Here is a 57,671-nt window from a genome sequence, read left to right as displayed (position 1 = left end):
CCGACAGCTGAATGCCTGGAACTTCGTTGTGCAGGTATTCTGCATTTCGTCCACTTGCCAGCGGCATTACACCAACGAAAATAGGCACTTCCAAATGTTTGGTCGCCTCATGCATGGCTACGATCAATTGCGGGTCATAGACAGGCTGCGTCATAATGTAATCGGCTCCGGAGGCAATCTTTTTCTCCAGCCTCTGAACCGCCTTATCCAGATGTTTCACATTCGGGTTAAACGCTGCTCCGATGACAAAACCTGCCTTCTGTTTAAGCGGTTTGCCGGAGAAAGCTACACCGTCGTTCAATTGCTTGATCATACGTATAATTTCAAATGAAGTCAGATCGTATACGGAACTGGATCCGGGAAGATCACCGAAACGCGCTGGATCACCTGTAACCGCAAGCACGTGGTTGATACCGAGAGCGTCAAAACCCATCATGTGTGACTGGGTCCCAATGAGATTTCGGTCACGGCAAGCAATATGTACAAGCGGACGTAAGCCCGTACGATCCTGAACGAGATGTCCCAGAGCCATATTACTCATGCGGGTTACCGCCAAAGAGTTGTCAGCCAGTGTCAGCGCATCCGCACCAGCGGCTTTCAGTGTTTCGGCACCTTTCATGAATTTGGCAATATCCAGGTCACGAGGCGGGTCGAGTTCAACGATAACCGTGTGGCGCTGTTTGACCAGATCCACAATGGTCGGCTGTCCACCACGGCCGGACCGTTCATCCACATTTTCATGCAGTACGATACGCGGTTTTGCTTCTGTTGGGTCAGGCAGGACGATGGGTGCTGCAGTGTATTCGGAAAGAGCCTGTGCGATTGCCGCAATATGATCAGGCGTTGTACCGCAGCATCCACCGATAATACGGGCGCCCAGATCGGCGAATTGCATCGCGGTCTGCCCGAAATATTCCGGTGTGGCACCATAACGGAACTGGCCATCGACGTAGTCTGCCGCACCCGCGTTAGGGTAAACAGACATCGGAACTCCGATTCGCCCGGATACGGTTTCCATGGCACGCATAATTCCGTTTGGACCGGAACGGCAGTTAAACCCAATCACGTCCGCACCCTGCTCACGCATGATCCGGAACGCTTCCGGCATCGTGTATCCATCCAGCGTATGTCCAATATCCTCAACTGCAAACTGCCCAATCACCGGCAGATCACTCAGCTTGCGAGCCTGCAGCAGGGCGATATCCATCTCTTCGATATCATAGAAGGTTTCAAGCAGAATCCCGTCAACCCCTTCTTCAAGCAGGGCAAAAATCTGCTGTTCGTAAAAACGCTTCAGTTCGCTTGTCGATACATTGGTCCGCTTGCCTCCACGAATGGAACCCACGGCCCCTAGAACGTATCCGTTTGAACCGGCGACCTCCTTGGCAATGCGTGCACCCGCACGATTGACTTCCGTCACCTTCGATTCCAGTCCGAACTTGGACAATTTGTCATAGTTGGCAGAGTACGTATTGGTCTCAAATATTTCAGTACCCGCTTCCAAATAACGACGATGCACATCTGCTACCACTTCAGGTGAGACCAAATTTAATTCTTCGTATGAAATCCCAACCGGGAAACCCATTTGGTACAGATATGTTCCCATCGCCCCATCTCCAATGAGAACTCGTTCCTGCAAGACACTCCGCAAATCCGCCTTCATCCCTTTTCCCCCCGCCTAGCTGATCATTTCATACTAATGTAACACAAAAGCCGATCAATAACGTAGAAAAACACAGGTTTTCCATGAAATTCAGTCAAAAAAAGAGGCCCGAAGGCCTCTTGGCTTAACCTGTCATCTTATGATGTGACTCCCTTGAAAACAACCTCTGCCGGTCCGGTCATATACACATGATTGTCAGCTTCGTTCCACTCAATATGCAGGTCCCCGCCTTTGAGGCTAATAACTGCTGTACGATCCGTATGTCCGTTCAATACGGAGGATACAAGCGTTGCACAAGCTCCGGTCCCACAAGCCAGGGTTGGACCCGCACCGCGTTCCCATACACGCATATCGACGAATCCGCGATCACGCACAGTGGCAAACTCAACATTGATCTTTTTCGGGAACATCGGATGAACTTCCAGCACCGGCCCCCAAGTCGAGAGATCAAAGTTCACTGCATCATCTACATAAATGACAGCGTGGGGATTTCCCATCGAAACTGCCGTGAATTTGAACTCCTGTCCGTTCGCTTCAATCGTATGGTCAACCACAGGGTTGGCATCCACTGTTGTCGGAACCTGAAGCCCGTCCAAAATAGGCTCGCCCATATCTACACGAACGGTTGCCACTTTACCGTCAAGTACATTAAGGGTTACCGGCTGCACACCAGCGCCGATGGTTTCAATGGTGATGTGCTCCGACGTCACATGACCATGGTCATAAACATACTTCGCTACACAGCGAATCGCGTTGCCGCATTGTTCCGCTTCCGAACCATCAGAGTTCATAATGCGCATCTGAAAATCCGCCTTCTCCGAAGGCAGTATATAAACGAGTCCATCCGCACCGATGCCGAAGAAACGGTTGCACCATTTCACAGCAAGCTCTGCTGCATCAGCCGGAAGCTGTTTTTCTCCAAATACAACGATAAAGTCGTTGCCAAGTCCGTGCATTTTTGTAAATTCCATATCCTTGCCCACTCCTTTTGGCAGTCTGCTGCCAAAGCGTTATTCTTGCCTGTTTACACAAAAAAGCTATCCTGCAAAATGTCGAAGGCTTTCGCCCCGAATCATTTTGAGGATAGCATAACGAAAACGATAAGGAAATGCTATTGATTTTATGCCGAAAACTTTGTACTTTTCGGTACGAAGCTTCCAGGACCCATCCGGCGACGGTTACGACGGCCACCCCAGACACTGCCTGCCCCCATCAGGAACGTTGGGATACCTGCGGCAACAATGGAAATGGCCCATTCACGCATGCCGAGCGGTACGGTTTTGAAGATCGGCTGCAGCGGTTCTACGTACATCACAACCAGCATCAGCACGACGGACGAGATCACCGCAAGAACCAGATATTTGTTCTGGAGCGGATTCCGGTGGAAGATGGAGCGCGAACTCCGGCAGTCAAATACATGAATAAGCTGAGCCAGAACAAGTGTTGCAAAAGCGACGGACTGTGCTTTGATAAGCTGACCCGGTTGATCCGGAGCTGCTTGAAGGGTAAGCCAGAACGCACCTAATGTACATAATCCGATCAATACACCGCGGCTGATGATTTTCCAGCCAAGTCTCCGGGCAAAAATATTTTCCTTGGCGCCGCGTGGCTTGTGCTCCATCAGGTCCTTCTCCGGCTGATCCACACCCAGTGCCATGGCCGGCAAGCCATCTGTCACGAGGTTCACCCACAGAATCTGTATAGGCACGAGCGGCAGCGGCAGTCCCATCATCATCGCGAAGAACATCGTCAAAATCTCGCCCACGTTGGAAGCAAGCAAGTACCGAATAAACTTCCGAATATTCTCATATATATTACGCCCTTCTTCAATCGCTGCTACAATAGTAGAAAAATTATCATCACTGAGAATTAAGGCAGATGCCTCTTTCGTCACATCCGTACCTGTAATTCCCATCGCAATACCGATGTCCGCCGCTTTGATCGCTGGTGCATCGTTGACACCGTCTCCGGTCATCGCTACGACATGGCCTTTGCGCTGCAGGGATTTTACAATCCGAAGCTTGTGCTCAGGTGACACTCTGGAGAAGACATAGATACCTTCCACCTGTTTATCCAGCTCATCGTCCGTCAATCCTGCCAGCTGCTGCCCGCTTAACGAACCTCCGCCCCGCGGAAGAATGCCCAGCTGCTGGGCTATCGCCTCTGCAGTAGTTCCGTGGTCACCCGTAATCATGACCGTACGGATACCCGCTCTGCGGCAAGTTGCAATTGCATCTCTGACTTCTCTCCGAGGTGGATCAATCATGCCTGCAAGTCCAACGAACACAAGCTGATTTTCGGCAGCATGCTCGTCATCTACTTTTTCCTCAGGGCGTACTTCACGATAAGCCATCCCCAAGACACGCAGGGCTGCTCCGGCCATCTTCTCGTTTGCGGCCATCACTTTCTGTCTCAACGTTCCGGTGAAAGGTACAACTTTGCCTTCCCATAAAATATAGCTGCATTGTCCAATTAACACATCAGGGGCACCCTTGGTGTAGACCATGCGGCCTCCCTGATGCTGGATGAGGACAGACATTCGTTTGCGCTCCGAATCGAACGGGAACTCCTGTTGACGTACATATAACTCTTTGAGACCGGCAGGAGTAAGACCCATTTTGGAAGCCAGGGTGACGAGCGCTCCTTCGGTTGGATCGCCTTTCAGCTCCCATACGACGCCATCCTCCTTGATCGCCTCCTTCTTGCCATCCTTACCCTTTTTCTTATTGCGTTCTTCCGAGAAACTTTCCACAATACTCGCATTGTTACATAACGCACTGATCTGAAGCAGTCTTCGCAGCGTCTGATCACTCTTCAGCTCCACCGTATGGCCGTCTTCCAGCATCTGTCCTTCCGGTGCATACCCGTCCCCGGTGACTTTGATACTGCGACCTTCCAGCCATACATCGGTCACTGTCATCTTGTTCTGGGTTAATGTCCCTGTCTTGTCCGAGCAGATCACGGAGGCACAGCCAAGTGTCTCGACAGAAGGTAATTTTCGTACAATGGCTTTGCGCTTAATCATTCGCTGCACACCCAGCGCAAGTGCAATCGTGACGATCGCCGGCAAACCTTCAGGTATGGCAGCCACCGCCAGACTGACGCCAGCAAGGAACATCCCAATCGCCGGTTGTCCATGCAAAATACCAGCCACAACAACCATCACGGTAAGCCCCAGTGCGACAAAGATGAGTATTTTGCCCAGTTGCTCCAAACGATGCTGAAGCGGCGTCTCCTGTTCCTCGGTATTTTGGATAAGATCGGCAATTTTGCCCATCTCGGTATCCATGCCTGTCCGAATGACAACGCCTCTGGCCGTCCCGCGGGTAACCATGGTCCCCATAAATCCAATGTTTTTCTGATCGCCGAGCGGTACGGCATCGTCTGCAATGGGGTTGCAGTGCTTGCTTACCGGAACCGATTCTCCAGTGAGTGCTGATTCCTCCACATCCAGACTGTTCGTTTCCAGCCATCTTACATCCGCCGGGATGCGATCTCCACTCTCGACAAGGATGATATCCCCAGGCACCAGCTGTTTGGCAGCAAGCTGCACTTCCTGACCTGCCCGAAGAACTTTGGCAAGAGGTGCGGACAGCTGCTTCAATGCGCGGAGGGAACGCTCAGCCCGAAATTCCTGTACGAAGCCCAGAATGGCATTTAACACAATAATCGCCACAATGGTAACGGCATCCAAATATTCTCCGAGCAATCCGGACACCAGTGTCGCCCCCATCAAAACGAGCACCATAAAGTCCTTAAATTGGTTAAGCAGCAGTGTAATTGGGGATATACGTTTTCCTTCACTCAGCTCATTTGAACCGGCGACCTTCCTCTTCTGCGCAACAGCTTCATCCGTCAATCCTTCCTCCAGACTGACGTCAAGCGTGCTGCGAAGCTCTTCTACGCTTAGTTGATGCCACTTGGTCTGTTCCATGCTTCAAGGTTCCCCTCCCAGTCTATATTTCCTGTAAAAGACGTTCATACAGCTGCTCGTGATCGCTAACAGGCAGCTGTATGTTACGCCGGACAAACTACCTGCTCTATATGTATTCGGACAGGACCCCAATTAGCACCCGGATGGTGAATCCTTTCCCTGATGGACAGAATAGGCTAAAATAAAAGTCTGCGGTCATAACGAAGTAGAAGCCGAGTTATCTTATGCAAGAAGGCAAGTGACAAACGAACTGCAACCGGTTCTGATTTCTACATATTCCAGTTGTGTGTTTCAGTTATAGATAGAGAGGAAGTTGAAAAATATGGCATTGGACGGCATTGTTACACGAGCCATCGTACACGAACTGCAGGGCTGCAAAGGCGGCCGCATTAGCAAAATTCATCAGCCTAACGGCCATGATGTCGTACTGACCCTTCGTGCACAACGCGGGAACAGCAAATTGCTGATATCGGCCAGTCCGACGTATCCCCGTGTGCACTTTACGGAGAAGACATTCTTAAACCCTACGGAAGCACCAATGTTCTGCATGCTGCTGCGCAAGCACTGCGAGGGAGCCATTATAGAAGAGATTCGTCAGATCGGCATGGAACGGATCATCCACATCGACGTTCGTCAACGCGACGAACTCGGTGACGTATCTGTAAAACGAATCATCATTGAGCTCATGGGGCGTCACAGCAATATCGTATTGCTCGACCCGGTCACGGGAACGATTTTGGACGGTATACATCACGTTACCCCTTCCATCAGCAGCTATCGGGTCATCATGCCCGGCTTCTCCTACACTGCTCCGCCAGAACAGCACAAAGTCAATCCGCTGGAAGTGAACAGCGCTGAATTCCTCAAGGGTTACTCTGAAACGGAAGAAGAGGCTGCCCGCTGGCTTGTGAATTCATTCAGCGGCCTGAGTCCGCTGATCGCAGGCGAGATTGCTGCTCGTGCCTCTAATCGTGACAATGGAGACGCATCGGCCGAGGCGAACACCCTCTGGAATGCCTTTGATTCTGTGATGGAACCTGTGAGAGAGAATAACTACACCCCTATCACAGGACTGAATGCCAAAGGGAAAATGATCTTCTCAGCTGTCCGTCTTCAGAGTATTCAGGATGCGGAGAAGACCTACGACACGATGAGCAAATGCATGGAGGATTATTACGGGGATAAAGCCGAGCGGGATACGGTAAAGCAAAAGGTAAGTGATCTGCTGCGTTTTCTGCAAAATGAACGAAGCAAAAACGTCAAAAAACTCGACAATCTGAACAAGGATCTGCTCGAAGCCGATGACGCGGAAAAATACAGATTATGGGGTGAATTGTTATTTGCTTCTCTTCACCAGATTAGCAAGGGAGACAAAAGCGTTGAGCTTGTAAACTTCTATGATGAAGATCAGGCAACCATTACCATCGCACTCGATCCCCTGCTTACACCATCGGACAATGCGCAGCGTTACTTCAAGCGGTACAACAAATATAAGAATAGTCTGGCTGTCATTCATGAGCAGCTTGGCAAAACCAAGGACGAGATCGTCTACCTGGACAACCTGCTGCAGCAGCTGTCCATCGCCTCCATGAACGATATTGAAGAGATCCGTGAAGAACTGGTTCAGCAGGGATATCTTCGCGACCGCAACAAAAAAGGCAAGAAGAAAAAGAAAAACGACCGTCCAACCGTACATCAGTTTACCTCGACTGAGGGGATTGACATTCTGGTAGGCAAAAACAACTTGCAGAATGAATATGTCACTAACCGTCTGGCGTCGGCCAATGATACATGGCTGCACACCAAAGACATCCCGGGTTCACACGTTGTCATTCGCAGCACGGACTTCGGGGAAGCTACGCTGGAGGAAGCAGCACAGCTCGCAGCTTATTTCAGTCAGGCCAAGGAATCAAGCAGTGTTCCTGTGGACTATACCTTTATTCGTCACGTACGGAAACCAAGCGGTGCCAAGCCAGGTTTCGTCATCTACGATCATCAAAAAACACTGTTTGTGACACCCAATGAAGAGTTGGTCAAAAGCTTGCCATCCACCATCAAAAACGGATAGGCGGCAGGTGCAACCACAAACAAAATGACACAAAAAAGGCCCAGAACAGAGAATATCGTGTTCTGGGCCTTTTCAATTTGTGTTATAGTTGGCGGTTTGCCGCTGTCCGCAGTTGTTCAAGCACATCCAATGCTACCGTCTTGCTCCCCAGATCCCCGTGAAAAACAACCCCCTGTCTCACACCGTGGTAATCTGAGCCACCTGTCACAATTAAATTAAATTCATGTGCCAATGCGGCATACCTGTGTTCCTCTTCAGGGCCATGGTCGGAATGAAATACTTCAATTCCGTCCGGACGAGAATGCTCAATGATCCGGCGAACCAATTCATCATCTCCATAGAGACCCGGATGTGCAATTACTGCTGCTCCCCCTGCCTCTCTAATCCATTGGCAGGCATCTTCAGGAGCGACACGTGGAACCGACACGAAGCCTGGCTTACCTTCCGCCAGATATCGATCAAAAGCATCCCTCATATCGACAGCATAGCCTTTGCTGACCAGGACATCAGCCATGTGCGGTCTGCCAATGCTCTCATCCGGCTCCAGCGGACGTCCCAGCCCCTCAATGACTTCCTCCCAGCTGATATCAAGGCCAAGCTCCTGCAGTTTGGCAATAATGCGATGATTGCGTTCCTCCCGTGCATCACGAAGTCCATGCAGCCGCTCCAGAAAGAGTTCATCCTTTATATTCATATAATAACCCAGCACATGGATGTCTTTGCCTCCAGCGCGGGTACTGATCTCAACGCCGGCTACAACCTCGATACCGCATTCCAGGCCTGTCTGCTGTGCCTCTGCCACACCTGCTACCGTATCATGATCCGTGATTGCAACGGCTGACAGTCCCTTTTGTTTGGCCAGCCTTACATTTTCGGCAGGTGACTGCATGCCGTCCGAAGCCTGGCTATGCGTATGGAGATCACAGCGTCCGTTAGGTTGATCCATTAACAACATCTCCTTGCTACATGGTTGTGTTCACGATTCCTTACTTCCTTTATCCATCATTTCTTCCGCTCCAGTGTGCTCCTGCTGTCTCAGGTAGTTCAAGAATGCTACTGCGGATAGAGGGAGCAGGGAAGACTTCAAATGAATGGCATAGAATTGTCGTTTGAATGCAAGTCCGCGGATCTCAACAATATGCACGAGACCAAGTGCTAATTCATGCTGAACGGATGAAGGAGACAGCATGGTAATACCCACACCAGCTTCAACCGCCGATTTTACTGCACCCGTACTTCCAAGCTCCATCACGACATTCATGTCCTGCGGGTCAATGTTTTTCTTCTGCAGTTGATCTTCCATGACCTGTCTTGTACCGGAGCCCTTCTCCCGCAGTACAAACGGATAAGCCATAACCTCTTCCAGCTCCACTTCCCCGCGATCGGCGAGCGCGTGACCTGCCGGAACAATCAGCTTCAATTCGTCCTGCATCACCGGTTCCACAATCATGTCGGGATGATGGATCGGGGCTTCGATCAGACCAAAGTTCAACTGATGTTTCAAAATATCGTCCATAATTTGCGTTGTATTCATCACTTTCATTACGATCGAGATATCGGGATATTGCCTTGCAAAGGGACCAAGCATCCTCGGTAAAACATATTCGCCAATGGTCAAACTGGCACCGAGCTGTAATCTTCCCTGAAGCATCTGAGTGAAGGCCGACATAGCTTCATCGGTCTGCCTGACCAGTTCCACGCTCCGCTTGGCATGCGGCAGCAGGGTTCGCCCAGCTTCGGATAATTCTATCTTCTTGGTTGAACGGTGCAGCAGCTTGGTGCCAAAATAGTCCTCCAGTGATTGAATCTGCATCGTCACCGCAGGCTGAGTCATATGTAAGGCTTGCGCAGCTGCTGAAAAACTTCCCTTTTCCGCCACGGTGTAAAAAATATGCAACTGATGAAAATTCATATCTTCGCCCCTCTTCTGTACACTTACCTCATTGTAGCCGATTTCTTGAATTCCAACAAAAAAAGCATGCAGCTTGTCTGCATGCGATGTAGCTTGAATATATCATGGCTAAAATCTTAAATGTTTCTTCTGAATTACCTATGCTTCCGACTGTTCTTCACCAGAGTCATTCGTCTGGAATGCCTCAACCAGGAATAATACGATTTCAGGTCACGGAGCTCAATGGTCTCTGACATTCGCCCCAAAAAGGTAACTACAATCATCTTGTGAAGAGGATTGCCGGCGATGTCATATTCACCTTCAAGCTCGGAAAATTCCGCAACCACTACCACATCCTCGTCGATGAGGTAGACGTCCTGCTCATTACGGTAGTATGGCGTAATACGGTCCTGCTTCAGACACTCCCATAACCAAGCCGCAATATGGTCATCATCATTACGTGTGGGCTCAATACGGTCTGCATACCGCATTTTGGCATGATGGGTAATGACGATGTCAGCCACTTTTTTGTCTCCAAGAGCTACGAAAAACGGCTCGTAGGTGCTCCAACGTTGCATCACCTTATCACGCATGGGAATCACTCTCCACCAGATAGGACTTTCTATCTATTTATTACCAAATATATTACAACATAAGTCCCGCAAGCTCAAGGCGTAAGTTCAGATTTTTTCACAAAATCCGTTTTGTGCCTAATTCTTTATAAAAGTGAGCCAAAACCTATGATAACCAATAACCTTCTCTCTATATTAATCTCTTTTTAAAAGAAAAGGAACCCGCGATATGCCGGATTCCGCAGAAGGTATTCAGTTTCTCACACCTATAACACATGTCGTCCTGCGCCGAGCTCGTCATCCATCGTTCTCAGCAGCTCATGTGACGCATCACATTTGTATTCCCAGAAAATCAATCCCGCGAGATCCTGTTCCAGGATATATCGGCATTTGGCCGTTACTGATTCCGGATCGTCGTATGAAATGAGCGTGTTGCCATTAAACAAATAAGGTGCCTTCGCTTCATCATCCCAATACCGAATATATCCGTTAAGGTCAATATACTTCTCGCTTAACTCTGTATATTCCGGACCGTAGCCTCCGGTCGTCTCAGCCATCTGATGCAATCCGTTGTTACGGTCAGGCACCCCCTTCCACATTCGAGAGTAAAATGCCGCACCAATGACGATTTTATTTCGGGGTACACCCGCCTTTAGAAACATGCGTACGGACGCATCCGTGCTAATCCGGTATAAATCACCTGTCGCAGTATAGAGGTTGGTATGGTGTCCAGTCAGCACCTGAAAACCTCCACGCATGTCATATGTCATCAGCTGCACATAATCAAGATACTGCTGTACCTGATCCATTTCCGTGCCGTCAATGTAGTACTGGTCAGCACCGGCTGCAATCGTCAGCATGTAGTATATATCATCTTGCTCACCTTGCTTCGTCAGAGCTGCCCTCATTGTTTTTAACAAAAGTGTAAAGTTAACTCTGTCCTCTGCAGAGGCAGCAATACCCGCCTCCCCATAGCACGGGTATTCCCAATCCAGATCAATCCCGTCCAGGCCATAGGTAGTCACTGCCAGAACAGCTGATTCTGCGAGCTTTTGTCTTCCTTGCTCGGTCGCCGCTGCCTCCGAGAATCCGCCTGCACTCCAGCCTCCCACAGACAAAATCATTTTCAAATCCGGGAAAGCTTTCTTGATCATTGGAATCCGATCCATATGCTGCAGATGGCTAGTCTGAATGATACCTTCCTTTATATGAGCAAAAGCGATATTGATATGCGTCATCCGGCTCAGCTCTGCCTCCGGTACATTATTCAAATCACGATGTCCGACGTATCCAATAATCCATTTGGAGTTCATAGGCTGCCTCCATCATGTTGGAATGGTTCGCTGCGCTGTCCGGCCAACTGCGAGCTTACCTGAATGGCTCCCTTCACGGCACCAATCCGATATCCGGATGAGACATAACGAATCTGATAAACCTCATCCAGAACAACCAGATGGGGGTATCCTGACTCTGTCGCTCCAGAGCTACGGAATACCTCGGGCAGTGAGGCAGTTGATGCCTCGCCTAACCGGACTTGTGACGGCAGCATCTCAAGCTGCTCCGTCTTCAGGGATTTCCCTGTACCAGCAGAGCCAGTAATTAAAACAACCGATATATTCCGTTCCACCAGCTCTTGCTTCAGATCAGCAAGTTCCTTCAGCAAATGCATGGTCGGTTCCCGGTCCGGTTCAATCCAGGAAAGAAGTATGCCTGCAGCCGTTCCACTTACGCTATGCTCGAGTGTAGTTACGTTCTCGTCCTGCCATCGCAGTTCCGTGTGTTTATCCACCTTTCCAAGGACAGGAATTTCTTCATCGGCGCTGCGGAAGGTTACGGCAACACGAGACTCTTCCCCTTCGTTCAAATTAAAATAAGTGAATCGAGCTCTTACCGTGCCGTTTTTCAAACGTACGCCTGTCGTCATACGATAAGCCCCCTCCTCTGCTGGCAGAGGCTCATCAAACAGCTTTGTCTCTTTATAAGCAAAATGCAGGGTCACGTATTTCCCCTGAACAAGACGAGCAATGGAAATATTCTCATAGTAGGAAGCCTCCGGCATGTTTCCTCCTGACTCGTTTTGCACAAGACGAATGCTTCCCATTCCCTGCTTTCCCTTTTCTTTATCGCCAAGATCCGCGAAGATCCAGGACCCTTTCTGCCAATACTGCGGCTTGCGTTCACTTGGATGCAAACGGGATGGGATGCCAAGGCTGCGACAGAGGGCAACAAACAGGATAGCCAGCGATTCTTCGTCCCCGGCCATGATCCGAAAAGTTCCTGCCGCTGTACCCTTTCCTTTCAGATTGGGCAGATCCTCCCAATGAATGAACTTTTCCTTGAGTACCTCAGCAAGAAGCGAAGGCTCTCTCACTATTGCGTCCCTCTCATCTGAAGCAAACGCGGCTTGGAATTGTTTCCTGTACGGCCCAAGCATTTCAAAGGCAACGCGCGGACATAACAAATGGGGAATAAACAAGGTATCCGGGAGCATACCACGCAGCGGAAGCGAATAAGCTAAATGCTCATGCAGGACCGGACGGAACGTATCAATTAAATCTTTACTATTCAGCGACTCCAGCAGCAATAACGGCCATTGCCCGTGCTCAGGAGAGCTTTCCCTGAGAAACGCAGCAATTTCATGGCCATTTCCGCGCGCCTTCTGCATGACGTCCCATACCCTCGCCTCCGGAAGGCTTAGCTCGCGAGATAGATCGATGCTCTCCTTATGGGTTACAAAGGTGGCTTCAAACGCAGTCCGGATATACGTCCCTTCCGACAAACGCTGCTGATGGAGTGACTCCGCTTCCCCTGTCAATGGCGGGAGTTCCTCTCCCTCCGTCTCAGGCGGAGGAACCATATCGAAATCAATCAATCCGCTCTCCTGCTCAGGTTGATTTTGCAGATCCAGCACGAGTTCCAATCGGTCTGTTTGGTCAATCGTGATCTTATGCTCTCGCCACCGTCCCTGATATACCGCCCGGATGAGCAGGTCGCCATATCCCGTTTTGAAGACCACTTCTCCGTCTTCATTTGTCAGTAACTCCGCAATCGGATAGAATTCGGCCATGTTATACAGCTCAAATCGTACGGAAACACCCTCCACTGCAACTCCGGCCAGATCCTTGACCGCTACAGTGAGCTCCTTCGTTGGAGCGTAATTCTCCAACAGATTCAGCTCGGTGTACCATTCGGTTGCCAGTGTCACATCCTCTGGACCATGGTAACCACCCAGTACTCTCGTATTCATCAGCATCGACCGACGGGCAGGAGGCGTAAACCATCCCTGATTCAGCCTGGCTTCCGGTTCACAGGCGCCGATATAATGCCAGGTTCCGTCAGCCCATGCTTCCACCCAGGCATGATTGTCATCACAATGCGCCCAGCGAGGAGTGTATACCTGACGGGCAGGGATACCAATACTTCGCAGTGCGGTCACTGCCAGCGTTGATTCTTCCCCGCAGCGTCCCCTTGCACTCCGAATCATGGTGAGCGGCGAAACCGTCCTAAGGTCGCTGCCGGTATAGACTGCCTTTTCATGGCACCAGTAGTTGGCTTCCAGAATCGCTTCTGACATCGTGAGCGACATGATGCGATCGGACAGTTCTGCGTAGAAGATCGCTCGGCAATCTTCGATATTCTCCGTATTCACCCTGCATGGAAGCACAAAGTGAAGGAACAAATCATCCGGTACCCGCTGCCCCCATGGAACCTCCCGCCGTATTCGCAGAGTTGATCTTACGTGATTTAAAAACAGTACACCCGGAACATCTGCCAGATCCTGAAGCGGACTGTATGCATACACAAACTTGAGCGCCCACTCTTCTTCTACGGACAGCGGCTCCCTAAATACGGAAAAGATCTCGTCAGCCTGTGCCTGGACAAGCTTCTTTTTGATACGGAGTTTATCTTCAATCGATTTCATTTCTTCGGGGGTAAGCGAAAACGCCGACGTTTGTACACTCATTTCGTATCCCTCTCTTCCCACAGGTTCCCGTCTTCGCGAATGAACCATCTTCCGGTCCCATCCGCAGTCGCAGCTGAAATTTGAAATAGGCTTGTAGCAGCATAAACCTCAGGATGAACTTCCACTTCAGAAATCCAGCCGAGCAATGACAGACCTTGCGTAAATGTCCCATTCTTTTCTCTGTAATTACGCTGCAGATAATATAGCTTTCTTAGCTCCCATTTAATCCGTTCATCCTGTGGCAGCACAAAATCGTCATGACCATCCTCACCCGCAAACACAACATAACCCCATAGTTCGGGATAATGCATATTCACCAGTCCCATCGGCGACCAGACCCAGTTGTCCTCGGGATATGGCTTACCGGTTGCGGGATCCATTATTTTGCGGTAATTTCCATCCACCACTTCAGTCTGCCACTCCACCCGTGAGAAATTGACTCTCCAAAATTCACCCGGCAGGGGTGCCCGCTTTTCCTTGGCGCATTCTTTCAGACTGGTCCACGGGATCGCAACCTCAACAGACCATTTCCGGTTAATCCCTTCGGGACGATTCAGCTCGCCGTCAATATACACGGCTGTCTTCAATCCTTTTAAATCCCAGCTGTCCAGCGGTGGCCCTCCGTCCCGGTATGGCTTGATGAGGAGCAGGTCCCATACCGTATTTAGCGCATTGATCTCGAATTCATAATAACCGTGGCTGTCCCCGTCAGGATCAATAAAAATTTCAAAGTCATTATCATAAAAAATGACAGAATCCCGCTCCGTCAGCGTTGCCCAGATCTGATCTTCCCAAAGCTCGGCACCAAAATAAAAATATTCATCATCCCATAGCATTTTCACCCTTGTATCCTTGGCCGGAGCAGGACGAAGATCCCCTTCAATATCTACGAACTTGTCCGTCCATTCCGCCTGATCCCAAAAAGGCTTATCCAGCCTTCCGTCAAGCTCCAATCCACCTGCTGCACGATGGCAAATGTAGTGTTTCGGCTGATAAATATCGATATGCGGTATAGGCACGCCACTTAGCATCATGTTGATCCCTCCATTCAGTTATGAGTAACGACTGCCCCGGAGCCGCCATACATGTCTACCTTTTCATCGAACTCCAGCTTCACTACCGTTGTCAGTTCATGGGTGTCTTCACCCGTCAGGTGAATCCAGGTTGTACCAGGAATTTGAAACCACGGAACCCCGCCGTGAATGTCATACGTCAGTTCTTTGCCTGAATGCAGCACGGATACTTTCCTGATCTCGTTACACAGTCCCTTCACACAAATGCTTTCCTTCGGATCACCATGCACAAAGAGATAGAGTGTCTTTCCATCTGCCGAGAGCGTGCTTCCATCTCCATAATATCTGCTCATAATTCCGTCTCTTGTCCCGTATACCGCTTCTGCATGTGCTCTAATCCACTCGCCCAGTCCAAGCAGGATGGCTTCCTGCCTCTCATCAATTGTTCCGTCCTCTCTTGGGCCGATATCGAGCAGCATGTTGCCACCCATGGAGATGCAGTCGCAGAACATGCGAACGATTTGAGACAGTGATTTGTATTGCTGATCCGTAGGGACGTAGCCCCATGAGGAATTGATCGTTGTACAAAACTCCCACGGCCCATCTGGTCTCGTAATCGGCAGCCCTTGTTCGGGCGTTTTGTAATCCCCATGTCCCTGCAGGCGTGAATTGATGATGAGATCTGGCTGCATTGATTTCAAATACTGCTTGAATTCCGGCAGGTTCCACTGCTTCTCGCTTCGTTCCCAATCCCCGTCAAACCACAGCAGGTCAACCTTGCCAAATCCGGTGAGTAATTCTTTCAATTGATGGTTGTTAAACTCCAAAAACTTCTGCCATTTGGTTTCATCCTGAATCCCATCCAAGGGATAGGAGAACGGATTGCTAGAACCGGGGTCATCCGGCACCTTGCCACCTTCATATACACTTGGGTAATCCGGGTGGGACCAGTCGATCAACGAGTAGTAGAGTCCAAGCCGAAGTCCCTTCGCCGTGATCGCATCGGCATATTCTTTGACAATGTCACGCGCAGCCCGTGTCTTCTTTACCGTGTTCAAGTCACTGTACTGTGTATCCCACAGAGCGACTCCGTCATGATGCTTGGTTGTCAGCACAGCATACTTGGCACCCGATTTCTCGATCAGATCCGCCCACGCCGCGGCATCGAACTTGGAGGCCGTGAATCCCTCCATTTGCTTCATGTAGTCGTCATAAGTCATGCGTCCATTGTAAAAAGACCACGACTCCGCAACACCGTCCACGGCATAGATTCCATAGTGAATAAAAATCCCCAGCTTCGCATACTCAAACCATTTCTGCATCATCATCTACACCTTTTTCTCTGCGATATTTGGAAACCGTGTGCACACGTGCGAAAAAGCTATGTCCAAACCGTTTTTTTATTGATATCATTTATAAGAAAGAAATGGCATTTCTCCATATGGAAAGGAGGCAGCATTTCACTTGCGAATGGACTATTTCAAATCCAAACTGTTCCTGAAATACATTTGGTCCTACCTGTTCATTCTGCTAATTCCTCTCGTATTTATGACCGTATTTCTCTATGAAAACGCAGTTAAAACCCTCCGTACTGAGATTGAAAGCTCGCGTCTGGCCCAGTTATCACAAACCAACGTAACCATTGACAGCCGAATGAAAGAGCTGAGCGAGATTGCTTCCCGCATTTCTTACGATAATCGGCTCTCTTCCTATCGGGTCACCAATACCCAAACCAGCCCGGAAGCCATTCGTGCCTTGGATCAGTACAAAGCCACCAGTTCCATGATTGATGAAATCTATCTTTATTTCCACGATGATACACGTATTTATTCCAGCAAAGGTCTGACCGATTTTGAGGTGTTTGCCGACAATCTCAGCTTCGAGAGATGGGACAAACAATCCCTGTATAACGATCTCAACGAAACGAAGCACCCTACCGTAAGACCTGCCGATGTGGTAACCAAAACTGGTGGAGTACAGGACCGCAAGCTTGCTTACCTTATTCCCATTACTCCCAATAGTCTGAACCCCCACGCCACGGTCATGGTTTTTATCAAGGAGTCGCAGATTACGAGCCTGATTGATTCCATACTCGGAAACTATCAAGGGCTGACCTATGTCCTCGATGCAGAGGGTCAGGTACTAACGGCCAACCATCAGGGAGATACGCTAAGTACAGATGCATTGGCTGCCTTGTTTAAAACCATTACTCCAGGAATCCAGGAGCGAACACTGGACGGCAAAGATCATTCCATCGTATCTGTGCAATCGGAAACCAACGGCTGGACCTACATGACTGTAATGCCAAGCTCCCAGTTCTTCAGCAGTGTACTGGATGTCCGCAGTTTCATGATAATGATCATAGGTATTGTGCTGCTGGTCGGAGTCGCCATTGCTCTCGTTCTCGCCAAGATGCAGTATCAGCCTATCTCAACTCTGGTCGAATTTGCCGCTTCCCGTTTCCCGGAAAAGAAGCCTGATGGAGAGTCTCGAAATGGAAATGCCAATGAACTGGAACGGATTCGTTCAGCCTTGCAGAATTACAGCTCCCGCATTGATTTACAGGAACCGTATGCTCGGAACCAGTACTTGTCAACCTTAATTAAGTCTGGAAATCCAGATCCATTATCTTCTGAACTGGTGCAGCTGTTCGACCTGAAACTGAACAAGGATTATTTGTTTGTCATGGTCATTGGCTGGAATGATTCCCAGCATGCCGATATGGAACTCCGCCGCCGCATTGCAAGCAGTCTTGCACAGATTGAATTGCCTGATCTGCAGGCAACTGGTTATGGCGTTGAGCTGCCCCAGCTGGACCGATTCGGTTTAATCATGAGTTTTGATTCCGCTGAAGGAATCGATCTGATAACACGTATAAAACAGATTATGGAGCAGATAAGAGGCTTGCTTTTGGAAACATTATCCATAACCCCGTTGATTGGTGCCGGAAGTGCCTATTCGCAGCTTCACGAACTGACCCAATCTTACGTTGAAGCCTGTTCTGCTTTTGATTTGCTCGTACCTGGTGAGTATGGATCATCCGCTTTATTTGAAGAAATGTCCAAGACACCGAGCCATTCCTACTGGATTCCGAACCATATGCAGCTGAAGCTGGTTCAAAGTCTGAAACAGGGAAATATCGATATCGCTACTCAGATGATTCACTCATCCGTGACCAGTTTGCAGTCTTCGATGCTGCCTGCACTGCTTGTACGATGCATCAGCTTCGATCTGCTGAACACAATCCTTAAGACAGCTTCGGAACTTGGAGAACATCAAATGCTGCAGCAGATTGCTCCCAACATGGTGTTTAGCAGCTCGCTGGAAGAGCTTGAATCCGTTCTGCTCTTGCTTGCCTCCCAGTTATGCAATGAGGTGAAAAAGGATACGCAGCAGGAAGAGCAGACATTGATAGACCGCATTATTGAATACATCGATGCCCATTTTACAGATCACAATCTTAGCCTGGATACGCTTGCGTATGAATTTGAAGTTTCACCTTCCCATGTGAGCCGCTCCTTCAAGGAGAAGACTGGAATCAACTTCCTTCAGTACATTTGGCAAAAACGACTCGACAGGGTCTTTCATCAGCTAAAAACAACGGATACCCCTCTGAAAGATCTCATTCAGGAAGTCGGATATCTGGATACACCGAATTTCATCCGTAAATTCAAGAAGGAAACCGGGCTTACACCAGGACAATATCGCAAGCTTCATCGCACTACGGGTAGTGATGCAGGAACTGAATCGGCCAGCTAATAACAGGAAAGCCAACAGACGAACAATCAGGATTGCCGTCGATGTTGGCTTTTTTCTGTTATTTCAGAGTGCAGCGAACGGGGATTCACATCCGATTACTTGCCTGCGGAATTCCACGTATCATACACTTCCTGATAGATTTCCTGAATCCGGTCTCCACCCATTTTCTTCATCTGTTCAACATAGCCGTCCCAGTTGGACAATGGCTCTTCCCCGGTTACAAACTTCGCTTCCATCTGCTTCACGTACGTATCAAGATCAGATAACAATGCGGAGGCTTCATCCTGCTGTTCGTTGGTCAGATACGCATTCGGAAACGGTGCTTTACCGATCGGGATCAGCTTCTCTTCGTTCTCTTTTGCAATCCACTCGTCAAATTCGGTCGTCAGACCATTCGTCAGCTCCGGTGAGTTATGACCCGGAGTCAGCATGCCGAAGTTTGGCGTAATGGTGCCTCTGTACTCTTCCCGATCACCGCCTCCAGGAACAGGCAGCCATTCTTTTTCATACGTATCTTTGTTGGTATACTTCCACAGCGTGCCTTCAGGACCTTGATTGAAGAGCGTTTGTCCCTCGATGGAATACAAGTAATCGATCCAGCGCATGGTTGCTTCAGGATGCTCATTCACACTTGTGATGGCAAATGTTCCGTTAGCAGAGAGTCCTGGATGCATACCGTAAACAGGCGTTCCTGCAATATCGCTCGCTACGGGTGTCATAAGCGGATTTTTCATTGCCGCATCCGGATCGCCACCCAAAGTAAAGTAGGAGTAATAGTCGTTAAAGAGAGCAATCTGATTGTTTTCCCCTTTGGCTTTTTTCTGCTCAGGGGTTTGCGAGAAGGTTTCGTGATCCAGCAGATCTTCCTTCCACAAACGATTCATAAATTCCAAATATCCCTTGTATCCTTCCTGCATCGGGCTATAAAACACCTTATCTTGCTTATCTACGTAAACGACAGGGTCATATATGCCCCAGAAGCCCAGAAAATACATGCGCAGATCATCCAGCTTCACGGAGGTCAGTGGAATTTCATCGGCCTTGCCGTTGCCATTCGGATCTTCTGTCTTCACTCGCTTCAGCAGCGCGTACAATTCCTCTGTCGTTTTTGGCAGTTCTTTTACACCAAGCGCTTCCAGCATACTGCCGTTATACCACATGGGGCTGCGATACCAGACGGCGGCACTGTCGATGAATGGCAGGGCGTAAATGTGTCCTTCTGGCGTTGTGAACGATTTGCGAATATCCGGATTCTCATCGAACAATTTTTTAATGTTCGGAGCATATCCCCCATCAATGTAAGGTTCAAGCGGGATAAGTGAGCCTTGGGTGCCATAGGTCACCTGCTCTGCCGGTGTAAGATCGGCTCCGTACAGTACATCAGGCAAATCTCCACTTGCAAAGACAAGGTTCTTCTTGGTTGCAAAGCTGTCAATCGGAGTAAGCTGAAATTCAAACTTGATGTTGGTAAGCTTCTCTGCTTCCTGAATAACAGGCATGGTATTCCAATCTGCCACGCCTACATCCTGGGACATCATGGTCAATGTGATCGGTTCCTCCACAATAGGAAAACCCTCTTGCTTCACCCCTGTCTCTTCCGGTGTACCCGGTTCAGCGGTTGAACCGCCATCAGGAGATGCTCCGCATGCCGCAAGCATGCTTGCAGCAAGGATCAGACTTAACAGAACCGTTGATTTCTTGTGAGCTCTCTTCATGACAACAACTCCCTTTTTGATGATTTATTTGGTATAGATCAGCCCTTGACGGAACCAATCATGACACCCTGAACGAAGTACCGCTGCAAAAACGGATAGATGATAATGACCGGAAGTGTCGGTACAATAATGACTGCATAACGGACGAGTGCCGCCACTTCGGCTTTGTTATTCAGTGCCGAGGCCGATGAGCCGTCCATCATGCCGGAGCCTTGCGCTGACATTTCCTGCAGGACAAGAATCTGTCTTAACACGAGCTGAAGCGGATATTTGGCAGAATCATTCAAATAAATCATTGCTGAAAAATAACTGTTCCAGTGACCTACTCCGTAGAAGAGCGCCATAACCGCTATGATCGGCATGGATAATGGCAGTACGATTTTGAAAAACAGCTTAAAATTAGAACAACCGTCCATCTGTGCAGCCTCCTGAAGCTCGCTCGGGATCGTTCCCTGGAAGAAGGTGCGGGAGACGATGATATTCCATACCGAAGCTGCGGAAGGCAAAATCAGTGCCCACATGCTGTTGATCATGCCGAGCTCCTTAATCAGCAGATAACTCGGTACCAGTCCTCCGCCGAAGAACATCGTGAACATAAAGACGCCCATAAAGAACCCCCTGCCGACCAGGTCTCTTCTGCTGAGCGCATAGGCTGCAGGAATGGTGACCGCCAGGTTCACGGCAGTACCGACAACCGTATACAGAATCGTATTTGCGTAGCCTGACCAGATTCGTTGATCCTGAAGCACACGCTCATAACCTTCAAACGTGATATCTTTTGGAAATAGCCACATTGCACCTGAAGCAACTTCCTTCGGATTGCTGATAGAGGCGCTAATCATATATACCAGCGGGTACGCCACAAGAAGGAAAGCAATCGTAACGTAGATGTAGTTCAAGGTTAGAAAAATTTTGTCTTGTCTCGTTTCCTGAATACCGGTTAACATTCAGCCTCCTCCTTTACCACAGACTGTTCTCGCTCGTCTTGCGTACGATTTGGTTGACGGTAACGAGCAAAAACGCATTAATTACAGAGTTAAACAAGCCGACAGCGGTAGAGAAGCTGTACTGGGCATTTTCAAGACCTGAACGGTATACGAAAGTGGATATGACATCGGAAGATTCCATGTTCAGTGGGTTCTGCATCAGAAGGATCTTCTCAAACCCTACCCCCAGCAGACTCCCCATGTTCAGAATGAGCAGGATGGTCATGGTTGGTACCAGCACGGGAATGTTAATGTGCCGGATACGCTGCAGTCGGTTTGCCCCGTCTATAATTGCTGCTTCATGCAAGCCAGGATCCACTCCAGACAACGCAGCAAGGTAAATGATCGTTCCCCAGCCCGCACTTTGCCATACGCCGGAGAGAACGTATACCGTCTTAAACCATGCAGGGCTTGTCAGAAATGAGGGTGCATCTATTCCCATCCATTCCACGAAACGGATCAGGATTCCGGTTGATGGAGAGAGGAAAGCAATCACCATCCCAACCATCACGACAACTGAGATAAAATGAGGTGCATAAGTGACGGTTTGGACCAGCTTTTTGAAACGTTTATGCTTCAGTTCATTAAACGCCAGAGCCAGAATAATCGGAATCGGAAACCCGACAGCCAGCTCATACAAACTGATCGCCAGTGTGTTCCACATCAAATCCCAGAAATAATAGGATTCAAAGAACCTTACAAAATGATCAAAACCTACCCAAGGACTCCCAAATACTCCGCGTACCGGATTGTAATTTTTGAACGCAATCTGGATGCCGTACATGGGTCCGTAATGAAAGATGAGAAAATACAGAAATGCGGGTGCAATAAACAAATACAGTTGCCAGTTTCTCCAGACCTTTTGCCATCGCTTTCTACTGATGTTCGGCTTGTATAATGTCTGCTGCCGATTGGCCGTTTTTACTTCCTGCACACAGGATCGCCTCCTTCTGTCGCTTCTCATGTTTGGGTCATACGCTGCAGGAAAACGTTGGAGCATTCATGTTGCATGTTAGTTTTGTTGGCGCAGCTGTAGTTTAACAATAGGGGATCACGCATTTTTTCGTAAATATGTCATTTTGTCAGGCCCAATAAACATTGATACAACAAGGTTTTTTAACGTTTCTCCTCCAGTTTAACAATTCATAAATGTGTTGTTTTCGACCATAAGAAAGCGATTACAATTGCAAAAGTGGAAAATTACCAATTGAAAATTTCGTGTGTACACGATTTATTTTACATCACGTTTACTTATTTTCGATAAATTCACTCTTTTAATGTTATCTTAATTAACAATTCAATAACATGATCCTGCCTTCACTTAGTACTTCTATGATTTCTTCATGGTCGGTATTTACCTACTGTTCATATGTACCACGTTCTTGCAGGTGGATCGAAGTATAATCCCCAAAAGAAAAGGTCGCCATGAAGGCGACCTTTGATCAAATATGTTTTATTATTCCGCCCTTATGTCCAGTTCCACCAAATCACTAACGTTGAAGACTGTATATTTTAAATCCCGTAAAAACTTGTTTTGTCCATCGTTTTACTGGCATACTCTGTCTTGATTTCATTACGGTAAGATCTTTCAATCTTGCGCACATAGGACAGCCGCTTCACATTTTTCATCGTATCTTCAGCCCGCTCTGCATTAACATACATGACGACATAATGCATACGGCGGGAAATGTAATGAACGGTACCATACTTTTCGAGATTGCGGGCTGCTTTTAGATCACTAACCCAAATAATAAATCCTGTCCTTTCCGCAAACATCATTTTCCCCGCCCTTCTTATAATGGAGACCGGACGCTTCGAGGAGAAGGTCCGGTCTATATGGATTTTAATTCATTCGGAATTCAGTTAACCGCAGCTGCACTTGCCGCCACTTCCACAGCCGCCACCTTTGGGGTTCGGGTCATTGCTCGGAACCTTGATTGTGGTAGAGACTGCATAAGCAATGGTTTCAGACATCTGGTGAAGCATTTCATCGAGTGCTCTCTCCGCCTGCTTAAAGCGAGCTACTGCCTCAATTTGTTCCAGTTCCTGTTCCAGAGCCTTCACCTGGTCTTTTGCAGCATGATAATCCGGGTGGAAGTGTCCAAAACGCTGTGTTTCTTCAAACAGTTCCTTTTTGGCTTCCAGCTTGCGTATTCCCGCTTGAACCTCCGGATTGCTCTCAACTTGCTGCTTCCAATATAAATAATCCGATACTTCGGCAGATTGGTTAATCATGTCGCCCAGTTCATATGCGCCCGTCAACACTTGGGCCATATCGACCGTGTTCAATTCCGCTACGCTCATGAAATTCATCCTATCTATATATAAAGTTCTACGTAAGGTAGACTACTTTATCATAGCATATCCCCCGGTAGTTAAGAAGAGTTTTTCCTGCAAATAGAAAATAGGGGAACATAAGCTCTTCCTGCTTCAGATCTGCTCCGGAACGATTAATCTGATCTTGTCCCAATCCATGGGTGAAATGGTGCACCGTTCTATTGTCCTCTCGTCTGCCCCAGGTACAATCCAGCCTGTCAGCGTCCAATCGTCCTGTCCTTGAATTTGATCCGGAATAATGTATACCTCGGACTGTTCGTTTCTCAGTCCCAGCTTGGTCTGCCATTCTATCGCTTTTGCCGTAATCTGACGTGTCGTGGACATATGATATCGCCGCCAATCGTTATGCCACATGTCGGGAATGGAGCCGAATGCGGGTAAATCATCCGACTGCTCCACTATCGGCTGTCCTTGTGTATACGAAGATGCCCTATCCGGTTCATTTTGAATCAAGCCCTGCCTGCCATGCACATAAAAACTTTCTCGTAAACCGCTAAGCCCATCCCTTGGCTCATGCTTGTGAATCTCAGTACTCTTATCCTCCCCTGACCCCTCGCTGCATATGAAATCGGTCGGCTGTATACTTTGTATTTTCTCTGCATTTCCCCCACGCTGTGCCTTTAATCGCTCCCACTCATTTCCCCACTGTTGAATCGCGTGATACACATGCTCGGGGACTCCCGTGGCAGCATAACGGCGCAGAAATTCCACCACCTTGTCAGACGTAAACCCGCGATGTGACGCATTTACAATTTGTTCTTTGGTCACACGGTAGATGCTCATGCGATCACAGCTCAGCAGTTCGGCGCAGTGCTCTATTTTCCAGCGGACCTGCGGGACTACCTCTGCCGGGACCATAATTTCGAAATCAGGCTGTACGAAGAAAACATTCTTAGCTCTGTCCAGTTCCTGCTGTACTTTCAAGGGCAACAGCTCCTCAGGCTCAACCAACCAGCGAAAAAACAAATCACCCGATGCTTTTTCACCACTCTCTCCGTACCCCCATCCAGCCAGTGCGTTTAGCCAGCTCTGGATATATCCAGGAAGCCCGGTATCACTGCCACTGCCCTTGAAATGCGGAATCAGATCTGAAATATTGAACCAGGTCTCCTGTCCTTTACCGAGCAAGACCAGGCGATAGCGAAAATGTTGTTCTGCAGGACTGGTTACACCATATCGTTCCATGCACACCTTGAATATCTCGCGATGCATACACGACCACGGCTGCTCTAACCAGTGACTCAGAGTCTCATCATGTACCCTTATTTTCTCTTGATCCTTATGGAGAAGCCCCAAAGCAAGCAGCATATCCAGCATAATGGCGACATGAACAGGGTAGATATCCGGATGTTCGTAGTTTAAATTCAATCCGGCAAAGTCATCAGGGCATAAATGAGTCAAAGCGCTCAACCGCTGCAGCATTCTCTTGTGAATCGTACCTTTATTCGTCAATGTAAGCCCTTCTCTTGGTATCCAGGCCAATAGATGAATGATTTCGGCAGCGATATCAGGCCTTGCTTCACGAATAACGTGAATTTGATCACTACTGACCATCTGGGTTCTAGATTCCTTCTGATCCTGTTCATGTATTAAAAATGGATGTTTTCCGACTCTATTTGCGTAGGCTACGGTTAATGCAGGGATATAACGCAGCGGAATGTAGTATAGGTTCTCTCCCCAAGTTTTGCGAACCGCTTCGATCCACCCTTTTTGTCTTAGGCGCATAAAACCTAACCTGGCTTCCGCCCCGCTCAATCCTTCTTCCGCAGACTCAGTGGTGGTCATCATTACTGAAAAGGGTTGACACGCATGTTTGTGAAAAAGAGCACCAAGTACCGAATGTTCTGTGGCTGACAGTTCCATTATTTCATCGATATCCACTGCTTCATGTCCATGCATTACAATGCTCCCGCCTTTCCTTTTCCCACGCTAACGATTAATGGTGACTTAAGTATGTTCATGTATTATGGAGTATTCATATCCCTGCTCGACCAAAAACATCTGACGGCGCAATGCAAACTCCTGTTCCTTGCTATCCTCTGATACCAGCGCATAGAAATATGCTCTATTGTCACCAGGCTTAGGCCTTAAAATCCTGCCCAGTCGCTGAGCCTCTTCCTGCCTGGAACCATAACTTCCCGATATCTCAAGTGCAACAGCAGCGTCAGGAAGATCGATAGCAAAATTCGCCACCTTGGAAACTACAATGGTTTTAATTTCGCCCCGCCGAAAGGATTCGAACCACTTTACCCTTTCGTGCTGTGACATCGTACCCGAGATCAGCGGAGCGTCAATTTCCCGGGCAATGGTTTCGAGCTGGTCCAGATACTGACCGATCACAAGTGCAGGCAAACCATCATGTTGACGCAGTAATCGTCTGATCACTTGTAGCTTAGCGGGATTTTCCGCTGCAAGACGAAACTGATGTTTTCCTTCTGCCTCCAGATAGGTCGTTTTCAGATCTGTTGAAAAAGGAACACGTATCTCCTGACACTGCACATTGGCAATCCACCCTTGCCGCTCGAGCTCTTTCCACGGCATATCATAGAGTTTAGGACCAATGAGGGAGAATACATCCTGTTCACATCCATCTTCCCTCACCAAGGTTGCCGTCAATCCCAGTCTTCGCGTAGCTTGAATATCCGCAGTTGCCCGGAAGACAGGTGCAGGTAACAAATGCACCTCATCATAAATGATGAGTCCCCATTCCCGCTCACTCAGCAATTTAATGTGAGTAAAATCGGAATCTTTGGATTTTCTATGTGTAAGAATCTGATACGTAGCCACCGTGACAGGCCGAACCTGTTTTTTCTGACCGGAGTACTCCCCGATTTGATCCGAAGTAAGGGTAGTTTTATCCTGTAATTCCTGAATCCACTGCCGCACAGAGGTCGTATTGGAAGTCAGGATGAGGCATTCACATTGAAGACGTTCAAGCACAGCCATGCCAATGACTGTTTTTCCAGCTCCACAAGGCAGCACGAGCAGCCCGCTCCCTCCCATGCCCTCACTTCCCTCAAAAGCGTCTACAGCTTCTTTCTGATAAGAACGCAGTTCAAAGGCTTTCTGATCCACTTCAGTTTCATGATGCGTATTCTTTTCATTCTTCCAACCAAACGGAAGACGTGTTCCGGGGCGATAGCCTGCATAATCAAGTACAGGGTAGCCCAGACGCGTCAATTCTTGCTTGAGCAAGCCCCGCTGTTCTCCGCGAACGACAAGCTCATCCCGGGCAACACGCTCCATCCGAAAGGCCGCAATGGTTTTGAGCCCGCTTAATTCATCAAGCAGTTGTTCACTGTCTCCAACCAGACGCAGGTGCTGGTGATCCTGTTCCCAATGCAGCTTCAATTTTCCGTATTGTTTTACAATTCTCCGAATATCCTGCACAAGTGCTGCGGGTACATTCCAGCGAGAAACGGACTCTAGACTGCTAACAACTTGTTCCGCACTCCATCCGAGTGCTGCAGCATTCCACAGGGATAATGATGTCATGCGATAGGTATGAAACCCCTCCGGCGTCTTTACAAGTTCGGCGAATACGCTTAGTCGTGTCCGTGCCTGCTCGAATCCCGGATGACCCACTTCCAGCAAAATCGTAAAATCCCGTTGAACAATACAGGCATCCGTCTTCTCCATATCTGCTCCTCCGATCCGGTACCGATTACGTTGTGCTCCAAAATAGATGCTCATGACAAAAAGTTCAGTTCCGGCACACCCAGAAATGAACCTTTACAACCGACACCTACCCGGTAATTTTGCAAAAAAAGAGCACCCTACTTCTATGAGTAGGATGCCCAACTATACCCAAAACATTCTATTTACCACCCATGTAATCGGTAGCCATGGCAATAAAGAGCTTAACTGCATGCTGCATGGCATCTTCATCAAAATCAAACTTTGGATGATGATGCGGATAGATGGCGTCTTTGTCCGGATTCCCTGCCCCGACAAACATGAAGCAGCCTGGAACCTTCTGCAAATAATAAGCGAAATCTTCTGCTGGCATCAGCATCGGAGACGTGTGCACTTGTTCATCTCCGAACACCTGAACGGCTTTGCGGAAGAAGCGGTCCGTTTCTTGCTTATCATTGACTACAGGCGGATAACCCATGATGTAGTTCACTTCCGTCTGTGCCCCATAGGCACCACCTGTTTGGGAAACGATGCGATGCACACGTTCCTTCATTTCTGCTCGCGTTTCTTCGTCAAACGTCCGGACTGTTCCGCTCATTTTGCAGGACTCGGCAATGACATTCTGGGCAGATCCTGCCTGCATTGTACCAATCGTCAGCACCGCAGGTCGGAGCGGATCCACGGAACGGCTGACCACCGTCTGCAGCTGCATGACAAGTGCGGAGCCTGCAACCAGACTGTCCACGGTCGACTGCGGCATGCCACCATGCCCGCCCTTTCCTTTGATCTCAATGTAAAAGTCGTCAGCAGCCGCCATCAGCGGTCCTTCTTTGCTCGCTGCCACTCCGACCGGAAGAGGAGTCCACAGATGGATGCCATAGATGACATCCACGCCTTCAAGCGCACCATCCGCAATGACTTTCACAGCCCCGCCAGGAAGCAGTTCTTCCGCAGGCTGAAACAAAAAGCGAATCTCGCCTTGGATATCAGCCTTGTACTTGCTGAAATACAATGCCGTTCCAAGTAAAATGGAAACATGACCGTCATGACCGCAGGCATGCATTGCTCCTGCCTTCTGTGAGGCATACTCTACGTCCTTCTCATCCTGGATGGGCAGTGCATCCATATCAGCCCGAAGCATGACGACTGGACCGGGCTTGTACCCCCGAATCGTACCAATTACACCATGACCACCTACATGACGCTTCACTTCAACGCCAAAGCTCTCCAGCATATCCGCTACAAAAGAAGATGTCTTTTCCTCATGAAAGGAAACCTCGGGATTGCGATGAAGATGACGCCGCCATTCCACCATATGGATTTGCAGATCGTCCCACCATATATTATTTGTCATTTTCTCCCCATCCTTTCGATCTTGAACGGAACTTTCATCAAGTCCGAACCATCCTCTTCAAACCTATTGCTGTATATTGTAGCAGAATTGGAAGAAAACCGATACGAAACGCCTTCGGAAAGCTTGCACGGGAAGGGGAAACATACTATCATGAACTAGAGAAATGCACGAGAATTATACTCGGAAGCTATGAGGAGGATCAGACGCTTATGATTTTTGAGAATACAGGCTTGGATGGCTTGAAAAGCGACTTGGCATACCTGGATGAGAGCGCCGAGAAAGTCGGATTTGTCCGGTGGCAATGGGAGTATTACCGTGCTACATATGACTACAAAATCGAAGATGACAACACCAACTCAGAATACTTTGTACGTATTAATACCCGTGTGGTAGATGGCAAACTTGAAAAACCAGATACCGTGCTCTCTGTCGAGGCTGTTTATCTTGGTAAAGCAACCTTTCCGCACGGTCTCGATTACAACTCTACCGTTCCGCAACCAGTCGTGAAGCTGGCCGCCCAAAAATTGCAGCAGCTCAAAGAACTGCTGGAAGCATAGGCTGGGCCAAATCATGAAACAACAATCGGCCCAAACGAAAACGAAGAGAGGCACGCCGGATTTCCAACTGCTAATCCTCACTTTATTGTTAGTGGGCTTTGGACTGCTGATGGTATTCAGCTCCAGTTCCAGTATTGCAATTGCAAACAGTAGCTTTAACAATGATCCCCTATACTTCACGAAAAAACAACTTATGTGGGCGGTTATCGGTTTAGTTGGTATGTTCTTTGCCATGAACATTCGTTTTAATAAATACAAGAAGCTTTATGCGCCTTTTTTCCTGTTCACCACGGTATTGCTGGTGCTCGTACTTGTTACAGGCGCAATGTTGAACGGTGCACGAAGCTGGATCCGCATCTTTGGCTTTAGTCTTCAGCCTGCGGAGTTCGCCAAAATTGCCATAATCCTATACCTTTCTGCACTGATCACCAAAAAAGGCGAACGCTTCCGGGACCTCAAGACAGGTTATATTCCGGTCCTAGTCATTGTCGGATTCATTGCAGGATTGATTATGCTGCAGCCGGACTTCGGTACCTGCTTCATTCTGGTTTCCACCTGTGGTCTCGTCATCTATGCAGGCGGAGCAAGCATGAAGCATATTATGGGTTCGATCCTGCTAGTTGTACTGGGAGGGGCACTCGCACTCGGCGCGAATGCCCTCTTCTCCTCCATGTCTCCTTCAGACACTGTAGACAGTACTACTGCCGCCTCAGCCGAGCAGAACTACAAGATCGGGCGTATTCAGGCATTCCTTGATCCGTTATCCGACACTAGTGGAGGAAGTCTTAACCTTTTTCGCTCCCTTGTGGCCATCGGTGACGGCGGCATGACCGGTTCGGGTATTGGACAAGGTACGATGAAGCTTCATTATCTGCCAAACGCGTATAATGACTTCATTTTCTCTGTTATTGGGGAAGAGCTTGGTTTCCTGGGGAGTACGCTATTCCTTTTGGTTTATCTGTACTTTATCTGGCGAGGCATTATCGTCTCGTTGCGCTGTCCTGACCCGTTCGGAACGCTGGTAGGTATCGGAATCATGGGATTGATCGCCATTCAGGCGTTCATCAATATCGGAGGCGTGACCCAGACCATACCGGTGACAGGGGTTACCCTTCCGTTTATCAGTTATGGAGGTACGTCACTCTTTGTGATGATGGTGGCCATGGGTATTCTGCTCAGTATCTCGCGTACGAACAACCAGGACGTCATTAAGGAAGAGAGAACCAAATCCGTAACGGTACAAACGCAAACACGTACTTCTCCCGCTCTTCGTTCACGGGATTCCAAATCCATTCGGCGCATTCGTTAACAGGTGTACCGGAATAAAAAAAGACTTCGCATCCTCGGGATGTGAAGTCTTTTTTGGGTTAACTGGAGCTCAAAGAACATCAACGTTCATCTGCTCCAGTTAAATTGGAGGTTAATACCTTACAGGTCGTCGCCTTTGAAGGATACGCCTTCTACCTTCACGTTCACTTCGACAACGCGCAATCCGGTCATGGTCTCTACCGCTTCTCTCACATTCTGCTGAAGCATACGGGATACTTCATGAATCGGTGTCTCGTACAGGACGATGATGCGCAGGTCAATGGCTGCTTCCAGTTGGCCGACCTCAACGCCTACGCCTTTCTGTACGTTTTTACCGCTGAGACGTTTGGCCCAGCCCTCTGACAATCCTCCAGACATTGCGGCAATCCCGGGTGTCTCCATCGCAGCCATTCCGGCAATTTTCGCCACCACGTCATCGGCAATCCGGATGTTACCGCCTTCTAGTTGAAGTTGTTCTGCCATGCCACATCCTCCTTCACTTCGTTACTCGTATTTTAAATCCTTTCCACCCCAAAAAGCAAATTAAACTCGAAAACATGCGTTTACAACCTACCACCATTTGGTTATATTGAAATATGAAAATAATCTCATAAGGCTTTCATTGTCATTTAAAACAAAATAATTTTAACCGAGGTGTTTGTTGTGAGAAACCGGATTTCATCCATTTTGCTGATTGTCTTCTTTGCCCTCAGCGCCATCGCCCACTATCTGCATTGGAATCCGATCCTGCAGTTTGTGATTTCAGCCATTTCGGTTATTTTTGTGGCCGGTTTTTTAGGGAAAGCCACCGAAAATGTTGCGCATTATGCGGGACAGCGGCTTGGCGGATTCTTGAATGCAACGTTCGGTAACGCTGCCGAATTGATCATCGCCATTTTTCTGGTCAAAGAAGGACTATTTGACATGGTAAAAGCCAGCCTCACCGGTTCCATTATCGGAAACCTGCTGCTGGTGCTGGGGCTTAGCATCTTTGCCGGAGGACTCAAGTTCAAAATTCAAAATTACAACGTCTCCCTTGCGGGACTAAACGGCTCCCTGATGATTGTGGCAATCATTGCCCTGTTCATTCCAGCTGTTTTTCTCAACACCCATTCGATTACTCAAAAGGACACAGATACGCTTAGCCTGATTGTCGCAGGGCTGTTGATTATTGCCTATATCGCTTGGCTCTTATTCTCGATGATAACACACAAGAACTATCTCGCAGATGTCACTGTCGATGAAGACGAAGAATTGCCGCATGAACATGCGCCGGCGTGGTCCAAGAAAAAATCGATTCTATACCTGGTTATCGCCACAGTTATGGTAGCCTTTGTCAGTGAATGGCTCGTGGGTACTCTCGAGGTATTTACCGAAGAGTTTGGTCTGAGCGAACTGTTCGTTGGTGCATTTTTGGTTGCGATTATCGGTAATGCGGCCGAACACAGTGCAGCCATTATGCTTGCCATGAAAAACAAGATCGGTGCCGCTGTAGAGATTGCGGTCGGAAGCAGCTTGCAAATCGCACTTTTTGTTGCACCTGTGCTGATTTTTGTGAGTTACTTTACAGGCAGAACCATGGATATCGTCTTCACAACGATTGAGCTTCTTGCCATTGGAGTATCCGTATTTATCGCCAAGTCGATTACCCAGGATGGTTCAACGAACTGGTATGAGGGATTGCTCCTGCTGGTTGTGTACATCATTCTGGGTGTATCCTTCTTCCTGGTGTAACGTTAGAAGCAACATAAATTCAGACATATATAACGAATAACAAAAGCAGTCCGGAAACCCGTTTCCAGACTGCTTTTGTTTATGGTCGCTTACGCTGCGCACTCAATATTTTTACCACGTTAAAACATACAAAAAAAGCATGCAAAAATCCTGCATGCCTTCTATTCTGACCCACACGATTGCAGGCTATTGCTCATTCTTTTTGTTCAAAGCTTCATATAGAATTGCCAGATTCCGCTCAAGCGCGCTTACCAGCTGCTTACCAGCACCTTCAGGAAGAAGCCCTGCACGAACAGCAAAATCGACTTCCTTGGAGAACCCATACATCTGTGTATCCAATACTTCCTCATAGAGAGGGCAGTAGCGGGTAGCCAGATTCTCCATCTGTACTTCAATAAGCTTCTGTATTTTATCTGCATCTTCTTGAAGAAGACTGATCGCTTTCATGTTCAGCTGGTCCTGCAGATCAGATGAAGTCATGCATTTTTCCCCCCTATGTCCCAAAAATCGCGTAAAGACGTTCTACCTCTAATATTAGACGAAATCAGGAGCTAATACAAGAACCTGACCAAAATAACCACTCAAAACGAAGGCTTGGACAGCACGTATTTTAACTCCTCGGCAACGGACCCAAAGAACCTGTTCATTTGTGTATACGAAAAAGCACCCCCGCCAATACAGGCGGAGATGCTTCCTGGAATGATTACTCGGATGCGATGCTTACATTCAGGCCATGTTTGGCAAATACTTCTGACATGGCTGCTTTTGCTTCGTCTGCATCTGGTCCATGAACATGAAGTTCATAGCTGTGTGTGCTGATCAGCGTGGTAAACAAACCGAGAATACTTTTCACATCAATATACTTGTTCTCCGAATGAAGCACGATTGAAGAAGTAAACTTGCCTGCTGTTTGAGCAATTTCCACTACAGCCGCGTTATTACTCGACATAGGAATCCCTCCGTCTTTTCACATTTGGTATCATCTATTAATTACCACTACATGATACCGTGAATCCGCTTTCCTAGCAACAGCAAAATCCCGCGGTTACTTCAATTGGTCTGGATTCAGGCATTCCAGCTCTGGAATCACAAAGATGCCGTCTTTGCGAATCAGCACATCGTCAAAATAAATTTCGCCGCCGCCGTAGTCTGGGCGCTGGATGAGCACAAGATCCCAGTGAATGGAGGAACGATTTCCGTTGTCCGTTTCTTCGTATGCCTGCCCAGGAGTAAAGTGCAGACTGCCTGCAATTTTCTCATCAAACAGAATATCCTTCATTGGATGCAGAATATGCGGATTGAAGCCAATCGCGAACTCACCAATATGACGTGCACCGTCATCGGAGTTCAGAATCTCATTCAGACGTTCTGTATCGTTACTTGTCGCTTCAACGATCTTGCCATCCTTGAAGGTGAACTTGATGTTTTCAAACGTTACCCCGTTGTACAGGGTTGCTGCATTATAACTGATTGTTCCATTTACAGAATCACGCACAGGCGCACTGTAAACTTCGCCATCAGGAATATTTTTTTGACCAGAGCATTTCACTGCACCGATATCTTTAATGGAGAAGCTTAGATCTGTTCCTGGTCCTGTAATACGAACTTTGTCCGTACGGTTCATCAGGTTAGCCAGGGAATCCTGTGCTTTGTCCATTTTGGCATAATCCAGGTTGCACACATCGAAATAGAAATCTTCGAAAGCTTCCGTGCTGGTATTCGCAAGCTGCGCCATGCTGGCATTCGGGTAACGAAGCACAACCCATTTCGTATGTTTAACCCGCTGCTCGCTATGTACCGGATGGGAATACAGGGAGTTATACATTTTCATTTTTTCTTCCGGCACGTCGGACAGGTCGTTCACATTTTCGCCTGCACGGATACCAATGTAGCAATCCATTTGTTTCATGCGGTTCAGGTCAATTTCTGCCCAGGTTTTCATCATCTCTTCTGTAGCATTTTTCAACATCGCACGTTGTACCGTCTTGTCGGTCAGCTGTACAAAAACATTGCCGCCTTTTTTGCCTACTTCTTCAATAATAGCGTTGATCAGATCACGTTCCGATCCAATCATCTCAACCAGCACGTTCTCGCCAGGCTGTACATCTACAGAGTAGCCAACCAGGTTAGCTGCAAGTTTCTGAATTCGTGGGTCTTTCATCTCGTAAATCCTCCTGTCATCTGCCATTCAAAAATTGAACAACGGTAAATTACGATACTATTGTAGCACGCTACTGCAATCCCGTCAGCAGGCAGACCCCACGTCTAATCATATGTTTTAAAATTAACATCCATGACCAGAGCTTCTTTCGTGCTTTTGTTGCTTGCATCTTGGTACGTCACCTGGCTTTCCGAAGAGAGCCGCAGCGGCAAACTGGTCTTCCGATCCACAGTCAGATGATATACCGTTTGTACTTTAGCCTGTTTCATCATTTGCTCCATACTGGCTTCACCCTGCTGCCAAACCTGGCTCAATTCCTTCTCAAGCTTCGCCTTGCTCGTCCCTTTGATATTACTCGCCCTGTGCATATATTCTGCCTTAATCGCGTTCATCTCGTCGTTCAACTGGGTTGTGGCCCAGGCTTTCGCATCTTCAGGTGCCAGTTCAATCCGCAGGATCCTTGTTCTTCGACCAGAACCGTATTCGGATTTTATCGTTTTGTTCATCCGGTCAATATTCTCCAATTGGGCGATGGGGTTGAAACGTGACAGCGATCCACGGAGTGGTTCTTGCTCTGCGGTCAATGCCTCCCATTGTCCCTTTTTTCGTTGAAAAGAGGCGCTGAATCCGCTTGGTTGGGTAATCAGATTTGCAGAAGCGGCATCCATACCGTTTACCTTACTTGACCCTGCTGCAGTGACAGCTCCAGGGAGTCGGGTCTGCAGCGTTAGCTGATCATGATTTTCCAGCTTTCCTTCAAATTTGAACTGATTTTCAAAAAGTCCGCTGCTCTCTCGTCTTAACCCTGCTTCCCCTACAAAATCCAGCTTCTCCTTACCTGCAATTCCGGATAAGGCCATGGAGAACACCTCTTCTGGAGTGCGTTCACGATGTATCAGCCCACAGCCCGGTGCAGAAAGGATAACAACACTCAAAAGCAGCATTAATGTACGCATACCCTGCCTTGTAATCATCTAAAATCCATCCTTCCGTCCAAGGTTCTCCATAGCCTGCCCCTCCTGTATACCCTTATACTTCACATCAACGCAAACTTTGCTGCAAAAGAAAAAAGAGAGAACGACTCCAATCCATGGAATTGTTCTCTCTTAGCGTGTAACTTCCTGTTCTTCCAGCACGATCCGGTTGCGTCCATTATGTTTCGCCTCGTAGAGCGCCATGTCTGCCCGGTAGAATAATGATTCCACACTGACCTTGTCATCCATCCAGTTCCACTCGGCTATACCACTGGATACGGTCACGGGTGGCCTGGTCTCTTCCGCCACTCGGCTGCGTATGACCTCTGCATACTCGAGTGCCTGGCGGATCCCCAGCTGCGGCACGTAAATGGCCAGCTCTTCGCCACCCCACCGGGCACAGATATCATCGGAACGAACGGAGGATTTAACAATATCACTAACCTGCTTCAACACCTGGTCCCCGGTTTGATGGCCAAATGTGTCGTTCACCTGTTTGAACTGATCGATATCAACCACAATTAATGAACCACAGAATTCATGGGCCTGCTTTTCGTGAATGACACTATCGAGATAATGTCTGACGTACAGTCCAGTTAACATATCAAGGTTGGCCAAACGGCGAACCTCCGCATGCAGCGTTGCATTGGAGAGAGCCAGTCCTACGTGAATGGACAGCATCTGCAGCAGACGATAATTATCATATGAGAAATACTGCTGTTTGGGATGACCCAGCAAAATGGTTCCCTTCACTTGACCGTTGACTCGAATCGGTGAAGCCATCAGTGACATGGAGCTGGTAATCTCCATAAACACGGAAGACACTTTGGTGTACTGTGCATAATTGGACAAAATAAGCGGTTCTTCTGTCCGATACAGCAGACCAGCGATACCATAATCCAGCGAAAAGGATTTATGACGCATTTCCCCAATATTGGATGACATCACCTCAAAACGATTCGTGGTGTCATTCAATTGAAGAATACAACAGGATTCAGCTTGAAAAATATCCTTTAACTCCAACTCGGCCATTTTATAAATCTCTTTCAACTGCAGACTTCTATTTAGACGTTGTGTCAAATCATTGATTAGACGAAGTTCCTGAATCAACATGTTCGATTGCTCATGCAATTTGGCATTCTCAAAAGCAGTTCCTGCCATATCCGCCATCATAGTGATAAGCTGCAAGTCGGGCTCTTCCATGAGCTCGTCATTCATCTCGATGTGAAACACACCATAGATACCCTGCTTCCCCTTGAGCGGTAGTCCGACCTCCACAATACGATTCTCCCCCTGATCGGAGCGAATGACTATCGTTTGTCCATCTTTAAATGAACGGAGACAAATATCTTCCCCATGTTCATGGACAAGCAAAGGTCTGATTCTCGGATTGGAACTGTTGCGATCTTGGGACATGTACAGATTCATGTGTGTGGTCGGATACAAATAATCGATACTGTCAAATACCTCGTCCAATATGGCATCCACGTCCATTTTATCATGCATCCGCTGCACGATCTGAAAAAGAATGGACCTCCGGTGCTCTTCACGCGCCGTTTGCTCATGAGCTTTTAGCAGATCTGCCATAAATATGTATTCAAATCTTCGGTAAAAGCAAGTACGATAATGCGCTGCCTCGGATCGAACAACCTCCTCAGACATTTCATAACGATGAGGCTCGTAAATGAAAGCTGTAAACACGGCGAACATATCCCTGTTGATTCTGGAAAACAGAGGCTCGGCAATGTATAGGAAATCCCCGTATTCATCTGAACCCCGCAATGATTCCGCTCGTCCGGTTTCAAGACACATCATTACCGTCTGAACTGATTCAGGCCTGTCCATAGACTCATCGGCGGTCGTCGCTACACAAGTACCTTCTGTATTCCACACGCTGTAAATCGCAGATGATGCGCTCCAGTTCGAATCATGCTGAGTCAGCCAATCCGTATAGGCTTGCTGCAGCAAGTTTTTCAAATATGAGAAATCAAAAGGTGTGATATCCATTTGCTGCATCCAGAACGCATGCTCATTACGCTGAGCTGCAGAAGATGCGGAATCGCCCGAACTTGGCGAATGCATGCTGGCTGGTAAACTTCCTAGATGTTCTAACATGTCAGGCGCTCCTTTGCACCGTTTTTGCAACCTCTAAAGGGATGCATTAATCTGCAGACGTTATCGTAAACCTGCAAAAACCTTACGATAACCTTAATGTACATGATCATTTAAAGTTAAGATACATTCTATTTTACTCTCTTTATTGCTTTTTTGCATCCATATTTCAGAAAATTGTCCCATTTTTTTGGGCCTAATGACCTATCGACAAATTTAGACGTTTTTTTGCCTTTCTCCTACTCTTGACTTTGTCTCTTTTAAACTGTAATATAAATTGTTGATGAAGACTACTAATGGGTCTTTAAATTTGGGCATTACCGGTTGTGTCACCCTCATTCTTTTTGTTGCTTTCAGGACAGCGGCTGAACTTTCCTGATTGACGTATGTGTGGCCTTGCCCGCATCAACAAATTGGAGCGCAAACAGAGCCCTATATGAACTTTAACTAAAAAGGAGCTACTATAAACATGGCACGTTACACTGGTCCTAAATTTAAATTGAGCCGTCGCCTCGGCATTTCCCTGAGCGGAACAGGCAAAGAATTGAAACGTCCTTTCCCTCCAGGTCAGCACGGAGCTAACCAACGCAGAAAAATGAGCAACTACGGTATGCAGTTGCAAGAAAAACAAAAACTTCGCCACATGTACGGTTTGGGCGAAAAACAATTCCGCACTCTGTTTGCTAGAGCGCAAAAAATGCAAGGTATCGCGGGTGAAAACTTCATGTTCTTGCTTGAGTGCCGCCTTGACAACCTCGTTTACCGTCTTGGATTTGCTAACTCCCGTGCAGGAGCACGTCAGTTGGTATCCCACGGTCACGTAACAGTAAACGGTAAAAAAGTCGATATCGCTTCTTACCAAGTAAGCACTGGCGATGTAATCGGCCTGCGTGAAAGAAGCCGCGGTCTTTCTTCCGTTAAGGAAGCTTTGGAAAACCGTTCGCATCTTCCAGCATACCTTGAATTCAACGACGCTGCTGTAGAAGGTAAATACATCCGTCTGCCTGAGCGTTCCGAGTTGTCCCAAGATATCGACGAAAAACAAATCGTCGAGTTCTACAACCGTTAATCGTTGGAATTTCAGTAAAGCATCACACAAAAAGCGATTCGAGATTTTCTCGGATCGCTTTTTTGTTGTCAGCAAATTTTTGCATACAGGATTTAGTAGCATGAAAAATTTCATATTCCATAAAATAATGGCAATTTTCGACCATTGCTTGTATTTCTCAGGCATGCAAACCCGCCTTTTTATGCTATAATAAGTGCTGTTAAAAGGAGGAAGACACTGAATGGTTGATGTTAATAAGAAAAAGCCCGATGAACAGCCTGCCCGCAAGCGCAGCTTCGCCCGCAGACTGGGCAGTGTCGTCAAATGGGTGGTTGTCCTGGGTTTTATGGGGGCGCTATTTGTAGGCGGTGCTCTGATGGGATACGTCAGTTCCATTGTAAAAGACGAGCCCGTCCGCTCCAGGGCCCTGATTGAACAAAAAGTCAGCGAAAACTCCATCACAGGCTTTGCTTACTTTGCCGACGGTAGCCCGATCGGTCAATTACGTACGGAAGAAGACAGGCGTCCGGTCACCTTTGACCAGATACCACAGAAAGTTATTGATGCTGTCATATCGATTGAAGACAATCATTTTTACGAACATAAAGGTGTAGATATGAGCGGAACGCTCCGAGCCGTGAAGCAGAAGGTGCTGAAAGAGTCTGTGCAAACGGGCGGAAGTACGCTGACTCAGCAATTGGCACGGCGTGTGTTCTTGAATCTGGATCGTACCGAAGACCGCAAAGTCAAGGAAATACTGCTGTCCTTGCGACTTGAACGATTCCTGACCAAGAACGAGATCATGACCGCGTATCTGAATAAAGTTCCTTTTGGTAACGGCTCCAGTGGATATAATGTGTATGGGATCAAGGCAGCTGCCAAAGGATTGTTCAACATTAATGATCTGGAGAAAATAAACACGGCTCAGGCAGCCTATCTTGCCGGATTGCCTCAGCTCCCCTCCTCTTACTCAGCCTTTAACGGAAAAGGCGACTTTGTAGAGGATAATTTTGAGCGTGCAATCAACCGCCAGCATCTGGTATTACGCCGTATGCTTGAACTTGGCAAAATCAATCAAACCGAGTATGACGAAGCTCTTGCTTTTGATATTAAGAGTTCACTGGCACCGAAGACCGTCAAGGCTTACAACACTTATCCATATCTTATGATGGAAACTGAACGCCAGGCTGCACAAATTTTGATGAAACAAATGAATTCTGACACAGCAGCTGAAGGAACTTCCGAGGGTTCAGATTCTACCGATGATGGGACCCAAAAGGAAAGCAGTGCTCTGCTCGAAGAAGCTCAGCAGCAATTGCGTACAGGTGGATATCGCATATACACAACGATTAACAAAAGTGTGTACAAAACGATGCGTACCATTGCCGAGAATGACAGTAATTTTGCTGCGGACGATCCCAAAAAGGGAAAAGAACAGACTGCAGCTATCATGATTGATCACAAAACCGGGGCTATTCTGGGTATGATTGAAGGCCGGAGCTTCCAGGATGAACAGATGAACTACGCAACCCAGATGGTGCGTCAGCCAGGTTCAACGATGAAGCCTATTGCTGCCTACCTGCCTGCTCTGGAAGAAGGACTGGTTCAACCCGCGTCCATTATTGATGATTCACCGATCATTCTTAAGGATGGAGGCTCAAACGGCTTCCATATTCCGAAGAATGCGAACAATCGTTATCAGGGACTTGTAACCGCTCGTAGAGCCCTGAACTATTCCCTGAACGTTCCTGCCCTGAAACTCTTCAATGAAGACGTCGGGATCGAAAAAGCCTGGGCATTCTCCAAGAAGCTTGGCATAACGACCATTCAGCAGCAGGACTATCAGGCTCAGACGGGTGTTCTCGGGGGACTCCAGTACGGTGTAACCGTGGAAGAACTCACGAATGCTTACGGAGCTATTGCGAATAATGGGGTATATAACGACTCATACATGATTAGCAAAATTGTAGACTCCAAAGGAAATATCGTTTATAAGCATGAATCCGAACCTGTTCAGGCATTTTCCGAACAGACGGCGTACCTCATGACAGATATGTTAAGAACCGTAATTACCGAAGGTACTGCGGATAAGGTACGCGAAACGTATAAGTATACGAAAAGTGCACCTGTCGTAGGAAAAACCGGTTCAACGCAAAACTATGCGGATGTCTGGTTTGAAGGCTATACGCCTGATGTTACGCTTGGTGTGTGGGTTGGATACAAACAGCCTGTTAACACCCTTGAAACCAAATCTCAGCGTAAACGTGCCCAGCAGCTCTGGTCTCAGATTATGAATGAAGTCGTTGCAACCGACAAGGAATTGTTCGTGACGGATTCATTCAAGAAACCATCGGGCATTGAAACACGTACGGTGTCTGCTTATAGCGGCAAACTGCCGACATCACTGACTGACAAATTTGTAACCGATATTTTCAACAGCAAATTTATTCCCAAAGATAGTGATGATGGTGTCGCCAAAGCAAAATACATTACCTACAATGGTGTAAACTACATCCCTCGTGATGAAACACCTGGCGACATGCTGAAGGAGAAGACGGTTATTAAACGTAAGAAACCGATCTCCGATCTGATCAAAGAATTGCAAAATGCATTCTCACGGATGAGCCGTCACGAATCCCTTGCCTATTATCTGCCAGAAGATGCGGATGCAGACATGCCAACACAAGTCGACCCGAGATCGGACAATGGCAAGGCACCAGATGCACCAGGGAATGTGAGGATATCCGTTGCTAATGGCAAAGCTGTAATTACATTTAACGCAACGCCTGAAAATGACGTTGTCGGATATCGGTTGTATCGCTCCGTAAATGGTGCCGGCTTCCAGAACCAGGGCCAAGTTGTCCTGACAGGTGAATCCAGATCATTTACAGCATACGCACAGGGAGGGAATTTCACTTTCTATGTCACTGCTGTCGATGTAGCCGGCAAAGAATCTGCTCCTAGTGCTGTGGTTAGCAGTGCAGGAGTGTCAGATCCACTCCCGGATGAGGAAGTAAAAGAACCGATCAATGTTCCTGGAACCATCGTTGAGCCGGAAGAAAATGAAAACAATAACGCTACAACCACCGTTCCAGGTACCCCTGGACAGGTTAGCGTAGCAGCTCTCACCCAAGGATTGCGCATTCAATGGGCCTCCAATCCAGAGAGCGATGGTGTACAGAGCTATGCCGTCTATTACAGTGAAACGGGCTCTGCCCCTTATACCAAGATTGGAACAACTTCGGGTACCTCAATGGATTACGGTGTACCTGCCTCTACAAGCGGATGGTTCAAAGTATCTGCCATCAACAGTGTAGGAGAATCCGAGCCCTCTGTTGCTGTCCCATATCAACCGTAAGGATTACCGTAACGCACGTTTTTTTAAGCCCCCACCCTCTCATTAGAGGATGGGGGCTTTTCTTCATATAATAAAAAGCCTGATCTGCATCTTACGCAAATCAGGCTAGTTCTTAAAAATACAGGCACCGCGTATTCAGTAATTAACTTCGACGGTTATTAATCTTCAATAGTGGACAGATCACCTGTCGGCAAATCGAGCTCCCAAGCCTTCAGCACACGTCGCATGATTTTACCGGAACGAGTCTTCGGCAGTTTATCCTTAAACTCGATCTCTCGCGGAGCTGCATGAGCAGACAAGCCCTCTTTTACAAATCGATAGATCTCTTCCTTCAACTCAGGAGTCGCTTCATAGCCCTCACGCAGCGCTACAAACGCCTTGATAATCTCCCCGCGCGTCACATCCGGCTTACCAATAACTCCGGCCTCTGCTACGGCAGGATGCTCTACGAGCTTGCTCTCCACTTCAAATGGACCAATACGTTCTCCGGAAGAATTGATTACATCATCGATCCGGCCCTGGAACCAGAAATACCCTTCTTCGTCCATATACGCCGAATCCCCGGATACATACCAGCCAGACAGCCTGAAATATTCATCGTATTTGGCCGGGTTGTTCCAAATCTTCGCCATCATGGATGGCCAAGGTGTACGTATAGCGAGGTTCCCCATGCTGTATGGAGGGAGTTCCTGTCCTCGGTCATCGATAATGGCTGCTTCAATTCCTGGCAGCGGCCGCCCCATTGAACCAGGCTTAATCGGCATCTCCGGATAGTTACAAATCAGCTGTGCTCCGGTCTCTGTCATCCACCAGGTATCATGAATTCGCTGACCATAGGCTTTCCATCCCCAACGCACCACTTCGGGATTGAGCGGTTCTCCAACCGACATTACATGTCGCAAGCTGCTGAGATCATGTTGTGCAATAGTCTCGTCCCCTGCACCCATCAGCATACGGAACGCAGTCGGGGCACTGTACCAGACGCTGACTTTATTTTTCTCAATGGTGCTGTACCAATCTTGCGGGCTGAACCGGCCACCACGAATAACATTGGTCACTCCATTCAGCCACGGAGCAAAAATTCCGTAAGAGGTACCTGTTACCCATCCAGGGTCAGCCGTACACCAGTACACGTCATTTTCCCGTAAATCAAGAACTACCTTGCCTGTATAGTAATGCTGAATCATGGCATTTTGGACGTGATAGACCCCCTTAGGCTTGCCCGTAGAGCCCGATGTATAGTGAATAAGCAACCCATCCTCACGATTCAGCCACTCCACTTCCATATCATCCGAGGCTGCAGACATCTCTGCGTCAAAGTCGATTAGACCCTCTTCGGTCTGGGTACCTCCACCCACAACAAAGATATGCTTCAGTTCCGGCAGTTCCGCACGTTTAATGCGTCCCAGCAGTTCTGGCGTCGTGACGAGAGCTACGGCCCCGCTGTCTTCCAGCCGGTCTTTGACTGCCGTCTCCATAAACGCCTCAAACAGCGGTCCGGCTATGGCTCCTGCTTTTAACACACCAAGCAGGCTGAAATACAACTCAGGACTTCTAGGCATAAAAATAAACACCCGGTCTCCCCGGACAATGCCATATTTGCGCAGGACATTCCCAAAACGGTTTGATTGCTCGCTCAAATCCGCAAAAGTATACGCTTCTTCACGCGAGGCATCACTGTATAACAGCGCCGTTCTCCCGCCTCTTCCTTCCAGTACATGACGATCAATCGCTTCATGCGCCATGTTGACTTTTCCGCTGGCGTGCCACGTAAAGTGCCTCTCCACCGATTCCCAATCAAACCGGCTTCGGGCCTCTGTGTAATCGCCCAGATTAGATTCAGACACAACCGTTTGCAGCATCTCACCATGTGCTTGACTCATGCTTGCCAGCCTCCTTCAACTCGACATTTCGATTTCCCATAATAGGTTACTTCTCATTGCCTTTGTGTTGACTGAACTTCCAGTTAGCGCTTACATTAATAGAGAGAAATTCTCATCATGTACCTGTCTGGCCAAACCAATGAACTCAAATCTGCTTGAATTGTGAACGTTTTTTGTCTACGCAATTATAGCAAATCTACACAATCATCGTCTATGGGTTTTCAATTTTTTGATTTTTTGCTATAAGTAGGGGGAGAGAGGAGCATGAACCATGGAGCATATCAAGGCGTATCATATGCGTTCCATCTTCAAGTCCGGCCACCGAGTCACGGTAGAAGGCCCTGTGCCTCCCGAGGCAATCACCAAACTTGCGTTTCATCCCGATCTGGATGCCTTTCGTCGTCCTTCTGAGCAGCAGGAAGCGCTGGCCGAGATTGCGGCATTGCCTGAAGGAAGAATCATCATTGCACGTGAAAATGAGACGATTATCGGATATGTTACATTTCACTATGCGGATGATTGTGAACGCTGGTCTGAAGGGAACATGATGGATCTCATTGAGCTCGGAGCTATCGAAGTGGCTGACGAATACCGTTCACTCGGAGTCGGACGCGAGATGCTGCTCACCGCATTTGAAAATGGACAGATGGAAAGATATATTGTTTTCACCACGGAATATTACTGGCATTGGGATCTGAAGGGCAGCGGCCTTTCCGTCTGGGATTATCGCAAAATGATGGAGCGACTGATGCAGACTGTGGACATGACGTGGTACGCCACGGACGATCCCGAGATTTGCTCTCATCCGGCCAACTGTCTCATGGTGCGCATCGGCAGTGAAGTACCCATGTCCTCCGAGGAACAATTCGACCGTGTACGGTTTCGTCATCGCTTCATGTATTAATACATTTATTGAGATATACGTGTATCTGAAAAAAACCGCCTCTCTAGGCAGCTCCAGATGACAAACTGGAACTGCCCACGAAAGGCGGTTTTCGTTTATAGACTCATACTTCTATATGGCAGCTTCTGAAAGAGACTCCACATTACATATTTTCAAGCATGTGCTCGACAATCCGATGAGAACGCTGAGAAGATTGCACGGTAAATTCAGCAAAGTTCACATGAGCCGACCCGTCCGCTTTATCGGACATACCGCGCAGCACAACAAAAGGAACCCGATTCATGAAGCTAACCTGAGCGACGGCAGCTCCCTCCATCTCCGCACATGCTCCATCCATTTCGGTATACAGCATGTTCACGGTCTCCTTGCTCGCAATAAACTGATCTCCAGACAATACCTTACCAATCAGATACTTGGCTCCCTGTGCCTTACACGCTTCCTCTGCTAATGCAATCAGAGCAGGTTCCGCGGGGAATGCGGAGGTTTCCTGATACGGGATCACTCCCCGTTCGAAGCCGAGCGGAGTCACGTCCATGTCGTGCTGAACGCATACGGAAGAGATTACGATATCTCCAATGTTCAGTTCCGGGTTGACTGCGCCCGCAACACCCGTAAATATAATCCGGTCCACTTGGAAACGATCGATCAAAATTTGCGTGGTCACCGCCGCGTTCACTTTGCCGACACCCGATTTACACACCACGATCTGCTTGCCCAGCCATTCACCCGCCACATACGTAATGCCGGTTTGCTTCACCGTCTCCAGCTGCTTCATGCCAGCCAGCAGAAGTTCTACTTCTTCATCCATAGCTCCAATGATCCCAATCGTTTCCTTCAATCTTGCTACCCCCTATTCACTTCCGGACCTGTCCGGTTCGCCTGATCCATCCTCATGAAGCACAAAAGCTCCGTCTCCGGAGCTTCCGTATATCCATTATGTAGAGAGAATTCCTTCTCCCTTTTCGAATTACTTTGGCTTAGCCAGCGTGGCTTACTGACAGACGAAGAATCGTTTCATGCGGCAAAATAACCCGTGGGTTCTCCACATTTTCCTTCTTCATCAACTTGGTGAGCAAACGCATCGCTACTGCGCCAAGGTCATACATCGGCTGTGCCACCGTTGTCAATTGAGGACGAACCATGGAAGCCATACGAATGTTATCCACACTAATGATGGAGAAGTCGTCTGGTACCTTCAAGCCTTCATCCTGAATGGAGTGAATGGCACCAATGGCCATTTCGTCCGTTGCAGCAAAGATGGCGGTTGGTCTCTTCTTCAGTCCGAGGAAATATTTCATTGCTTCCACACCGGACTCGTAACGATAGTTACCGATCCGTACCAGATCCTCCTGATATTCCATTCCCGCCGCTTCAAGTGCTTTTTTGTACCCTTGGAAACGGGCATACCCGTTCGCAGGATCCTGCAGTGTACCACTGATCATCGCAATTTCCTTATGCCCATGACGAATCAATGTGTTCACCGCATCAAAAGCTGCAGCTTCGTGGTCGATATCCACGGAAGGATATGTTCCCTTCTCGTCACTCGTTGCACAGAGCACGATTGGTACAGCCGCAGACTGAAACGCCTGAATATGTTCATCCGTTACTGTTCCACCCATGAAGAGCAGGCCATCTACCTGTTTCTCCAGCAGCGTGTTGATGACACGGATTTCTTTTTCCTTTTTCTTGTCCGCATTACACAAAATAATGTTGTAGTGATACATATTCGCAATATCCTCGATCCCGCGGGCAATCTCTGCGAAAGTCGAGTTTGAAATGTCCGGAATAACGACCCCGACCGTGGTTGTCTTCTTGCTCGCCAAACCTCTGGCTACCGCATTCGGACGATATCCCAACCGCTCGATGGCTTCATATACTTTTTTGCGCGTTTGTGGCTTAACATTCGGGTTGTTATTTACCACCCGCGATACCGTTGCCATGGACACACCAGCTTCACGTGCCACATCATAAATGGTTACCGTCACAGTACTTCTCTCCATTACCAGTAAATTTTCATACCATTTTCATTAAGATTTATATTACGACAAATTTTTGCATTAATCAATTAAAATAGGCTTTAGGACTCACTTAGAGCATTCGTGAGTGTGGACGAAGTAATATCCGAATGGGAAGTATGCCATACAGGGATTCCTTTTTTGACCAGAATCGCCTGCGGAGATTCGTGCTTAACTCCCAGCTTGTCGGCTGCTTCATTAGACACAGGCCGATCTTCTACGACGTAAATGATGCCATAGTTTACATTTTCATTAGGATTATTTTGCAAATAATTGTTCATCTCCTGATAAGCATTCGCGCTGATCGGGCAGCGTGTGCTGTGCTTAAACAGAAGCAAGGGTTGGTCTTCAGTAGCCTCCACTGCGGAGTTTAGCTGTTCAATACTTGTCATTTTAGTCATGTCAGCCATTTGATATACATCCCCCTTTTTCAGGAATACCGCTATGTTGAGCGTTTTCACTCTAGGATATCTTAACAAAAAGCGCATGAAAAAGCCAATTTTCATGAAAACAAGCATTTTGCACGTCAAAATTAGACAACATTCGAGAAATGTGCCTGCCATACAAAACCGGACAATTGGCTCAACCTGCGCTCCGTGGTTTCCATCCATTCTTCGTCGCCCGACTTCTGAGCATATCCCATAATATCAAGCAGCAGATTAATTCGTTCGTTCACAGCTTGCTGCATGTGATGTTCCATCTCGCGATCACTTGCATCTGGCCAGGCCTGCAGTTGTTCGTGGAAGAGATCTGCAAGTTCATTTTGCTTGCCAAAGGATAGATCCTGTTTCACGGGTTGTTCACCCAGCTTGCTGATACATTCTTTCAAATCCGGCTTGACCGGCTGTAATACTTCGTATGAAACACAATCCGTGCATGCGAAAACTGGCACATTCCGAATCTCCACTTTCTTCGCATAAACTACAGTTCTCAATTCCAATTCCATTACATGTCCGCATTTGCACGTTTTGCGCACATTCATCACCTCATTCGTTCTATACTCGTATACGTTACCATTCGACCTTTTTCCGCTTAAATCCTGCCGCAAACCATAGGTTGTACAAATTACCACTCCCCCCAAATGCAGGTTGTCGAAAATAAGCTTTCATATATATGTAACCGTTATCTGAACAGGGAAAATGCACAATCATGAAGTGTCATACAGAATCTGTTACAATATAAGATGCGACATCCTAATCACCGCAAAAGGAGAGATGGTTGTGAGATTAACAGGAAAAAAAGTCATCGCACTGGTCGATGAAGAATTTGAGGATCTGGAGTTGTGGTACCCGGTACATCGCGTGCGTGAAGAAGGTGCCGAGGTACATCTGGCTGGAGAGAAAAAAGGTAAAGTCTACATCGGAAAATACGGTGTTCCCGCTGAAGCGGAATACAGCTTCGATGAACTGGACAGTTCACAATATGACGGCATTCTCGTGCCAGGCGGCTGGGCACCTGACAAGCTCCGCCGTTATCCGAAAGTCCTTGAACTGGTGAAGGACATGCATGCAGATCGCAAGCCGATTGGGCAGATCTGTCACGCTGGCTGGGTGCTGATCTCCGCCAAAATTCTGGATGGGGTCACCGTAACTTCCACACCTGGTATTCGGGATGACATGGAAAATGCTGGAGCAATCTGGAAGGATGAAGCCGTTGTTGTCGATGGACATATCATTTCGGCTCGTCGTCCGCCTGATCTTCCTCCCTATGGCAAAGCATTCTGTGATACACTTGCTGAAAAGTAAATCAGGAATACAAAAAAGCCCTTCGCTCATGGCGAGGGCTCTTTTTTGTATCATATTAACTTAAATGGTATAAAAATGAATATATTAATTTAAAGGTATTTTACCATGCACAATGGATTCAAGAAGCATTGGACCCGCTTTGTTCATCAGGATTTCCTGTTGAATCATTATATTTCTGCAAACGCTGCTCAATGTCTGCACTGGTTCTCAGTGCAAAGCAGTCACGCGCCGCTTCTTTGGCGTCCACGGCTGTTGTATTCAGCACCCTGTGCTTCACCCGCAGCAGAGATTGCGGTGACATGCTAAGATTACGAATGCCCAGCTCCAGCCAAAGTGGAATGGAACGTTCGTCACCTGCCATCTCTCCGCACACACTAACCTCAATTCCAGCGGTGCGAGCAGCATCGACCGTTGCACGCAGCATTCGCAGAACTGCCGGATGATACGGATGGTACATGTGAGCAATTTGTTCATTCATACGGTCTACAGCCAGCACGTACTGTACCAGATCGTTTGTCCCGATGCTGAAGAAATCCGCTTCCTCGGCCAGCAGGTCAGCAATCATGACTGCCGCAGGCACTTCGATCATGATTCCCACTTTAATATGAGGATCATAAGCGATTTGACGTTCATCCAGATCGGCCATCGCTTCACGCAGAATCTCATTGGCCTGTCTAAGTTCTTCCACAGAGGAGATCATGGGATACATAATCTTGACGTTCCCTGCCGCACTGGCCCGCAGAATCGCTGTGAGCTGTGTCTTAAACAGATCCTTGCGGTCCAGGCTGATCCGAATGGCCCGATAACCCAAAAATGGATTATCCTCTTCAGGCAGTTCGAAATAATCGAGCTGTTTGTCACCGCCAATATCCAGTGTTCGGATGACCACGGATTGACCTGCCGTCTTCTCCGCTACCAAACGATACACCTCATACTGTTCCTGCTCGCCTGGGAAGGTCGCACGGTCCATGTACAAAAATTCCGTGCGGAACAGGCCTACACCTTTTGCCCCGTGCTTGAGAGCCAGATCCAGCTCCTTCACGGAGCTGATGTTCGATGCCAGATGCAGCATTGCACCGTCCTTCGTGATCGCATCCACTGTAGCGAGCACCTGGAGCTGTTCCTTTTTCTTCAGCTGTTTGCTGCGAATCATGGTGTACCGTTCAATTGTCTTGCGATCCGGTTCTGTGAATACCAAGCCGTTATCACCATCCACCACTAACATATCCCCGGTGTCCACTGGCATGCCAACACTCGCTTCCAAACCGGAAACGAGGGGGATGCCAAGCGCACGGGCCATAATTGCCGAATGCGACGTCTTGCCACCAATCAGGGTCACAATGCCCAATACGTGACTGGGATTCAGATGGGCCAGCTGTGATGGAGACAGTTCCTTGGCTACAAGTATATAAGGTTGAGTATCCGAAGGGAGCGTAATCTCCGGGGCTCCCAGCAGATGCTTCAACAATCGGTTGCCGACATCCTTGATGTCGATCGCCCGTTCCTTCATATATTCATCATCCAGCAAATCGAACATGGTAACAAAGTGGTCAATGGCTTCTTTTACCGCCACTTCTGCCGCTTTGTACTGCCGTTCAATAATGCCGCGAATCTCGTTCATGAATACCGGATCTTCCAGAATGGCCAGATGTGCATCAAAGATGCTGGACTCCTCCGGACCGACAACTTCCTTGAACTCATTCTTGATAAATTCGATCTCATCCTTCGATGTCCGTATTCCCTCGTACAGCCGTTCGAACTCCTGGGCGAGATCCACCGAGTCCATCTTCTGGTCCGGCAGATCCCATTCCCAACTGGGCAGGACAAATGCTTTGCCGATGGCTACGCCTGCAGCTCCATTGATGCCTTGTATCTTCATTCTACCCCTCCAACGTTCCTGTCATAGAGCACCACGGACATGACGGATGCCTGACCTTTCTTGACTTGCTTAAATGGAGCAAAGCTCCATGATTTAACACGATCCGGATTCGTGATCACCATCGGTGTAGTCAGTGACGCTGCCTCTGCCCGCAATACAGCCAGATCAAACTTGATCAACAGCTGCCCGGGCTCGACGGTATCTCCTTCCTGAACAAAGGCTTCAAAATGCCCCTTCAGCTGCGAGGTATCGATACCGATATGAAGCAGGACCTCAAGTCCTTCCCGAGTGGATATGCCCAAAGCATGCATCGTCGGATACAGGTGCATAATCGTTCCGTAGACTGGTGACACCAGCTCTCCCTTTTCCGGAACAAAAGCCACCCCATCCCCAACCAGCTTCGCTGCAAAGATCTGATCAGGCACCTCTTCGATCGGCAGCATTTTGCCTTGAACCGGTGCACAGAACAGGACTTGCGGCAAATCCCGCTCAAGGAGCTTGGCAATCTCTTCACGAATCAATTCGGAATACGTGCCAAACACGACCTGGACGTTACCACCACCGAGCTTGATCAGCCCCGCAGACCCCATACTCTTCATAGCTCCCGTATCGATGAGACGGTCGTTGTGCACCGTCAGACGAAGCCGTGTAATACATGCCTCTACCTGTACGATGTTTTCCTTACCGCCCAATGCTTCCAGGATCAATGGTGCTTGGTAAGGAATATTCCCCACCCAATCCTCCAGCATGGAGCCTTCTTCCCGTCCTGGCGTTGGAATCTTGAACGTACGAATGGCCCAGCGGAACAGGAAGTAATAAACCAGTCCATATAGTATGCCAATCGGTATGAGTTTCCAAGCATTCTCTGATAGATGGAAGTTGAGTATGTAATCGATAATGCCGGCGGAATAAGAGAAGCCGTGCCTGATATCAAGCCAATAACCAATCCACATCGCAAGTCCCGACATAACGGCATGTACGATAAACAGATAAGGTGCTGCAAACAAAAAGGCAAATTCAATCTGCTCGGATACACCTGTCAGAAAACAAACCAGCGCAGAAGTGAGAAATGTCTTTTTGATCTTCGGTTTCAGATCTTCCCTTGCCTCCTGAATAATCGCAAAGGCAATGGCAGGTATGGCAAACATCATGATGGGAAACAAGCCTGCCATAAAGTAACCCGCGGTTGGATCCCCTGCAAAAAATCGTGGCAGATCCCCCTGCACAATGTTACCGTCTGGCGTTTCATAGGTCCCCAGCTGAAACCAGAACACATTGTTAAGCAAGTGGTGCAGCCCAAAAGCCACCAATACTCTGTATAGGACTCCGTAAATGAACAACCCAAAACCGCCGAGACTGTATTCCCAAGCGGCGATCGCATTCAGTCCATGCTGTAATATGGGGGCGAGCCACAGCATGAAACAGGAAAACAGCGCCGAGCACAGCCCAACGATCAGCAATACAAACCTGGACCCGCCAAAAAATTGCAATATCTCAGGCAGCTTGATACTTTTGAACCGATTATGTGTCACCCCGGCCAGAGCGCCGAGAATAATTCCAACTAAAGAAGCTGGCTGTATGGTTCCATCCCCGAAATGGCGAGTCACCTGATCATATATAACGATACCGGCCAAAGCGGCAAGTCCCGCTTGTCCGGCCTGGTTGGAGAGTCCCAATGCTACACCGACAGCAAACAAATACGGCAAAAAATAAAAAATACCGTGTCCGGCCACGGTAGACACTTCACCAACAACTTTCAATCCCCAGGCGTCCCAGGGCAAACTGCCAACACTCAGCAAAATTGCGGCTGCGGGCAGGACCATTGTAGGCAGCATTACCGCTCGTCCGAGCTGCTGCAAGGATCCGAGCCAATTCATGGCGACCTCTCCTTTCTATCCTAGATGGTAAGCTTTACGAAACGTTTTGTCAAAGCAAAACGGTAAGCTGCTGGAAATTTGCCGTAAACTCTTATGACTTGCGACCCAATGACCACCACAGCTACGATCTAAAGGCAAGAAAGCAGTTTAAAGCAAGGAGCATTCGCAGCTCTAAACACAGAAAAATCCCGTTAACTTGAAGTTAACGGGATCCGGTCTATTCCATATTCGCTTAACCGCGTCCGGCACCGCGCAGAACGATGGAGTCCTCCACCTTGATGCAGCGATTCGTTACGGCTGTCATTCCGTTCTCAGCCGCAATCTGTACAGCCTCATCATTGTGAATGCCAAGCTGGAGCCACAAGACGTTTGCTTTGATGGCTGCGGCTTCACGAGCTACTTCCGGTGTATATTCGCTGCGACGGAACACATTCACAATATCCACGGGCTCGGGAATATCCGCGAGGGTTGCATATACTTTCTCACCAAGGATCTCTCCCTGTGCTTGTGGATTAACCGGAATGATCCGATATCCTCTGCTCTGCATGGCTTCTGCAACCATGTAGGATGTCCGATCCGATTTGTCCGATAAGCCGACGACTGCGATGTTGCCTGCCTTGCGTAAAAGTTGCCCAATTTCTTCGCGAGTTGGGTTGTTAAATTCCATGTTCAAGCACCATCCTTTTCTGCTTAAAGTGCGTGTTCAAAAAGACCAGTTTTCAGTACCGAGAAGATGGGATGAAGCTAGAAATGGAGTAGCGGAGCGTAGGGAAAACTACGTGAGCAACGGACATTTCGGCTGAATTCCATATTCGATGCTGATGATGCCGCTAGGCATCCTTCGTAATCAAAAGCGGACTTTTTGAACAACCTCTTAAACGTGTTATTTTACTCTTTTACCCATTGAACTGAGGCGCCAAGCGCCTGCAAATGATCAAAATATTGAGGATAGGACTTGGCTACGTGGTGTGCATCCCGAATACGAAGCGGCTCCTTGGAACGAAGGCCAACCACGGTCAATGCCATGATAACGCGATGATCGAAGTGAGCATTGATCTCTACGCCGCCTTCGACACCCTCCGGACGTCCGTGAACGATAATCTCGGCCTGACGCTCTTCCACGTTTGCCCCTGCCTTGCGCAGCTCGTTCAGGTAATCCGTAATTCGGTCACATTCCTTGTAGCGCAGGTTCTCTACATTATAAAACCGTGATGTCCCTTCCGCAAATACAGCCGCGGCTACCATCGCCAAAACAGCGTCCGTCGCTGCATCTCCGTCAAATTCTACGGCTTTCAATGTTCCGTTACCTTGTACATGTACCACATCATTCTCATGCGTGAGCGGCACTTCCATCATGCGCAGAACGTCAACAATTGCACGCTCTCCCTGTTTGCTCTGTTCCATCAGGCGCAGAATCTTCACATCCGATTGAGTAACCGCTGCTGCAGCCAGAACTGCAGCCGAACCAGGATAATCTCCTTGAACGGTATACGTCTGCGGTTGATAAGCCTGACCACCAGGTACGCGGAAAGACATGTAATCATCGCTCGCATGAATAACGATTCCTGCCTGTTCAAGCACTTCAAGTGTTTGACCGATTACCACTTTGGACTTGAGGTCGTTTAAAACTTCAATAGTGCTGTCTTCTGCAAGAAGCGGAGTAACAAAAAGCAATGCGCTCAGATACTGGGAACTTACTGATCCGGACACACGGATATGCCCGCCCTTGGCATTACCACCTTTGATCGTGATCGGCAGTCGTCCTTGTTCATGCTGCACTTCAACACCAAGCTGGCCAAGAGCATCAATCAGGTCGTCATGCGGACGTTTACCGAGTGAGTCCGGATAGGTATTCACAAAGGTAACTTCAGGACAGAGCGCGGTTACGCCCATCAGGAAGCGAAGCACTGCACCTGCGTTGCCTACATTTAACTCGCGCACATCACGAGGATGACTGCCGAAGCCTTGAATGACGATCTTGCTGTCATCTTCTTCTAGTACGGCTCCAAGATCACGGATACATCTGCGCATCGCATCACTGTCTTCGCTGTGGGCCGGATAATGAATTGTACTTGTACCTTCTGCCAATGCTGCTGCGAGCAGATAGCGGGTAGTGTAGTTTTTGGAGGAAAGGGCTCCAATTTCCCCATTCAGTGTAGGGGTTGGTTTAACAATTACGTCCATGGATGAAATTCTCCTTCATTGATCAGATTAATCTGCTTTATATATTTGTTACAAATAAAACGAAGTCGATTCGCCAAATTGACATCCCCCACATAGCTTGGGTATCATTATAGGCGTTAAGTCCATACAGAAAAGAGGACCTGAATGATGACTCAAATAGCTGAAATAGAAACATCCGAGCTGCGTCGCCGCCTGCAGGCAGGAGAGAAGCTTCAGATGATAGACGTTCGTGAGGACGAGGAAGTCGCGCAAGGCATGATTGAAGGAGCCAAGCATATCCCGCTGGGACAAATTCCGGACAGATTGTCCGAAATCGAAAAGTCCGGCGAGATCATTCTGATCTGCCGCAGTGGTTACCGCAGCGAGCGTGCCGCCGAGTACTTGCAGCAGCTTGGTTATGCAGGCTGCACCAACATGGTTGGCGGCATGCTGCAATGGCAGCAGGAAGACTAAGTGATCTGGAGCAGGAACCCAACACAGCGTTATCAGGAATTGCAACAAGCCAATTCACCCTGTAGCTTTTGGATTCCGCTCCGCTACAGTCAGTTTTAAACGGGCCATCTGGCCCGTTTTGTTATATTCCCACCAAATCATTGCCCCTTATCATCTGCTTCACAGTTGTAACTCCCCCAATACTTGAGGTCATAATAGACATCAAAATGCATCGAACACAAGCTTAGACGCGGTAATGCGCTAAAATAAGACGAGACACTTCAGCTGCGGATAACTCGGTTGTATCCACTGTGTAATGTGCAAATTTATATGCGTCCTTCCGTTCCTTCATAATGGTATGAATGCGCTCCTCTGCATTGCCTGCCAGAAGAGGACGTTTATCATCGCCGCTTACGCGCTGTACAATTGCTGCGGGATCCGCAGTCAGCGCAACAATCCAACCGTTCTTCGACATTACATCACAATTGTCAGAACGCAGTACCACACCGCCTCCGGTTGCGATCACCTGCGACTTCTTTTCCAGGACCGAACATAACATGCGGCTCTCGGCATCACGGAAATACGACTCACCTTTGCTTGTGAACAATTCCGGAATCGTACAGCCTTCCTCTTTCTCCACCGCGGTGTCCACATCGATCAGCTTGTAACCCAGCTCACGAGCGAGCAGGTCAGCTACCGTTGATTTGCCGGTTCCCATCATGCCTATGAGAATAATATTGTTAGACTTGCTCAAGGGTGTACACTCCTTTATCTCAAGCATTTCATGAGCGCTTTTGTCCTATCATAACACAGCCCTGCTAACGGGGGAAGGCCACAATAGGTCTGTTGGAAAACAGACGTATCATGAAAAATGACCCGGAAGCATCCGGCATACCGGAACTCCAGGCCATTCTTCAAGAAAGGGTGTCCCAAACGAACAGGGAGAGCACCCCAACCTCATATTAAAGCTGTTGAAGCTTCGAATGAACAAATATATATTATTCCATCCAGTTGTGATGGAAGCTTCCCTCTTTATCCACACGTTTGAACGTGTGAGCGCCGAAGTAGTCACGTTGCGCTTGCAGCAGGTTTGCAGGCAAACGCTCTGTACGATAGCTGTCGTAGTAGGAAAGCGCGCTGGAGAAGCCAGGTACCGGAATACCTTGCTGTACAGCAGCTGCTACAACTTCACGCCACGCATCCTGGTAGGATTCAACGATGTTTTGGAAGTATGGATCCAGAAGCAGGTTTTTGAGTGCTGCATCTTTGTCATATGCTTCTTTGATATTTTGCAGGAACTGCGAACGAATAATGCAGCCGCCGCGGAAGATCATGGCGATGTTACCGTACTTCAGATCCCAGCCATACTCGTCGGAAGCCGCACGCATTTGGGCAAAGCCTTGTGCGTAGGACACGATTTTACTTGCGAACAATGCTTTGCGTACACTTTCAATGAACGCTTTTTTATCGCCGGAGAACGCTTCAGCTTTCGGTCCGTTCAGGATTTTGCTCGCAGCAACACGCTCGTCCTTCATCGCGGACAGGAAACGGGAGAATACGGATTCCGTAATCATGGACAAGGGTACGCCCAGATCCAGTGCGCTTTGGCTTGTCCATTTGCCTGTTCCTTTTTGTCCGGCCGCATCCAGAATAACGTCAACCATGGGTTTGCCGGTTTCCGGATCGTATTTGGAGAAGATATCTGCCGTAATCTCGATCAGATAGCTGTCCAGTTCGCCTTGATTCCACTCTGTGAAGATTTCGTGCAGCTCCTCAACGGAAACATTCAGAACGGATTTGAGCAGGTGGTATGCTTCACCAATCAGCTGCATATCTCCGTATTCAATACCGTTGTGTACCATTTTAACGTAGTGTCCGGCACCATCCGGTCCGATATATGTACAACAAGGATCGTCACCAACCTTGGCGGAGATGGCTGTCAGAATCGGTTCTACCAGCTTGTACGCACTTTCCTGTCCGCCCGGCATAATGGAAGGACCTTTCAATGCGCCTTCTTCACCGCCGGATACACCGGTACCAATGAAGCGAATGCCTTTTTCCTCCAGCTCTTTGCTGCGGCGCTGGGTATCAGGGAAGTAGGCGTTCCCTCCATCAATAATGATGTCGCCCTCATCCAGGTGAGGCAGTAATTGTTCAATGGTTGCATCCGTCGCTTTACCGGCTTGTACCATGATCAAAATTTTGCGCGGGGATTCCAGGGATGCCACGAACTCTTCAATGGAGAACGTGCCTGTGAGGTTTTTGCCTTCAGCTTCTTTCAGAAGATCATTGGTTTTCTCCGGGGAACGGTTAAATACCGACACCGTGAAGCCTCTGCTTTCAATGTTAAGGGCCAAATTTTTGCCCATTACTGCAAGTCCAATGACACCGATCTGTTGTTTTGCCATCTGGGTCCTCCATCCTTTGCTCCAATTAATTTTATTGAAATTGACTCTCAACAATATCCCCATTTTAACGGTTTTACGCATGGAAGTGAACCCCGCACCCCTGCTGCGCAACGAGAAAACACCCCAAATATCTGAGGTGTTCATCGTATTTTCATAAATACGGTCTTCGGGCTCAACCTTCGAGCATCAGCATGTGCCCG

46 protein-coding genes (2 of these 46 only partly in view) are annotated in these 57,671 nt (G+C 48.2%); 10 read left to right on the top strand and 36 right to left on the bottom strand.

Annotation, left to right across the window (positions count from 1 at the left end; all coding sequences use genetic code 11):
• The 3 genes from PIL01S_RS12945 to PIL01S_RS12935 all read right to left on the bottom strand — a co-directional run.
• Nucleotides 1-1,663: the 5' portion of a bifunctional homocysteine S-methyltransferase/methylenetetrahydrofolate reductase gene (locus PIL01S_RS12945; RefSeq protein ID WP_127537866.1), read on the bottom strand. Its footprint begins 227 nt before the window's first position; only the first 1,663 of its 1,890 coding nucleotides appear in the window; its start codon is at nt 1,661-1,663; its stop codon lies off the left edge, out of view.
• Between the two features lie 137 nt (nt 1,664-1,800).
• Nucleotides 1,801-2,634, bottom strand: coding sequence for a diaminopimelate epimerase (gene dapF, locus PIL01S_RS12940; RefSeq protein ID WP_127537865.1), 834 nt, complete (start codon nt 2,632-2,634; stop codon nt 1,801-1,803).
• A 149-nt stretch (nt 2,635-2,783) separates the two neighbouring features.
• A complete protein-coding gene (locus PIL01S_RS12935) occupies nt 2,784-5,597 on the bottom strand; it encodes a calcium-translocating P-type ATPase, SERCA-type (protein ID WP_127537864.1) in 2,814 nt (937 codons plus the stop codon).
• A gap of 322 nt (nt 5,598-5,919) precedes the next feature.
• On the opposite strand from PIL01S_RS12935, the gene PIL01S_RS12930 reads away from it, so the two are divergent.
• Entirely contained in the window at nt 5,920-7,665 is a 1,746-nt protein-coding gene (locus tag PIL01S_RS12930) for an Rqc2 family fibronectin-binding protein (protein ID WP_127537863.1), read from the top strand.
• A gap of 82 nt (nt 7,666-7,747) precedes the next feature.
• Here the strand turns inward: PIL01S_RS12930 and PIL01S_RS12925 are convergent, their stop codons facing one another.
• The 7 genes from PIL01S_RS12925 to PIL01S_RS12895 form a co-directional block, all read right to left on the bottom strand.
• Complete coding sequence (locus tag PIL01S_RS12925; RefSeq protein ID WP_127537862.1) at nt 7,748-8,611, bottom strand: PHP domain-containing protein; 864 nt, start codon at nt 8,609-8,611, stop codon at nt 7,748-7,750.
• 30 nt (nt 8,612-8,641) lie between these two features.
• Nucleotides 8,642-9,577, bottom strand: coding sequence for a selenium metabolism-associated LysR family transcriptional regulator (locus PIL01S_RS12920; protein WP_127537861.1), 936 nt, complete (start codon nt 9,575-9,577; stop codon nt 8,642-8,644).
• Between the two features lie 134 nt (nt 9,578-9,711).
• Nucleotides 9,712-10,149, bottom strand: a complete 438-nt coding sequence (locus PIL01S_RS12915; protein ID WP_095290252.1) for a hypothetical protein — start codon at nt 10,147-10,149, stop codon at nt 9,712-9,714.
• Nucleotides 10,150-10,394: 245 nt separating this feature from the next.
• Nucleotides 10,395-11,441: a glycoside hydrolase family 18 protein gene (locus tag PIL01S_RS12910; protein WP_127537860.1), complete on the bottom strand. Its 1,047-nt coding sequence runs from the start codon at nt 11,439-11,441 to the stop codon at nt 10,395-10,397.
• Nucleotides 11,438-14,092, bottom strand: a complete 2,655-nt coding sequence (locus PIL01S_RS12905; RefSeq protein ID WP_127537859.1) for a transglutaminase domain-containing protein — start codon at nt 14,090-14,092, stop codon at nt 11,438-11,440. Before PIL01S_RS12905 ends, PIL01S_RS12910 begins: the two co-directional genes overlap by 4 nt.
• Nucleotides 14,089-15,126, bottom strand: a complete 1,038-nt coding sequence (locus PIL01S_RS12900; protein ID WP_127537858.1) for a carbohydrate-binding family 9-like protein — start codon at nt 15,124-15,126, stop codon at nt 14,089-14,091. Before PIL01S_RS12900 ends, PIL01S_RS12905 begins: the two co-directional genes overlap by 4 nt.
• A 14-nt stretch (nt 15,127-15,140) precedes the next feature.
• Entirely contained in the window at nt 15,141-16,427 is a 1,287-nt protein-coding gene (locus PIL01S_RS12895) for an alpha-L-fucosidase (RefSeq protein WP_174818690.1), read from the bottom strand.
• 148 nt (nt 16,428-16,575) lie between these two features.
• On the opposite strand from PIL01S_RS12895, the gene PIL01S_RS12890 reads away from it, so the two are divergent.
• Complete coding sequence (locus tag PIL01S_RS12890) at nt 16,576-18,864, top strand: helix-turn-helix domain-containing protein (protein WP_246058247.1); 2,289 nt, start codon at nt 16,576-16,578, stop codon at nt 18,862-18,864.
• Between the two features lie 95 nt (nt 18,865-18,959).
• Here the strand turns inward: PIL01S_RS12890 and PIL01S_RS12885 are convergent, their stop codons facing one another.
• The 8 genes from PIL01S_RS12885 to PIL01S_RS12850 form a co-directional block, all read right to left on the bottom strand.
• Nucleotides 18,960-20,579 (bottom strand): extracellular solute-binding protein, encoded by a 1,620-nt coding sequence (locus PIL01S_RS12885; protein ID WP_127537855.1) that lies wholly within the window; start codon nt 20,577-20,579, stop codon nt 18,960-18,962.
• A gap of 38 nt (nt 20,580-20,617) precedes the next feature.
• Complete coding sequence (locus PIL01S_RS12880; RefSeq protein ID WP_127537854.1) at nt 20,618-21,526, bottom strand: carbohydrate ABC transporter permease; 909 nt, start codon at nt 21,524-21,526, stop codon at nt 20,618-20,620.
• A 13-nt stretch (nt 21,527-21,539) separates the two neighbouring features.
• On the bottom strand, nt 21,540-22,529 hold the full coding sequence (locus PIL01S_RS12875; RefSeq protein ID WP_095290239.1) for an ABC transporter permease: 990 nt from the start codon (nt 22,527-22,529) through the stop codon (nt 21,540-21,542).
• A gap of 548 nt (nt 22,530-23,077) precedes the next feature.
• Complete coding sequence (locus PIL01S_RS12870; protein ID WP_095290540.1) at nt 23,078-23,341, bottom strand: YlbG family protein; 264 nt, start codon at nt 23,339-23,341, stop codon at nt 23,078-23,080.
• Between the two features lie 87 nt (nt 23,342-23,428).
• Nucleotides 23,429-23,869, bottom strand: a complete 441-nt coding sequence (locus PIL01S_RS12865) for a YlbF/YmcA family competence regulator (protein WP_095290237.1) — start codon at nt 23,867-23,869, stop codon at nt 23,429-23,431.
• A 126-nt stretch (nt 23,870-23,995) separates the two neighbouring features.
• Nucleotides 23,996-25,801 (bottom strand): helicase-associated domain-containing protein, encoded by a 1,806-nt coding sequence (locus PIL01S_RS12860; protein ID WP_127537853.1) that lies wholly within the window; start codon nt 25,799-25,801, stop codon nt 23,996-23,998.
• 48 nt (nt 25,802-25,849) lie between these two features.
• Nucleotides 25,850-27,541, bottom strand: coding sequence for a DNA repair helicase XPB (locus PIL01S_RS12855; RefSeq protein ID WP_127537852.1), 1,692 nt, complete (start codon nt 27,539-27,541; stop codon nt 25,850-25,852).
• Between the two features lie 178 nt (nt 27,542-27,719).
• Nucleotides 27,720-28,892: a M20 family metallopeptidase gene (locus tag PIL01S_RS12850; RefSeq protein WP_127537851.1), complete on the bottom strand. Its 1,173-nt coding sequence runs from the start codon at nt 28,890-28,892 to the stop codon at nt 27,720-27,722.
• 209 nt (nt 28,893-29,101) lie between these two features.
• On the opposite strand from PIL01S_RS12850, the gene PIL01S_RS12845 reads away from it, so the two are divergent.
• Both PIL01S_RS12845 and ftsW read left to right on the top strand, forming a co-directional pair.
• Nucleotides 29,102-29,449 (top strand): YugN family protein, encoded by a 348-nt coding sequence (locus PIL01S_RS12845; RefSeq protein WP_095290231.1) that lies wholly within the window; start codon nt 29,102-29,104, stop codon nt 29,447-29,449.
• A 13-nt stretch (nt 29,450-29,462) separates the two neighbouring features.
• Nucleotides 29,463-30,758 (top strand): putative lipid II flippase FtsW, encoded by a 1,296-nt coding sequence (gene ftsW, locus PIL01S_RS12840; RefSeq protein ID WP_127537850.1) that lies wholly within the window; start codon nt 29,463-29,465, stop codon nt 30,756-30,758.
• 119 nt (nt 30,759-30,877) lie between these two features.
• Here ftsW and PIL01S_RS12835 read toward each other — a convergent pair whose 3' ends face one another.
• A complete protein-coding gene (locus tag PIL01S_RS12835; RefSeq protein WP_095290227.1) occupies nt 30,878-31,240 on the bottom strand; it encodes an Asp23/Gls24 family envelope stress response protein in 363 nt (120 codons plus the stop codon).
• 180 nt (nt 31,241-31,420) lie between these two features.
• Between PIL01S_RS12835 and cax the strand changes: the two genes are divergently transcribed.
• Nucleotides 31,421-32,491 (top strand): calcium/proton exchanger, encoded by a 1,071-nt coding sequence (cax, locus tag PIL01S_RS12830; protein WP_127537849.1) that lies wholly within the window; start codon nt 31,421-31,423, stop codon nt 32,489-32,491.
• A 186-nt stretch (nt 32,492-32,677) separates the two neighbouring features.
• On the opposite strand, the gene PIL01S_RS12825 is transcribed toward cax, so the two are convergent.
• The 5 genes from PIL01S_RS12825 to PIL01S_RS12805 form a co-directional block, all read right to left on the bottom strand.
• Nucleotides 32,678-32,971 carry an Fpa/YlaN family protein gene (locus PIL01S_RS12825; RefSeq protein WP_095290224.1) on the bottom strand — a complete coding sequence of 98 codons (294 nt, stop codon included), beginning with the start codon at nt 32,969-32,971 and terminating at the stop codon, nt 32,678-32,680.
• A 223-nt stretch (nt 32,972-33,194) separates the two neighbouring features.
• Complete coding sequence (locus PIL01S_RS12820) at nt 33,195-33,440, bottom strand: HPr family phosphocarrier protein (protein ID WP_095290222.1); 246 nt, start codon at nt 33,438-33,440, stop codon at nt 33,195-33,197.
• 96 nt (nt 33,441-33,536) lie between these two features.
• Complete coding sequence (locus PIL01S_RS12815; RefSeq protein ID WP_095359374.1) at nt 33,537-34,652, bottom strand: aminopeptidase; 1,116 nt, start codon at nt 34,650-34,652, stop codon at nt 33,537-33,539.
• A gap of 104 nt (nt 34,653-34,756) precedes the next feature.
• Nucleotides 34,757-35,626 carry a hypothetical protein gene (locus PIL01S_RS12810; RefSeq protein WP_127537848.1) on the bottom strand — a complete coding sequence of 290 codons (870 nt, stop codon included), beginning with the start codon at nt 35,624-35,626 and terminating at the stop codon, nt 34,757-34,759.
• Between the two features lie 132 nt (nt 35,627-35,758).
• On the bottom strand, nt 35,759-37,741 hold the full coding sequence (locus tag PIL01S_RS12805; protein WP_127537847.1) for a sensor domain-containing diguanylate cyclase: 1,983 nt from the start codon (nt 37,739-37,741) through the stop codon (nt 35,759-35,761).
• 466 nt (nt 37,742-38,207) lie between these two features.
• Here PIL01S_RS12805 and rpsD point away from each other — a divergent pair, with 466 nt between their 5' ends.
• Together rpsD and PIL01S_RS12795 are read left to right on the top strand one after the other, a co-directional pair.
• The gene (rpsD, locus tag PIL01S_RS12800) at nt 38,208-38,807 is read left to right on the top strand and encodes a 30S ribosomal protein S4 (protein ID WP_095290216.1); all 600 of its coding nucleotides are present in this window, start codon (nt 38,208-38,210) and stop codon (nt 38,805-38,807) included.
• 220 nt (nt 38,808-39,027) lie between these two features.
• Entirely contained in the window at nt 39,028-42,144 is a 3,117-nt protein-coding gene (locus PIL01S_RS12795) for a penicillin-binding protein 1A (RefSeq protein ID WP_127537846.1), read from the top strand.
• A gap of 158 nt (nt 42,145-42,302) precedes the next feature.
• On the opposite strand, the gene acsA is transcribed toward PIL01S_RS12795, so the two are convergent.
• Nucleotides 42,303-44,027, bottom strand: a complete 1,725-nt coding sequence (gene acsA, locus PIL01S_RS12790; protein ID WP_095290209.1) for an acetate--CoA ligase — start codon at nt 44,025-44,027, stop codon at nt 42,303-42,305.
• 271 nt (nt 44,028-44,298) lie between these two features.
• On the opposite strand from acsA, the gene PIL01S_RS12785 reads away from it, so the two are divergent.
• Entirely contained in the window at nt 44,299-44,931 is a 633-nt protein-coding gene (locus PIL01S_RS12785; RefSeq protein ID WP_095359379.1) for a GNAT family N-acetyltransferase, read from the top strand.
• A gap of 142 nt (nt 44,932-45,073) precedes the next feature.
• Here the strand turns inward: PIL01S_RS12785 and PIL01S_RS12780 are convergent, their stop codons facing one another.
• From PIL01S_RS12780 to PIL01S_RS12765, 4 genes are all read right to left on the bottom strand, one after another.
• Entirely contained in the window at nt 45,074-45,769 is a 696-nt protein-coding gene (locus PIL01S_RS12780) for a 5'-methylthioadenosine/adenosylhomocysteine nucleosidase (protein WP_095290206.1), read from the bottom strand.
• A gap of 139 nt (nt 45,770-45,908) precedes the next feature.
• A complete protein-coding gene (gene ccpA, locus PIL01S_RS12775; RefSeq protein WP_127537845.1) occupies nt 45,909-46,916 on the bottom strand; it encodes a catabolite control protein A in 1,008 nt (335 codons plus the stop codon).
• Nucleotides 46,917-47,008: 92 nt separating this feature from the next.
• Nucleotides 47,009-47,356, bottom strand: coding sequence for a bacillithiol system redox-active protein YtxJ (gene ytxJ / locus PIL01S_RS12770; RefSeq protein WP_127537844.1), 348 nt, complete (start codon nt 47,354-47,356; stop codon nt 47,009-47,011).
• Nucleotides 47,357-47,478: 122 nt separating this feature from the next.
• Nucleotides 47,479-47,892: a hypothetical protein gene (locus PIL01S_RS12765; RefSeq protein ID WP_127537843.1), complete on the bottom strand. Its 414-nt coding sequence runs from the start codon at nt 47,890-47,892 to the stop codon at nt 47,479-47,481.
• 268 nt (nt 47,893-48,160) lie between these two features.
• Between PIL01S_RS12765 and PIL01S_RS12760 the strand changes: the two genes are divergently transcribed.
• The gene (locus PIL01S_RS12760; RefSeq protein WP_127537842.1) at nt 48,161-48,691 is read left to right on the top strand and encodes a type 1 glutamine amidotransferase domain-containing protein; all 531 of its coding nucleotides are present in this window, start codon (nt 48,161-48,163) and stop codon (nt 48,689-48,691) included.
• Between the two features lie 118 nt (nt 48,692-48,809).
• Here the strand turns inward: PIL01S_RS12760 and ptsP are convergent, their stop codons facing one another.
• The 4 genes from ptsP to aroA all read right to left on the bottom strand — a co-directional run bounded on the left by ptsP (nt 48,810) and on the right by aroA (nt 54,631).
• Entirely contained in the window at nt 48,810-50,570 is a 1,761-nt protein-coding gene (ptsP, locus tag PIL01S_RS12755) for a phosphoenolpyruvate--protein phosphotransferase (protein ID WP_127537841.1), read from the bottom strand.
• A complete protein-coding gene (locus tag PIL01S_RS12750) occupies nt 50,567-52,447 on the bottom strand; it encodes a glucose PTS transporter subunit IIA (protein WP_095359384.1) in 1,881 nt (626 codons plus the stop codon). Before PIL01S_RS12750 ends, ptsP begins: the two co-directional genes overlap by 4 nt.
• A 232-nt stretch (nt 52,448-52,679) precedes the next feature.
• Entirely contained in the window at nt 52,680-53,114 is a 435-nt protein-coding gene (locus PIL01S_RS12745; RefSeq protein WP_095290193.1) for a CoA-binding protein, read from the bottom strand.
• Between the two features lie 221 nt (nt 53,115-53,335).
• Nucleotides 53,336-54,631: a 3-phosphoshikimate 1-carboxyvinyltransferase gene (gene aroA / locus PIL01S_RS12740; protein WP_127537840.1), complete on the bottom strand. Its 1,296-nt coding sequence runs from the start codon at nt 54,629-54,631 to the stop codon at nt 53,336-53,338.
• Nucleotides 54,632-54,778: 147 nt separating this feature from the next.
• Here aroA and PIL01S_RS12735 point away from each other — a divergent pair, with 147 nt between their 5' ends.
• Nucleotides 54,779-55,084: a rhodanese-like domain-containing protein gene (locus PIL01S_RS12735; RefSeq protein WP_095290189.1), complete on the top strand. Its 306-nt coding sequence runs from the start codon at nt 54,779-54,781 to the stop codon at nt 55,082-55,084.
• A 223-nt stretch (nt 55,085-55,307) separates the two neighbouring features.
• Here the strand turns inward: PIL01S_RS12735 and PIL01S_RS12730 are convergent, their stop codons facing one another.
• The 3 genes from PIL01S_RS12730 to PIL01S_RS12720 all read right to left on the bottom strand — a co-directional run.
• Nucleotides 55,308-55,817 carry a shikimate kinase gene (locus PIL01S_RS12730; protein ID WP_246058220.1) on the bottom strand — a complete coding sequence of 170 codons (510 nt, stop codon included), beginning with the start codon at nt 55,815-55,817 and terminating at the stop codon, nt 55,308-55,310.
• A gap of 244 nt (nt 55,818-56,061) precedes the next feature.
• Complete coding sequence (gndA, locus tag PIL01S_RS12725; protein ID WP_127537839.1) at nt 56,062-57,471, bottom strand: NADP-dependent phosphogluconate dehydrogenase; 1,410 nt, start codon at nt 57,469-57,471, stop codon at nt 56,062-56,064.
• A 172-nt stretch (nt 57,472-57,643) separates the two neighbouring features.
• Nucleotides 57,644-57,671, bottom strand: the 3' portion of a protein-coding gene (locus PIL01S_RS12720) for a hypothetical protein (protein ID WP_127537838.1). Its footprint extends 572 nt past the window's final position; 28 of the gene's 600 nt are visible here — the last part of the coding sequence; its start codon lies off the right edge, out of view; it ends in the stop codon at nt 57,644-57,646.

The organism is Paenibacillus illinoisensis NBRC 15959 (assembly GCF_004000925.1).
Lineage (GTDB): Bacteria > Bacillota > Bacilli > Paenibacillales > Paenibacillaceae > Paenibacillus > Paenibacillus illinoisensis.
Note: the sequence above shows the minus strand (reverse complement) of the source record. Positions and strands in the feature narration are given on the sequence as shown.

Excerpts from the sequence above, each read along its gene's own strand:
- PIL01S_RS12915 (WP_095290252.1), bottom strand. The coding sequence starts at position 10,149 with ATGCGTGATAAGGTGATGCAACGTTGGAGCACCTACGAGCCGTTTTTC.
- PIL01S_RS12765 (WP_127537843.1), bottom strand. The coding sequence starts at position 47,892 with ATGGAATTGGAATTGAGAACTGTAGTTTATGCGAAGAAAGTGGAGATT.
- PIL01S_RS12855 (WP_127537852.1), bottom strand. The coding sequence starts at position 27,541 with ATGGAGAAGACGGATGCCTGTATTGTTCAACGGGATTTTACGATTTTG.
- PIL01S_RS12760 (WP_127537842.1), top strand. The coding sequence starts at position 48,161 with ATGGTTGTGAGATTAACAGGAAAAAAAGTCATCGCACTGGTCGATGAA.
- PIL01S_RS12850 (WP_127537851.1), bottom strand. The coding sequence starts at position 28,892 with ATGACAAATAATATATGGTGGGACGATCTGCAAATCCATATGGTGGAA.
- ytxJ (WP_127537844.1), bottom strand. The coding sequence starts at position 47,356 with ATGGCTGACATGACTAAAATGACAAGTATTGAACAGCTAAACTCCGCA.
- PIL01S_RS12930 (WP_127537863.1), top strand. The coding sequence starts at position 5,920 with ATGGCATTGGACGGCATTGTTACACGAGCCATCGTACACGAACTGCAG.
- PIL01S_RS12805 (WP_127537847.1), bottom strand. The coding sequence starts at position 37,741 with ATGTTAGAACATCTAGGAAGTTTACCAGCCAGCATGCATTCGCCAAGT.
- PIL01S_RS12935 (WP_127537864.1), bottom strand. The coding sequence starts at position 5,597 with ATGGAACAGACCAAGTGGCATCAACTAAGCGTAGAAGAGCTTCGCAGC.
- rpsD (WP_095290216.1), top strand. The coding sequence starts at position 38,208 with ATGGCACGTTACACTGGTCCTAAATTTAAATTGAGCCGTCGCCTCGGC.
- PIL01S_RS12895 (WP_174818690.1), bottom strand. The coding sequence starts at position 16,427 with ATGCAGAAATGGTTTGAGTATGCGAAGCTGGGGATTTTTATTCACTAT.
- PIL01S_RS12900 (WP_127537858.1), bottom strand. The coding sequence starts at position 15,126 with ATGATGCTAAGTGGCGTGCCTATACCGCATATCGATATTTATCAGCCG.
- PIL01S_RS12785 (WP_095359379.1), top strand. The coding sequence starts at position 44,299 with ATGGAGCATATCAAGGCGTATCATATGCGTTCCATCTTCAAGTCCGGC.
- dapF (WP_127537865.1), bottom strand. The coding sequence starts at position 2,634 with ATGGAATTTACAAAAATGCACGGACTTGGCAACGACTTTATCGTTGTA.
- gndA (WP_127537839.1), bottom strand. The coding sequence starts at position 57,471 with ATGGCAAAACAACAGATCGGTGTCATTGGACTTGCAGTAATGGGCAAA.
- PIL01S_RS12885 (WP_127537855.1), bottom strand. The coding sequence starts at position 20,579 with ATGAAGAGAGCTCACAAGAAATCAACGGTTCTGTTAAGTCTGATCCTT.
- aroA (WP_127537840.1), bottom strand. The coding sequence starts at position 54,631 with ATGGACGTAATTGTTAAACCAACCCCTACACTGAATGGGGAAATTGGA.
- PIL01S_RS12810 (WP_127537848.1), bottom strand. The coding sequence starts at position 35,626 with ATGATTACAAGGCAGGGTATGCGTACATTAATGCTGCTTTTGAGTGTT.
- PIL01S_RS12815 (WP_095359374.1), bottom strand. The coding sequence starts at position 34,652 with ATGAAAGACCCACGAATTCAGAAACTTGCAGCTAACCTGGTTGGCTAC.
- PIL01S_RS12745 (WP_095290193.1), bottom strand. The coding sequence starts at position 53,114 with ATGGAATTTAACAACCCAACTCGCGAAGAAATTGGGCAACTTTTACGC.
- PIL01S_RS12910 (WP_127537860.1), bottom strand. The coding sequence starts at position 11,441 with ATGAACTCCAAATGGATTATTGGATACGTCGGACATCGTGATTTGAAT.
- PIL01S_RS12920 (WP_127537861.1), bottom strand. The coding sequence starts at position 9,577 with ATGAATTTTCATCAGTTGCATATTTTTTACACCGTGGCGGAAAAGGGA.
- PIL01S_RS12845 (WP_095290231.1), top strand. The coding sequence starts at position 29,102 with ATGATTTTTGAGAATACAGGCTTGGATGGCTTGAAAAGCGACTTGGCA.
- PIL01S_RS12905 (WP_127537859.1), bottom strand. The coding sequence starts at position 14,092 with ATGAGTGTACAAACGTCGGCGTTTTCGCTTACCCCCGAAGAAATGAAA.
- PIL01S_RS12835 (WP_095290227.1), bottom strand. The coding sequence starts at position 31,240 with ATGGCAGAACAACTTCAACTAGAAGGCGGTAACATCCGGATTGCCGAT.
- PIL01S_RS12880 (WP_127537854.1), bottom strand. The coding sequence starts at position 21,526 with ATGTTAACCGGTATTCAGGAAACGAGACAAGACAAAATTTTTCTAACC.
- PIL01S_RS12890 (WP_246058247.1), top strand. The coding sequence starts at position 16,576 with ATGGACTATTTCAAATCCAAACTGTTCCTGAAATACATTTGGTCCTAC.
- ptsP (WP_127537841.1), bottom strand. The coding sequence starts at position 50,570 with ATGAAGATACAAGGCATCAATGGAGCTGCAGGCGTAGCCATCGGCAAA.
- PIL01S_RS12860 (WP_127537853.1), bottom strand. The coding sequence starts at position 25,801 with ATGCATGGACATGAAGCAGTGGATATCGATGAAATAATGGAACTGTCA.
- PIL01S_RS12795 (WP_127537846.1), top strand. The coding sequence starts at position 39,028 with ATGGTTGATGTTAATAAGAAAAAGCCCGATGAACAGCCTGCCCGCAAG.
- PIL01S_RS12865 (WP_095290237.1), bottom strand. The coding sequence starts at position 23,869 with ATGAGCGTAGCGGAATTGAACACGGTCGATATGGCCCAAGTGTTGACG.
- acsA (WP_095290209.1), bottom strand. The coding sequence starts at position 44,027 with ATGAGTCAAGCACATGGTGAGATGCTGCAAACGGTTGTGTCTGAATCT.
- PIL01S_RS12825 (WP_095290224.1), bottom strand. The coding sequence starts at position 32,971 with ATGACTTCATCTGATCTGCAGGACCAGCTGAACATGAAAGCGATCAGT.
- ftsW (WP_127537850.1), top strand. The coding sequence starts at position 29,463 with ATGAAACAACAATCGGCCCAAACGAAAACGAAGAGAGGCACGCCGGAT.
- PIL01S_RS12820 (WP_095290222.1), bottom strand. The coding sequence starts at position 33,440 with ATGTCGAGTAATAACGCGGCTGTAGTGGAAATTGCTCAAACAGCAGGC.
- PIL01S_RS12875 (WP_095290239.1), bottom strand. The coding sequence starts at position 22,529 with ATGAGAAGCGACAGAAGGAGGCGATCCTGTGTGCAGGAAGTAAAAACG.
- PIL01S_RS12925 (WP_127537862.1), bottom strand. The coding sequence starts at position 8,611 with ATGGATCAACCTAACGGACGCTGTGATCTCCATACGCATAGCCAGGCT.
- PIL01S_RS12735 (WP_095290189.1), top strand. The coding sequence starts at position 54,779 with ATGACTCAAATAGCTGAAATAGAAACATCCGAGCTGCGTCGCCGCCTG.
- PIL01S_RS12750 (WP_095359384.1), bottom strand. The coding sequence starts at position 52,447 with ATGAATTGGCTCGGATCCTTGCAGCAGCTCGGACGAGCGGTAATGCTG.
- PIL01S_RS12870 (WP_095290540.1), bottom strand. The coding sequence starts at position 23,341 with ATGTTTGCGGAAAGGACAGGATTTATTATTTGGGTTAGTGATCTAAAA.